This is a genomic window from Blastococcus sp. SYSU DS0552 (genome assembly GCF_054050815.1).
In genome coordinates, this window is record NZ_JBJHAB010000004.1 from 1 (window position 1) to 56,038 (window position 56,038).

54 protein-coding genes and 4 tRNA genes (1 of these 58 cut by a window edge) are annotated in these 56,038 nt (G+C 74.5%); 38 read left to right on the forward strand and 20 right to left on the reverse strand.

All coding sequences use genetic code 11. From position 1 onward, the window contains the following. The first annotated feature begins 160 nt into the window (after positions 1-160). The 7 genes from ACI8AG_RS05030 (at position 161) to ACI8AG_RS05060 (ending at position 5,911) form a co-directional block, all read left to right on the forward strand. A complete protein-coding gene (locus ACI8AG_RS05030; protein ID WP_456596166.1) occupies positions 161-1,579 on the forward strand; it encodes an FAD-binding oxidoreductase in 1,419 nt (472 codons plus the stop codon). Continuing rightward, positions 1,576-2,928 (forward strand): FAD-dependent oxidoreductase, encoded by a 1,353-nt coding sequence (locus tag ACI8AG_RS05035; RefSeq protein WP_456590042.1) that lies wholly within the window; start codon positions 1,576-1,578, stop codon positions 2,926-2,928. Before ACI8AG_RS05030 ends, ACI8AG_RS05035 begins: the two co-directional genes overlap by 4 nt. Before the next feature lie 14 nt (positions 2,929-2,942). Beyond that, the gene (locus ACI8AG_RS05040) at positions 2,943-3,566 is read left to right on the forward strand and encodes a pentapeptide repeat-containing protein (protein WP_456596167.1); all 624 of its coding nucleotides are present in this window, start codon (positions 2,943-2,945) and stop codon (positions 3,564-3,566) included. A gap of 249 nt (positions 3,567-3,815) precedes the next feature. Next, positions 3,816-4,016: a hypothetical protein gene (locus ACI8AG_RS05045; RefSeq protein WP_456596168.1), complete on the forward strand. Its 201-nt coding sequence runs from the start codon at positions 3,816-3,818 to the stop codon at positions 4,014-4,016. 130 nt (positions 4,017-4,146) lie between these two features. Then, the gene (gene fbaA / locus ACI8AG_RS05050) at positions 4,147-5,181 is read left to right on the forward strand and encodes a class II fructose-bisphosphate aldolase (RefSeq protein ID WP_456590041.1); all 1,035 of its coding nucleotides are present in this window, start codon (positions 4,147-4,149) and stop codon (positions 5,179-5,181) included. Between the two features lie 2 nt (positions 5,182-5,183). Further along, positions 5,184-5,606 carry a DUF3151 domain-containing protein gene (locus ACI8AG_RS05055; protein WP_456596169.1) on the forward strand — a complete coding sequence of 141 codons (423 nt, stop codon included), beginning with the start codon at positions 5,184-5,186 and terminating at the stop codon, positions 5,604-5,606. A 155-nt stretch (positions 5,607-5,761) separates the two neighbouring features. Continuing rightward, positions 5,762-5,911: a GPGG-motif small membrane protein gene (locus ACI8AG_RS05060; RefSeq protein ID WP_456596170.1), complete on the forward strand. Its 150-nt coding sequence runs from the start codon at positions 5,762-5,764 to the stop codon at positions 5,909-5,911. Positions 5,912-5,951: 40 nt separating this feature from the next. On the opposite strand, the gene ACI8AG_RS05065 is transcribed toward ACI8AG_RS05060, so the two are convergent. Genes ACI8AG_RS05065 through ACI8AG_RS05075 form a run of 3 tightly spaced genes read right to left on the reverse strand, consistent with a single transcriptional unit; the run spans position 5,952 to position 8,571 of the window. Beyond that, positions 5,952-6,788 (reverse strand): ATP-binding cassette domain-containing protein, encoded by an 837-nt coding sequence (locus ACI8AG_RS05065; RefSeq protein WP_456590038.1) that lies wholly within the window; start codon positions 6,786-6,788, stop codon positions 5,952-5,954. Then, positions 6,785-7,918 (reverse strand): ABC transporter permease, encoded by a 1,134-nt coding sequence (locus tag ACI8AG_RS05070; RefSeq protein WP_456596171.1) that lies wholly within the window; start codon positions 7,916-7,918, stop codon positions 6,785-6,787. Before ACI8AG_RS05070 ends, ACI8AG_RS05065 begins: the two co-directional genes overlap by 4 nt. A gap of 38 nt (positions 7,919-7,956) precedes the next feature. Further along, complete coding sequence (locus ACI8AG_RS05075; protein ID WP_456590036.1) at positions 7,957-8,571, reverse strand: hypothetical protein; 615 nt, start codon at positions 8,569-8,571, stop codon at positions 7,957-7,959. Positions 8,572-8,683: 112 nt separating this feature from the next. On the opposite strand from ACI8AG_RS05075, the gene ACI8AG_RS05080 reads away from it, so the two are divergent. Both ACI8AG_RS05080 and rsgA read left to right on the forward strand, forming a co-directional pair. After that, positions 8,684-9,973, forward strand: coding sequence for an adenylosuccinate synthase (locus ACI8AG_RS05080; RefSeq protein WP_456590035.1), 1,290 nt, complete (start codon positions 8,684-8,686; stop codon positions 9,971-9,973). A 46-nt stretch (positions 9,974-10,019) separates the two neighbouring features. Beyond that, positions 10,020-11,069 carry a ribosome small subunit-dependent GTPase A gene (rsgA, locus tag ACI8AG_RS05085; protein WP_456596172.1) on the forward strand — a complete coding sequence of 350 codons (1,050 nt, stop codon included), beginning with the start codon at positions 10,020-10,022 and terminating at the stop codon, positions 11,067-11,069. 62 nt (positions 11,070-11,131) lie between these two features. Here rsgA and ACI8AG_RS05090 read toward each other — a convergent pair whose 3' ends face one another. After that, positions 11,132-12,157: a glycerophosphodiester phosphodiesterase family protein gene (locus ACI8AG_RS05090; protein ID WP_456590033.1), complete on the reverse strand. Its 1,026-nt coding sequence runs from the start codon at positions 12,155-12,157 to the stop codon at positions 11,132-11,134. 204 nt (positions 12,158-12,361) lie between these two features. Here ACI8AG_RS05090 and purD point away from each other — a divergent pair, with 204 nt between their 5' ends. Next, on the forward strand, positions 12,362-13,648 hold the full coding sequence (gene purD, locus ACI8AG_RS05095) for a phosphoribosylamine--glycine ligase (RefSeq protein ID WP_456596173.1): 1,287 nt from the start codon (positions 12,362-12,364) through the stop codon (positions 13,646-13,648). On the opposite strand, the gene ACI8AG_RS05100 is transcribed toward purD, so the two are convergent. Next, on the reverse strand, positions 13,645-15,093 hold the full coding sequence (locus ACI8AG_RS05100) for an AI-2E family transporter (RefSeq protein WP_456596174.1): 1,449 nt from the start codon (positions 15,091-15,093) through the stop codon (positions 13,645-13,647). The two genes, purD and ACI8AG_RS05100, sit on opposite strands and share 4 nt — an antisense overlap. A gap of 96 nt (positions 15,094-15,189) precedes the next feature. Here ACI8AG_RS05100 and purB point away from each other — a divergent pair, with 96 nt between their 5' ends. The 7 genes from purB (at position 15,190) to ACI8AG_RS05135 (ending at position 22,162) form a co-directional block, all read left to right on the forward strand. Next, positions 15,190-16,497: an adenylosuccinate lyase gene (gene purB, locus ACI8AG_RS05105; protein WP_456590030.1), complete on the forward strand. Its 1,308-nt coding sequence runs from the start codon at positions 15,190-15,192 to the stop codon at positions 16,495-16,497. After that, complete coding sequence (locus tag ACI8AG_RS05110) at positions 16,494-17,357, forward strand: phosphoribosylaminoimidazolesuccinocarboxamide synthase (protein WP_456596175.1); 864 nt, start codon at positions 16,494-16,496, stop codon at positions 17,355-17,357. The genes purB and ACI8AG_RS05110 overlap by 4 nt, the downstream gene beginning before the upstream one ends. 125 nt (positions 17,358-17,482) lie before the next feature. Further along, positions 17,483-18,355 carry an endonuclease domain-containing protein gene (locus tag ACI8AG_RS05115; protein ID WP_456596176.1) on the forward strand — a complete coding sequence of 291 codons (873 nt, stop codon included), beginning with the start codon at positions 17,483-17,485 and terminating at the stop codon, positions 18,353-18,355. A gap of 142 nt (positions 18,356-18,497) precedes the next feature. Beyond that, positions 18,498-18,737: a phosphoribosylformylglycinamidine synthase subunit PurS gene (gene purS, locus ACI8AG_RS05120; protein WP_456590027.1), complete on the forward strand. Its 240-nt coding sequence runs from the start codon at positions 18,498-18,500 to the stop codon at positions 18,735-18,737. Between the two features lie 10 nt (positions 18,738-18,747). Next, positions 18,748-19,419 carry a phosphoribosylformylglycinamidine synthase subunit PurQ gene (gene purQ / locus ACI8AG_RS05125; RefSeq protein ID WP_456590026.1) on the forward strand — a complete coding sequence of 224 codons (672 nt, stop codon included), beginning with the start codon at positions 18,748-18,750 and terminating at the stop codon, positions 19,417-19,419. Continuing rightward, the gene (gene purL / locus ACI8AG_RS05130; RefSeq protein WP_456596177.1) at positions 19,416-21,785 is read left to right on the forward strand and encodes a phosphoribosylformylglycinamidine synthase subunit PurL; all 2,370 of its coding nucleotides are present in this window, start codon (positions 19,416-19,418) and stop codon (positions 21,783-21,785) included. The genes purQ and purL overlap by 4 nt, the downstream gene beginning before the upstream one ends. Then, complete coding sequence (locus ACI8AG_RS05135) at positions 21,785-22,162, forward strand: sterol carrier family protein (protein WP_456590024.1); 378 nt, start codon at positions 21,785-21,787, stop codon at positions 22,160-22,162. Before purL ends, ACI8AG_RS05135 begins: the two co-directional genes overlap by 1 nt. 67 nt (positions 22,163-22,229) lie before the next feature. Here ACI8AG_RS05135 and ACI8AG_RS05140 read toward each other — a convergent pair whose 3' ends face one another. Both ACI8AG_RS05140 and ACI8AG_RS05145 read right to left on the reverse strand, forming a co-directional pair. Continuing rightward, a complete protein-coding gene (locus ACI8AG_RS05140) occupies positions 22,230-22,379 on the reverse strand; it encodes an MFS transporter small subunit (RefSeq protein WP_456590023.1) in 150 nt (49 codons plus the stop codon). Beyond that, positions 22,376-23,791: an OFA family MFS transporter gene (locus tag ACI8AG_RS05145; protein ID WP_456590022.1), complete on the reverse strand. Its 1,416-nt coding sequence runs from the start codon at positions 23,789-23,791 to the stop codon at positions 22,376-22,378. The genes ACI8AG_RS05140 and ACI8AG_RS05145 overlap by 4 nt, the downstream gene beginning before the upstream one ends. A 209-nt stretch (positions 23,792-24,000) precedes the next feature. Between ACI8AG_RS05145 and ACI8AG_RS05150 the strand changes: the two genes are divergently transcribed. Then, positions 24,001-25,092: an S-(hydroxymethyl)mycothiol dehydrogenase gene (locus ACI8AG_RS05150; protein ID WP_456590021.1), complete on the forward strand. Its 1,092-nt coding sequence runs from the start codon at positions 24,001-24,003 to the stop codon at positions 25,090-25,092. Next, positions 25,089-25,700: an MBL fold metallo-hydrolase gene (locus ACI8AG_RS05155; RefSeq protein WP_456596178.1), complete on the forward strand. Its 612-nt coding sequence runs from the start codon at positions 25,089-25,091 to the stop codon at positions 25,698-25,700. Before ACI8AG_RS05150 ends, ACI8AG_RS05155 begins: the two co-directional genes overlap by 4 nt. Positions 25,701-25,736: 36 nt before the next feature. Here the strand turns inward: ACI8AG_RS05155 and ACI8AG_RS05160 are convergent, their stop codons facing one another. Both ACI8AG_RS05160 and ACI8AG_RS05165 read right to left on the reverse strand, forming a co-directional pair. Next, positions 25,737-26,258: a hypothetical protein gene (locus ACI8AG_RS05160; RefSeq protein WP_456596179.1), complete on the reverse strand. Its 522-nt coding sequence runs from the start codon at positions 26,256-26,258 to the stop codon at positions 25,737-25,739. 69 nt (positions 26,259-26,327) lie between these two features. Beyond that, a complete protein-coding gene (locus ACI8AG_RS05165) occupies positions 26,328-26,966 on the reverse strand; it encodes a DUF5701 family protein (protein WP_456596180.1) in 639 nt (212 codons plus the stop codon). 161 nt (positions 26,967-27,127) lie between these two features. Here ACI8AG_RS05165 and purF point away from each other — a divergent pair, with 161 nt between their 5' ends. Then, positions 27,128-28,666, forward strand: a complete 1,539-nt coding sequence (gene purF, locus ACI8AG_RS05170) for an amidophosphoribosyltransferase (RefSeq protein WP_456590017.1) — start codon at positions 27,128-27,130, stop codon at positions 28,664-28,666. Next, entirely contained in the window at positions 28,663-29,736 is a 1,074-nt protein-coding gene (gene purM / locus ACI8AG_RS05175) for a phosphoribosylformylglycinamidine cyclo-ligase (protein WP_456596181.1), read from the forward strand. The genes purF and purM overlap by 4 nt, the downstream gene beginning before the upstream one ends. 228 nt (positions 29,737-29,964) lie before the next feature. Here purM and ACI8AG_RS05180 read toward each other — a convergent pair whose 3' ends face one another. Beyond that, positions 29,965-30,186 carry a DUF3073 domain-containing protein gene (locus ACI8AG_RS05180; protein ID WP_456590015.1) on the reverse strand — a complete coding sequence of 74 codons (222 nt, stop codon included), beginning with the start codon at positions 30,184-30,186 and terminating at the stop codon, positions 29,965-29,967. 135 nt (positions 30,187-30,321) lie between these two features. Further along, positions 30,322-31,413 (reverse strand): Glu/Leu/Phe/Val family dehydrogenase, encoded by a 1,092-nt coding sequence (locus ACI8AG_RS05185; protein ID WP_456596182.1) that lies wholly within the window; start codon positions 31,411-31,413, stop codon positions 30,322-30,324. Between the two features lie 149 nt (positions 31,414-31,562). On the opposite strand from ACI8AG_RS05185, the gene ACI8AG_RS05190 reads away from it, so the two are divergent. The 4 genes from ACI8AG_RS05190 (at position 31,563) to ACI8AG_RS05205 (ending at position 36,021) form a co-directional block, all read left to right on the forward strand. After that, on the forward strand, positions 31,563-32,555 hold the full coding sequence (locus ACI8AG_RS05190; protein WP_456596183.1) for a sugar ABC transporter substrate-binding protein: 993 nt from the start codon (positions 31,563-31,565) through the stop codon (positions 32,553-32,555). Between the two features lie 104 nt (positions 32,556-32,659). Beyond that, positions 32,660-33,610, forward strand: a complete 951-nt coding sequence (locus ACI8AG_RS05195; protein WP_456596184.1) for an ABC transporter permease — start codon at positions 32,660-32,662, stop codon at positions 33,608-33,610. Further along, entirely contained in the window at positions 33,607-34,416 is an 810-nt protein-coding gene (locus tag ACI8AG_RS05200; RefSeq protein ID WP_456596185.1) for an ATP-binding cassette domain-containing protein, read from the forward strand. The genes ACI8AG_RS05195 and ACI8AG_RS05200 overlap by 4 nt, the downstream gene beginning before the upstream one ends. A 288-nt stretch (positions 34,417-34,704) precedes the next feature. Further along, positions 34,705-36,021 (forward strand): M23 family metallopeptidase, encoded by a 1,317-nt coding sequence (locus ACI8AG_RS05205; protein ID WP_456596186.1) that lies wholly within the window; start codon positions 34,705-34,707, stop codon positions 36,019-36,021. A 26-nt stretch (positions 36,022-36,047) separates the two neighbouring features. On the opposite strand, the gene ACI8AG_RS05210 is transcribed toward ACI8AG_RS05205, so the two are convergent. Then, on the reverse strand, positions 36,048-36,548 hold the full coding sequence (locus ACI8AG_RS05210; protein WP_456596187.1) for a hypothetical protein: 501 nt from the start codon (positions 36,546-36,548) through the stop codon (positions 36,048-36,050). Positions 36,549-36,605: 57 nt separating this feature from the next. Here ACI8AG_RS05210 and ACI8AG_RS05215 point away from each other — a divergent pair, with 57 nt between their 5' ends. The 3 genes from ACI8AG_RS05215 to mftG are packed head-to-tail and all read left to right on the forward strand — an operon-like array spanning position 36,606 to position 40,313. Further along, a complete protein-coding gene (locus ACI8AG_RS05215) occupies positions 36,606-37,475 on the forward strand; it encodes an MBL fold metallo-hydrolase (protein ID WP_456596188.1) in 870 nt (289 codons plus the stop codon). After that, positions 37,472-38,791: a class I adenylate-forming enzyme family protein gene (locus ACI8AG_RS05220; protein WP_456596189.1), complete on the forward strand. Its 1,320-nt coding sequence runs from the start codon at positions 37,472-37,474 to the stop codon at positions 38,789-38,791. Before ACI8AG_RS05215 ends, ACI8AG_RS05220 begins: the two co-directional genes overlap by 4 nt. Continuing rightward, entirely contained in the window at positions 38,784-40,313 is a 1,530-nt protein-coding gene (mftG, locus tag ACI8AG_RS05225) for a mycofactocin dehydrogenase MftG (protein WP_456596190.1), read from the forward strand. Before ACI8AG_RS05220 ends, mftG begins: the two co-directional genes overlap by 8 nt. A gap of 67 nt (positions 40,314-40,380) precedes the next feature. Here mftG and ACI8AG_RS05230 read toward each other — a convergent pair whose 3' ends face one another. Continuing rightward, positions 40,381-40,596, reverse strand: coding sequence for a hypothetical protein (locus tag ACI8AG_RS05230; RefSeq protein WP_456590005.1), 216 nt, complete (start codon positions 40,594-40,596; stop codon positions 40,381-40,383). Between the two features lie 218 nt (positions 40,597-40,814). Between ACI8AG_RS05230 and ACI8AG_RS05235 the strand changes: the two genes are divergently transcribed. Both ACI8AG_RS05235 and ACI8AG_RS05240 read left to right on the forward strand, forming a co-directional pair. After that, a complete protein-coding gene (locus tag ACI8AG_RS05235) occupies positions 40,815-41,504 on the forward strand; it encodes a phosphodiesterase (RefSeq protein ID WP_456596191.1) in 690 nt (229 codons plus the stop codon). A gap of 169 nt (positions 41,505-41,673) precedes the next feature. Continuing rightward, a complete protein-coding gene (locus tag ACI8AG_RS05240; RefSeq protein WP_456596192.1) occupies positions 41,674-42,711 on the forward strand; it encodes a glycosyltransferase in 1,038 nt (345 codons plus the stop codon). Positions 42,712-42,759: 48 nt separating this feature from the next. Here the strand turns inward: ACI8AG_RS05240 and ACI8AG_RS05245 are convergent. From ACI8AG_RS05245 to ACI8AG_RS05270, 6 genes are all read right to left on the reverse strand, one after another. Beyond that, positions 42,760-42,833, reverse strand: a tRNA-Phe gene (locus ACI8AG_RS05245). A 23-nt stretch (positions 42,834-42,856) separates the two neighbouring features. Beyond that, positions 42,857-42,930 (reverse strand) — tRNA-Asp (locus ACI8AG_RS05250). A gap of 29 nt (positions 42,931-42,959) precedes the next feature. Continuing rightward, positions 42,960-43,032 (reverse strand) — tRNA-Glu (locus ACI8AG_RS05255). 96 nt (positions 43,033-43,128) lie between these two features. Next, entirely contained in the window at positions 43,129-43,461 is a 333-nt protein-coding gene (locus ACI8AG_RS05260; protein WP_456590002.1) for a hypothetical protein, read from the reverse strand. Between the two features lie 23 nt (positions 43,462-43,484). Continuing rightward, complete coding sequence (locus ACI8AG_RS05265) at positions 43,485-45,125, reverse strand: metallophosphoesterase family protein (protein ID WP_456596193.1); 1,641 nt, start codon at positions 45,123-45,125, stop codon at positions 43,485-43,487. A gap of 54 nt (positions 45,126-45,179) precedes the next feature. Next, on the reverse strand, positions 45,180-45,695 hold the full coding sequence (locus ACI8AG_RS05270; RefSeq protein ID WP_456596194.1) for a GtrA family protein: 516 nt from the start codon (positions 45,693-45,695) through the stop codon (positions 45,180-45,182). Between the two features lie 191 nt (positions 45,696-45,886). Between ACI8AG_RS05270 and ACI8AG_RS05275 the strand changes: the two genes are divergently transcribed. Then, positions 45,887-46,762: a Rieske 2Fe-2S domain-containing protein gene (locus tag ACI8AG_RS05275; protein WP_456596195.1), complete on the forward strand. Its 876-nt coding sequence runs from the start codon at positions 45,887-45,889 to the stop codon at positions 46,760-46,762. Positions 46,763-46,795: 33 nt separating this feature from the next. Further along, positions 46,796-47,641 carry a hypothetical protein gene (locus tag ACI8AG_RS05280; RefSeq protein ID WP_456596196.1) on the forward strand — a complete coding sequence of 282 codons (846 nt, stop codon included), beginning with the start codon at positions 46,796-46,798 and terminating at the stop codon, positions 47,639-47,641. 436 nt (positions 47,642-48,077) lie between these two features. On the opposite strand, the gene ACI8AG_RS05285 is transcribed toward ACI8AG_RS05280, so the two are convergent. Beyond that, a complete protein-coding gene (locus ACI8AG_RS05285) occupies positions 48,078-49,577 on the reverse strand; it encodes a malate:quinone oxidoreductase (RefSeq protein WP_456596197.1) in 1,500 nt (499 codons plus the stop codon). Between the two features lie 312 nt (positions 49,578-49,889). Between ACI8AG_RS05285 and ACI8AG_RS05290 the strand changes: the two genes are divergently transcribed. From ACI8AG_RS05290 to betT, 6 genes are all read left to right on the forward strand, one after another. Then, positions 49,890-49,962 (forward strand) — tRNA-Lys (locus ACI8AG_RS05290). Between the two features lie 44 nt (positions 49,963-50,006). After that, entirely contained in the window at positions 50,007-50,573 is a 567-nt protein-coding gene (locus ACI8AG_RS05295; RefSeq protein WP_456596198.1) for a dienelactone hydrolase family protein, read from the forward strand. A gap of 266 nt (positions 50,574-50,839) precedes the next feature. Continuing rightward, the gene (locus tag ACI8AG_RS05300) at positions 50,840-51,064 is read left to right on the forward strand and encodes a hypothetical protein (RefSeq protein ID WP_456589990.1); all 225 of its coding nucleotides are present in this window, start codon (positions 50,840-50,842) and stop codon (positions 51,062-51,064) included. Beyond that, the gene (locus ACI8AG_RS05305; RefSeq protein WP_456596199.1) at positions 51,054-51,935 is read left to right on the forward strand and encodes a hypothetical protein; all 882 of its coding nucleotides are present in this window, start codon (positions 51,054-51,056) and stop codon (positions 51,933-51,935) included. Before ACI8AG_RS05300 ends, ACI8AG_RS05305 begins: the two co-directional genes overlap by 11 nt. A gap of 321 nt (positions 51,936-52,256) precedes the next feature. Continuing rightward, positions 52,257-54,932, forward strand: coding sequence for a putative bifunctional diguanylate cyclase/phosphodiesterase (locus ACI8AG_RS05310; RefSeq protein WP_456596200.1), 2,676 nt, complete (start codon positions 52,257-52,259; stop codon positions 54,930-54,932). Between the two features lie 110 nt (positions 54,933-55,042). Further along, positions 55,043-56,038: the 5' portion of a choline BCCT transporter BetT gene (gene betT, locus ACI8AG_RS05315; RefSeq protein ID WP_456596201.1), read on the forward strand. 1,005 nt of this gene lie beyond the right edge of the window; the window shows 996 of its 2,001 coding nt (coding positions 1-996); the start codon lies at positions 55,043-55,045; its stop codon lies off the right edge, out of view.

Below are 56,038 nucleotides of genomic sequence, written 5' to 3' on the forward strand. Positions count from 1 at the left end.
TTATTTCATCAGGGGGGTCGGGTGCTCCCCCGGCGGGGCGGCGGGCCCCCGCCCGCGCCCCCCCCCCCCCCCCCCCCCCCCCCCCCCCCCCCCCCCCCCCCGCGCCCCCCCCCCCCCCCCCCCCCCCCCCCCGCCGGACTGGAGGCCGTACGGTGTGACGGTGACCACGACGACGGCGACGTGGCTCGCCGAGCTGACCGACGCGTTGGGCCCCGACGGCGTCCTGACCGACCCCGACGTGACGGCCGGCTACGCCCGCGACCAGGCGATGATGGCGCCCGCCGGAACCCCGGCGGCCGTGGTGTTCCCGCGCCGCACCGACGACGTCGTCGCGGTGATGCGGGTGGCCTCGCGGCACGGCCTCCCGGTGGTCCCGCGGGGCGCCGGCTCCGGGCTCGCGGGCGGCAGCAACGCCGTGGACGGCGGGATCACGCTGGTGATGACCCGCATGAACGCCGTCCTGGAGGTCTCGCCGGCCGACCGGCTGGCCGTCGTCCAGCCGGGGGTGGTGAACAAGCAGCTGCGCGACGCGGTCGCCGGCAGCGGGCTGTTCTACCCGCCGGACCCGAGCAGCTACGACTGGTGCACCATCGGCGGCAACCTCGCCACCAACTCCGGCGGTCTGTGCTGCGTCAAGTACGGCGTCACCACCGACTACGTGCTGGGCCTGGAGGTGGTGCTGGCCGACGGCCGGGTGCTCCGCACCGGGCGCCGCACCGTGAAGGGCGTGGCCGGCTACGACCTCGCCCGGCTGTTCGTGGGGTCCGAGGGCACCCTCGGCGTCATCACCGAGGCGACGCTCGCGCTGCGGCCCGCACCGAAGGCGCCGGTCACCCTCGCCGCCTCCTTCGCCACGACGGCCCAGGCGGGGCAGGTCGTCGAGCGGGTGGTCACCGCCGGGCTGGTGCCCAGCCTGCTGGAGATCATGGACAACACCTGCATCCGCACCGTCGACCAGGTGCTCAAGGCCGGCCTGGACCACGACACCCGCGCGCTGCTGGTGGCGCAGTCCGACACCGGCGGGGCGGCCGCCGCCGAGGAGATCGCGACGCTCACCGCGCTGTGCGAGGACGCCGGCGCGCAGTTCGTCCACTCCACCGAGGACCAGGCCGAGGGCGACCTGCTCCTCGCCGCCCGGCGCATGGCGCTGCCCGCCCTGCAGCAGGTGGGGGGCGCGATCCTCATCGACGACGTCGCCGTCCCCCGGTCGCGGATCGCCGGGTTCCTCGACGGCTGCGACCGCATCGCCGCGGAGCGCGCCGTCGTCGTCGGGGTGGTCGGGCACGCCGGCGACGGCAACATGCACCCGACCGTCTGCTTCGACGGCGGCGACGCCGACCAGCGGCAGCGGGCCTACGCCGCCTTCGACGACATCCTGGAGCTCGGGCTGTCGCTGGGCGGGACGATCACCGGCGAGCACGGGGTGGGTGTGCTCAAGGTCGACTGGCTGGAGCGCGAGATCGGCCCGGTGTCGCTGGACGTGCACCGCTCGATCAAGTCCGCGCTCGACCCGGCCGGGCTGCTCAACCCCGGCACGGTGTTCCGCAGCGCGCCGGCCGGTGCCACGCTGGGGCGATGAGCAGGGAGCGGTTCCTCGTCATCGGAGGCGACGCGGCCGGGATGTCCGCGGCGGCCCAGGCCCGCCGGCTGCGGAACGCCGACGACCTCGAGATCGTCGTGCTCGAGCAGGGCGACGTCGTCTCGTACTCCGCCTGCGGCATCCCCTACTGGGTGGGCGGGGAGGTCCAGGGCCGGGACGAGCTGATCGCCCGGACGCCGGCGGAGTTCGCCGCTCGGGACATCACCGTGCACACCGGCACGCGGGCGGTCGGGATCGATCCCGACGCCGGGAAGGTCGTCACCGACACCGGCGAGCGGATCGGCTACGACCGCCTCCTCGTCGCCACGGGAGGCCGCCCGACCCGCCCGCCGATCCCCGGCCTGGACGCGCCGGGCGTCTTCGGCGTGCACCGGCTCGACGACGGCGCCGCCATCCGGGCCGCGCTGGACGCCGGTCCGCGCCGCGCGCTCGTCCTGGGCGGCGGCTACATCGGGCTCGAGATGGCGGAGGCGTTGCAGCGGCGCGGGCTGGCGGTCACCGTCGTGCTCGCCGACCCGCTGCCGATGCAGCTGCTCGACGCCGACATGGCCCAGCGGGTCTGCGCGGGCATGGGGGCCATGGGCATGGAGATGCACCCCGACCAGGCGGTCCGCGAGATCCTGGTGGACGAGTCGGGCCGGGCGCGGGGGGTGCGCACCGACGCCGGCAGCTACGACGCCGACCTGGTGGTGCTGGGCCTGGGCATGGGGCCGGAGGTGGCGCTGGCCGAGCAGGCCGGCATCCGGCTCGGGACCACCGGCGCCATCGACGTCGACCGCACCCAGCGCACCCGCTCGCACCCGGAGATCTACGCCGCCGGCGACTGCTCGCAGACCTTCCACCGGGTCACCGGCGAGGTCGCCCACGTCGCCCTGGGCACCCACGCGAACAAGCAGGGCCGGGTGGCCGGCTCGGTCGTCGGCGGACGGGCAGCCCGCTTCGCCGGGGTGCTGGGGACGGCGCTGACCAAGGTGGGGGACCTGGAGATCGGCCGCACGGGGCTGTGCACCACCGAGGCCGAGCAGGCCGGGTTCGACTACCGCACCGACACCGTGGAGGCGACGACGAAGGCCGGGTACCACCCCGGCGCGGAGGAGATCGCGATCAAGCTGCTGAGCGAGGCGGGCTCGGGGCGGCTGCTCGGCGCCCAGATCGTCGGCGGCCCCGGTTCGGGCAAGCGGATCGACGTGCTGGCCGCCGCGATCTGGGCGGGGATGACCGCCGAGGACCTCGCCGGGTCCGACCTCTCCTACGCGCCGCCGTTCTCGCCGACCTACGACCCGGTGGTCGTCGCCGCCCGGGTGGTCAGCCGCATCGAGCAGGGCTGACAGTGCACCGCCGCGTGCTGCCGTCGACCGACGTCCGGGACGCGGACTGGTACGGCGAGGACCTCTCCGGCCGGGAGCACGAGGGAGTTGCCTTCAGCGGGGTGGACCTCACCGAGGCCACCGGCACCGGCGTCGCCTTCACCGACTGCACGTTCCACGACTGCCGGTTCACCCTGGTCGACCTCACCGACGCGGCCTTCGCCAACTGCACCTTCACCGGCTGCTCGTTCTTCTCCGCGACCCTGACCGGCTGCAAGCTCGTCGGCGCGGTATTCGACCGGTGTTCGTTCGACCAGCTCACCGTCAGCGGCGGTGACTGGTCCTTCGCCGTCCTGCCCGGTGCCGACCTGCGCCGCGCGACGTTCCGCGGCACCCGGCTGCGGGAGGCCGACCTCACCGGCCTGTTCGGCGCCGGGATCAGGCTGCGCGACGTCGATCTCTCCGGGGCGGAGCTGCACGAGGCCGATCTCAGCGGCGCCGACCTGCGCGGCAGCGAGCTCCCGGCGTTCGACCCGCGCGATCTCCGGCTGGCCGGGGCGCGGATCGACCTCGCGCAGGCGGTGCAGGTCGCCATCGCGCTCGGGCTCCGGGTGGGGGACGACGAGGCCGACCAGCCGGCGCGGCAGGGCCGGCCGTGAGGCGCCGGGCCGCCGCCTTCCTGATCATCGGGGCGGGGCTCGCCGGCTGCACGGCGGACGGCGACCCGCCGGTCGACTCCCCGGTCCAGGCGGCCGGCTGCGACTCCCCGGCGATCGGCGCCGGCGAGCCCGTCGTCGTCCCGGCCACCGGCGGCACCGTCACCGCACTGGGTTTCGGGATGGGCCCGCCCCGGGTCGGTGACGAGCTCAAGATCGTCTGGCGGGTCACGGGGGAGGGGGGAGTTCGAGGTGCGCCCGGTCCGCCCGGACGGCACCGACGGCGAGCTCGGCTTCGGGCCGGAGCCGCACGCGAGCAGCAACTTCTCGGCACCGGGAGAGGAGTGGGGTACGTCCGTCGTCCTCGACGCCGCCGGGTGCTGGGCGGTGCAGGTCGAGCGCGGCCAGGTCGCCGCGGAGCTGTCCCTGCACGTCCGCGACGCCGCCGGGTGACCGCCGTGTCGCCCGGTCGGGCTCCGCTGCCGCCCACGCTGTCGCAGGCAGGGGGCACAGCGCGATACTGATCACCGACGTCCGCACGTACAGCGCAGTACAGCCGTTCCCGACGGAGGAGTGCACGCCCATGCCCATCGCGACCCCCGAGGTCTACGCCGACATGATCAGCCGGGCGAAGGAGGGCGGGTTCGCCTACCCGGCGATCAACTGCACCTCCTCGGAGACGATCAACGCGGCGCTGCGCGGCTTCGCCGACGCCGGCAGCGACGGGATCATCCAGTTCTCCACCGGCGGCGCCGAGTTCGGCTCGGGCACCCGGGTCAAGGACATGGTCACCGGCGCGGTGGCGCTCGCCGAGTTCGCCCACGTCGTCGCCGAGAAATACCCGATCAACGTGGCGCTGCACACCGACCACTGCCCCAAGGACAAGCTCGACTCCTACGTCCGCCCGCTCATCGCGCTGTCGAAGGACCGGGTGGACGCCGGGCAGGAGCCGCTGTTCCAGTCGCACATGTGGGACGGCTCGGCGATCGAGCTCGGGGAGAACCTCGACATCGCCGAGGAGCTGATGGAGAAGTCCGCCGCCGCCAAGCTCGTGCTGGAGCTGGAGATCGGCATCGTCGGCGGCGAGGAGGACGGCGTCGTCGCCGAGATCAACGAGAAGCTCTACACCGCCGACGGCGACTTCCTGCGCACCGCGCAGAAGCTGGGGCTGGGGGAGCGCGGGGTCTACCTGCTCGCGGCGACCTTCGGCAACGTGCACGGCGTCTACAAGCCGGGCAACGTCAAGCTCCGCCCCGACGTGCTCCAGCGCGGGCAGGCGCTGGTCGCGAAGGAGTTCGGCCTCGGCGAGGACGCCAAGCCGTTCAACCTGGTATTCCACGGCGGCTCGGGCTCGGCGGAGTCGGAGATCCGCGAGGCGCTCTCCTACGGCGTCGTGAAGATGAACGTCGACACCGACACCCAGTACGCCTTCACCCGGCCCATCGCCGGGCACATGTTCAGCAACTACGACGGCGTGCTGAAGATCGACGGCGAGGTCGGCAACAAGAAGGTCTACGACCCGCGCAGCTACATGAAGGCCGCCGAGACGAACATGGCCGCCCGTGTCGTCGAGGCGTGCGAGCACCTGCTCTCGGCCGGCCAGTCGCAGGGGGCCTGACGATGAGCCACTCCCACGGCAACCTGCTGGGCGAGCCGCCGGCCACGCTGCTGCCGGCCACGCCGGAGGCCGACGCCGAACTCGCCGAGGGCGCCACGCTCGCGGAGGTCGCCGCGCACCACCCCACGGTGAGCGCGGTGTGGGCGGGCCTCGCCGAGGAGGCGATGAGCCGCCCCGAGCGGGCGCTCGGCGACACCATCCAGGCCTACGCCTACGCCCGCACCGGCTACCACCGCGGGCTCGACGCGCTGCGCCGCAACGGGTGGAAGGGCTACGGCCCCGTCCCGTGGTCGCACGAGCCGAACCGGGGCTTCCTGCGCTGCGTCACCGTCCTGGCACGGGCGGCCTCGGCCATCGGCGAGACGGCCGAGGCCGAGCGCTGCAGCCAGCTCCTGCGCGACTGCGATCCGACGTTGACCATCTGATTGCTCACCATCGGTAACGGGCGGTCCGCGGTCTGCGGGCCGCCCGTCCACGTCCCACCAGCGCTTTCAGGTGTCCGGGTTTGGAACATCCCCGGATCGCTCACTACTGAGCGTGCACGGCGCCGGGACCGGCGCCCGGAAGAGGAGACGTACCGATGCTGGAAACGCTGCTCTGGATCCTCGCCGTCGTCCTGGTGGTCGCCGGCGTCGTGGCGATCATCCGCAAGGAGATCGTCTGGGGGATCGTGCTCATCGTCGTGGGGCTGCTGGTCGGCCCGGGCGGGGTGAGCATCTTCACCGGCTGACCGGCCCCGGGCCCCCGCGCGGCGGGGGCCCGGGGGAGTTTCACCGCTCGCCGAGCTCCGGGTGCAGCGCGGTGAGCGCGTCGGTCAGGGTGGTCAGCTGGTCCCCGCCGGCCATCAGCGCGGTGAGCACGTCGGCGTCGACGTCGTCGCGGGTGAGGTTCCCGGCCACCTGGCCGTGGGCCAGCAGCAGGAACCGGTCACCGATGAGGTGGGCGTAGCGCGGGTTGTTGGTGACGACGACGACCGCCAGCCCCTGGGTGCGGGCCGCGAGGACGGACTGCCCGAACAGCGTCTGGCGCGCCACGGTCATGGGCGTGACGGGCTCGTCGATCACCAGCGCGCGGGCGCCGAAGTGCAGCGCACGGGCGACGGCGAGGCTCTGGCGTTCCCCGGCCCGCAGGGCGCTGGCCGGTTGGTCGGGGTCCAGCCCGGTGACGCCGACGCGGGCCATGGCGCGCACGGTGGTCTCGCGGGCTCCGTCCAGGTCGAGGCGGCGTAGCGGCCACACCCCCCGCGTGGGCTCGACGCCCAGGAAGAAGTTCCGCCACACCGACAGCAGCGGGGCGACGGCGAGGTCCTGCCACACGGTGGCGATGCCCAGGTCCCGCGCCTGCCGGGGGGACCGGAACCGGGTGGGCACGCCGTCCACCAGCAGCTCGCCCTCGTCGTGGCGGCGCAGCCCGGAGACCACCGACACGAGCGTGGACTTGCCGGAGCCGTTCTCCCCGAGGACGCAGGTGATCTGCCCGGGCAGGAGCGCCACGCTGACCCGGCTCAGCGCCGGCACGCTGCCGTGCCGCACGGTGACGCCGCGCAGCTCCACGACCGGGGTGGGGCCCGGCGCGGCGGCCTCGTCGACGGGGGCGGCGGAGCTCACGACCGTGGCCTCGCCCGGAGCCGCCGGCGCACCTCGCCGTTGGCCAGCAGCGCCACCAGCAGGAGCACCCCCAGCAGTGCCTGGAACCAGCGGGTGTCCCAGTCGGCCAGGGTGATGCCCTGCCGGGCCACCGCGTACAGCAGGGCGCCGACGGCGGCGCCGATCGTCGACCCGTATCCGCCGGTCAGCAGGCAGCCGCCGATGACCGCCACCACGATGAAGTCGATCCCGCTGAGGATGCCGACGGTCCCGCCGGCCTGGACGCTGCCCAGCCGCACCAGCGTCATGGTGCCGAGCAGCCAGCCCGCTGCCGCGGTGAGGCAGAACAGCGCCACCGTGGTCCGGCGCACCGGGACGCCGAGCTCACGCGCGGCTCGCCGGGCGCCCCCGCTGGCGAACACCGCGTTGCCGAACTTGGTCCGCCACAGCGCCCAGGTGGCCAGCGCGGTGAGGCCGAGCCACCAGAGGATGCTCACGCTGAACCGGCCGTTGCCCAGCTGCGCGGTCGCGTCGAAGACAGCCGTCGCCGACGACCAGCCAGGGGCCTGGTCCAGACCGCCGATCCGCGTGCCGCCGGCGACCTCCTGGGCCCCGGCCTGCGAGGTGCCCTGCAGGATCAGGAAGGTCGCCAGGGTCACCAGGAAGCTCGGCAGGCCGGTGTTCACGACGAGCACGCCGTTGACCACCCCCACGAGCAGCGCCGCCAGCAGCGAGACGAGCAGGGCCGGCCAGGTGCCCCACCCCGCGTGGCCGATCAGCAGCGCCGTGAGCAGTGAGCTGGCGACGGCGACCACCCCGACCGAGAGGTCGAACTGCCCCGCCACCAGCAGGAGCGCGACGGCGACGCCGCCGATGCCGAGCAGCGCCGCGGTGTCCAGGACCGTCGCCAGCCCGAAGGGGCTGACCAGGTCCGGCACGCGCACCGCGAAGAAGGCGACGACCACGAGGAGTCCGACGACGGCGGGCAGGCTCGGCCGGGTGAGCGTGCGCGCCAGGGAGCGGCGGCCGGTGGGGGCCACGGCGGCGCGGGACCCGAACGAGGTGCGCGGATCGGTGATCACCGGCACGTCGACCCAGCGGGACAGCAGGACGTCGGCAGCGGGTCCTCCTCGGGCGGTCGGGTGCCCCACCAGTGTCCACGACGGCCCCGGCCCCGCGCAGGCCGCTCCTAGGGGACCAGGCGCCACCGCACCCGGTCGTCGGCGTACCAGGTCCACCGGGGGACGGGGCGCACGTAGGGCACCCCGTCGCGCACCACCCGAGCGGGGTCGGAGGCGACCTGGAGGGCGCGCCCGCTGGTCTGCCGGGTGGGGCGCAGCGGCTGGGTCATCACCGTCACGCCGATGGTGTCGACGGCGGTCCAGTCCGGTCGGACGTCGATCCGGGTGATCTCGCCGTCGGCCACCTTGATGTCGTCGTGGTACGCCTGCAGGCCCAGCCGGCGCGACAGGGAGCGGCGGCCGTTCCCGGGGGCCTCGATCCGGCCGTGGTGCAGCAGCACACCACCGTGGTCGTCGCGGACGAGGGTGAGATCCCGGGTGGTGCCCGTGCCGAGCCCCAGCGCGCGCGCCAGGGCGGCCGAGCCCTTGTCGGCGGTCGGCTCCCAGGCCACCGGCACCTCTGCCGTGCGCCCGGCCTTCAGCAGCGCCGCCAGCACCCCCGACAGGGCCGCGACCGGGCCGCGCACCACCAGCTGCCCGGCCCCGGCGACCGGCTCCAGCTGGCTCCGCAACGGCGCCTCCCCGGGACCCAGGCGGCGGAGGTCCAACTCGACCGACGACATGCCGATACCCTGTCACCCGTCCAGCCCCACCGTCCCGGCCGACCTGCCGGCCGGATCGATCCGGGTGTCGTGCGCCGACCGTCACCCCACCGAACAGGAGACCCAGGAGCCGATGCCCGCTGTCGTGCTGATCGGTGCCCAGTGGGGCGACGAGGGCAAGGGCAAGGCCACCGACCTGCTCGGCGGCCGCGTCCCCTACGTCGTCCGTTACCAGGGTGGCAACAACGCCGGGCACACGGTGATCACGCCCGACGGTGAGAAGTACGCCCTCCACCTGATCCCGTCCGGGATCCTGACGCCGGGCTGCACGCCGGTGATCGGCAACGGTGTCGTGATCGACCCGCAGGTGCTCATCGACGAGCTGGCGGGCCTGGAGGAGCGCGGGGTCGACACCTCGCGGCTGGTGATCTCCTCGGACGCGCACCTGATCATGCCGCACCACCGGGCGCTGGACCGGGTCACCGAGCGGTTCCTGGGCAAGCGGAAGATCGGCACCACCGGCCGGGGCATCGGCCCCGCCTACGGCGACAAGGTCGCCCGCGTGGGCATCCGGGTGCAGGACCTGCTCGACCTGTCGATCCTCCGGCAGAAGCTGGAGGGGACGCTCCAGGAGAAGAACCAGGTCCTGGTCAAGGTCTACAACCGCAAGGCCATCGACGTCGACGAGGTCGTCGAGGAGTACAGCCAGTACGCCGAGGCGCTCCGGCACCGCATCGTCGACACGCGGCTGCTGCTGGGCAATGCGCTCGACGCCGGCGAGTGGGTGCTGCTCGAGGGCTCGCAGGGCACGCTGCTCGACGTCGACCACGGCACGTACCCGTTCGTCACCTCGTCCAACCCGACCGCGGGCGGGGCGGCCGTCGGCGCCGGGGTAGGCCCGACGCGGATCGAGCGCGTCGTGGGCATCCTCAAGGCGTACACCACCCGCGTCGGCTCCGGCCCGTTCCCCACGGAGCTGCACGACCAGTGGGGCGAGTACCTGCGCAAGCAGGGCGGCGAGGTCGGCGTCACCACCGGGCGCGACCGGCGCTGCGGCTGGTTCGACGCCGTCGTGGCCCGCTACGCCAGCCGCGTCAACGGGATCACCGACTACTTCCTCACCAAGCTCGACGTGCTCTCGGGGCTCGAGACCGTGCCGATCTGCGTCGCCTACGAGATCGACGGCGTCCGGCACGACGAGATGCCCATGACGCAGACCGACTTCCACCACGCGAAGCCGGTCTACGAGGAGATGCCGGGCTGGTTCGAGGACATCCGGCACTGCCGGACCTTCGACGAGCTGCCCGCGGCCGCCCAGGCCTACGTGCGGCGGCTGGAGGAGCTCTCCGGGGCCCGGATCAGCGTGATCGGCGTCGGCCCCGGCCGCGACGAGAACGTCGTGATCCACGACCTCATCGCCTGAGAAAACCCCGCGACAGCGGGGCGGACCGGGCGTCACCATCGCCGGCGTGGATCTCCTCGCGCTGGGTTGGACGGCCGACCGCGTCGCCGAGCTCCCGCCCGGCTGCGAGCCCGGGCGGGTGCTGCGGGTCGACCGCGGCCGGCTGGCCGTGCTCGCCGCGGGCGGTGAGCGACGCGTGCACCCGTCCGCCGCCGTGCACCACGAGGCCGGTCCGGCCGTGGGGGACTGGGTGGCGCTGCGCGGGGAGCTGGCGCTCGCCGTCCTCCCGCGTCGCAGCGCCTTCACCCGCACCGCCGCGGGCCGGACGTCGGCGGCGCAGGTCGTGGCGGCCAACGTCGACGTGGTCCTCGTCGTCGACGCGCTGATCGGCCAGGCGCGGGTGCGGCGCATCGAGCGCTACCTCGCGGTGGCCTGGAGCAGCGGGGCGGCTCCCGTCGTCGTCCTGACGAAGGCCGACCTGTGCGACGACGTGGCCGCCGTGGTGGGGCAGGTCGCCGAGGACGCGCTCGGCGTCCCGGTGCTGCCGGTCAGCTCGGTGACGGGGCAGGGGCTGGCCGCTGTCGGTCAGCTCGTCGGCCCCGGCCGGACGGCGGCGATGGTCGGCCCCTCCGGCGTCGGGAAGTCCAGCCTCGCCAACGCGCTGGCCGGCCGGGCGGTGGCCGGCACCCGGGACATCCGCGAGGACGGCCGCGGGCGGCACACCACGACCGCCCGGGAGCTGCACCGGCTGCCCGGTGGCGGGCTGCTGATCGACACGCCCGGGATGCGCGAACTGGGTCTGCACGACGACGCTGGGGGCGTCGACCGGGCGTTCGCCGACGTCGCGGAGCTCGCCACCGCGTGCCGGTACCGCGACTGCGCGCACCGCACCGAACCCGGGTGCGCCGTCGCCACGGCCCTCGAGGACGGCCGGCTGGACCCCGCCCGCTTCACCGCCTGGCGGAAGCTGCAGGGCGAGGCCCACCGCCAGCGGCTCCGTGTCGATGCCCGGGCCCGGGCCGAGGAACGCGCCCGGCTGCGGAGCGTGCACCGGGCGCAGCGACCTCGTCGCCCTCCGGACGACACCGCGGCCAGGCGGGGGACCGGCTCGCGCTGAGCCGGCGCGTGGGCTGTGCCGGGGCCCTCCGGGCTCCGCGCCGCACCGACGTGCGGTGGCGCTCAGACCAGCTGGGCGGCCATGGCGGTGCGGGCGCGGACGGCGTGCTCGGGGGAGTCGCTGATCAGGCCGTCGACCCCGAGGGCGAGCAGGGCCAGGGCGTCGCCGACGGCGTCCCCGAGCCCTCCGGGAGCGTCGCCGCGCCGCAGGTGGGCGGGGAGGAAGGTGTTCTCCGCCCGCAGCGTCCAGCAGAGGACCGTCAGCTCCGCGGCGTGTGCCTGGGTGACCACGTGCGGGGTGCCGGTGACCGCCTGCTGGGCACCGCTGGCCAGGATCCGGTCGCGGCTCGGGGCGATGCCCTGCGCGTAGGTGGAGATCTCCCGCAGACCGGCCGGGGTGACCATCGCATCGCCTGCCGTGTCGTCACCGACCAGCTGGACCAGCCGGGGGCCGTCCTCGCCCAGCCGGGCACGCAGGTCGCGCAGGACGGCGGGGTCGAACGCCTGCACCACCACGGTGCCCTCGGCGCTGTCGGCACCGAGCCGGCGCAGCTCCTCGGCCACCAGCTCGCCCATGTGCATGCCCAGCGCGGCCCAGTACCCGGGGTGCTTCAGCTCGGCGAGCACCCGCACCGGCCGGTCGGCGGTCGACCGGCAGCGGGCCAGCTCGACGACCTCGGCCAGCGTCAGGATGCCGTAGCGGCCGTCGTAGGCGGTGTTCAGCGGCCGCAGGGACGGCATCCGCTCGACCGCGCGGAGGGTGCGCAGCTCGGCGTGGGTGAAGTCCTCGGTGAACCAGCCGGTCCACAGCTCGCCGTCGACCAGCTTGGTGGTCCGGCGGTCGGCGAACTCCGGGTGGTCGGCGACGTCGGTGGAGACGGAGAGCTCGTTCTCGTGCCGGACGACGAGCACGCCGTCGCGGCTGAGCACGACGTCGGGCTCGATGAGGTCGGCACCCAGGTCGATGGCCAGCTCGAAGCTGGCCCGCGTGTGCTCCGGCCGGTAGGCCGGAGCGCCGCGGTGTCCGATGACGACGGGCCGGGGAAGGCGTGCCCCTGGCCGGACGGCCAGCGACTCGGTCGCGCGCATGGCACCCACCACACAGGAATCGGGTGAATCCGGGGCGAACTGGAGGGGACGGGTTGCGCACGATCGAAAGGCCAGCTCGCTGACCAGCGGACGACCACCTCTGCTGTGACAGACATCACCCGAGGTGTCTGTGGCTGGTGTGACTCGCCGCCCGGCGGCGCCGCCCGGAGCGTGGCCGGCCGGGCATCGGTAGGGTCGCGGCTCGTGCGCGTGCTGGTGATCGGCTCCGGTGCCCGGGAGCACGCCCTGTGCGTGGCTCTCCAGTCCGACCCTGCGGTTCGCGAGCTCGCCTGCGCCCCCGGCAACGCCGGGACCCGGGTGGCCGCGCCGCCGCCCCCCGGAGGGGAACAGCTCGCCGCGGCCGATCCGGTCGCGGTGGCGGCGCTGGCCCGGGACTGGGGGGCCGACCTGGTGGTGATCGGCCCCGAGGTGCCGCTGGTCGCCGGAGCGGCCGACGCCGTCCGCGAGGCCGGCATCGCCTGCTTCGGGCCCTCGGCGCAGGCCGCGCAGCTGGAGGGCAGCAAGTCCTTCGCCAAGCACGTGATGACGGCGGCCGGCGTCCCCACCGCCCGCTCGTGGCCCGTCGGTGGCCCGGCGGAGCTGGAGACGGCGCTCGACGAGGTCGCCGCGCTCACCGGCGGCGCCCCCTACGTGGTCAAGGACGACGGGCTGGCCGCCGGCAAGGGTGTGCTGGTGACCCCGGACCGCGACGCCGCCCTGGCGCACGGGCGCGGGGTGCTCGACGCCGGGGGAGCGGTGCTGGTCGAGGAGTTCCTCGACGGCCCCGAGGTGTCGCTGTTCGCCGTCACCGACGGGACGACGGTGCTGCCGCTGGTGCCCGCGCAGGACTTCAAGCGCCGGGACGACGGTGACGGCGGTCCCAACACCGGCGGCATGGGGGCCTACGCCCCGCTGCCGTGGGCACCGCCCGGGCTGGTCGACGAGGTCCTCGCCACCGTGCTGCAGCCGACCGTGGACGAGATGGCACGCCGCGGCGAGACGTTCAGCGGCCTGCTCTACGCCGGGTTGGCCCTCACCTCCCGCGGCGTGCGGGTGGTGGAGTTCAACGCCCGGTTCGGGGACCCGGAGACGCAGGTGGTGCTGCCGCTGCTGGAGACCCCGCTGGGCGGGCTGCTGCACGCCGCGGCCACCGGCACCCTCGCCGACCACCCGCCGCTGCGCTGGCGGGACGGCGCGGCGGTGACCGTCGTCGTCGCCGCACCGGGGTACCCCGAGGCGCCGCGCACCGGCGACCCGATCACCGGGGCCGAGGGCGAGGGCGTGCTGCACGCCGGCACCGCGCTCGCCGACGACGGCACGGTCCGCTCCGCCGGTGGGCGGGTCCTCGCCGTCACCGCCACCGGCTCGGACCTGGCCGCCGCCCGGCAGGCCGCCTACGAGCGGGTCGCCGGCGTCCGGCTGGCCGACGCGCACTGGCGCACCGACATCGCGCTCGCCGCCGTCGAGGGCCGCATCGACCTTCCCGGTTAGCTCGCCGCGACCACGGGCCGCGCCCGCTCCGGGCGTGGTTCGGGCGGCCGTGGCCCCTCGTGCCGGCGGCTGAGGTAGGTGCCCGCGACGTTCACGCACGCCACCGTGGGGACGGCGATCAGCGCGCCGAAGATGCCGCCGACGAGCAGGCCCGCGGCGATCGCGAGGACCACGGCCAGCGGGTGCACGCGCACCGCCCGGCCCAGCAGCAGCGGCTGGAGCACGTGGCCTTCCAGCTGCATGACGCCGATGACGATGGCGAGCGTGATCAGCGCGGTGATCGGGCCGTTGGAGACCAGGGCCACCAGGACCGCCACCGTGCCGGCCAGGAAGCCACCGATGATCGGCACGAACGCGCCGAGGAAGACCAGCGCCGCCAGCGGGATCACCAGCGGCACCCCGAGGACGGCCAGCCCGACGCCGATGCCGACGGCATCGACCAGCGCCACGACCACGGTGGCGCGGACGTAGGAGATCAGCGTGCGCCACGAACGCCGGGCGGCCTCGTCGAGGTAGGCGCGGGAGGCGGCGGGGAACAGGCCCACCAGCCACAGCCAGATCGACCGGCCGTCCTTGAGGAAGAAGAAGAGGGTGAACAGCGCCAGCACGATGCCGGTGACGACCTCGCCCACCGTCGCCGCGGTCGTCAGCGCCCCGGAGGCCAGCGTGTCCTGGTTGTCCAGGAGCACGTCCTGGGCCTGGTCGAGGAGGTCGGCGAGCTGGCCCTCGCTGATGGGGAACCGCCGGACGACGAAGGTCTGGACCTGCTCGAGGCCCTCGCTCACCTGCTCGGCCAGGTCGGCGAAGCCCGCGGTGAACCGCTCGACGACCAGCGTGATGATCCCGGCCACCACGGTGAGGCCCACCAGCAGCATCGTGAAGGCGGCCAGCGGGGGCGGCCAGCCGCGTCTGGCGAGTCCCGCGGCACCCGGTTGCAGCAGCGCCGCCAGCAGCAGCGCCACCAGCACCGGGACGACGACGACGGCGATGTAGGCGGCGGCGGAGAGCAGGACGTAGAAGCCGGCGATCACCACGATGAGCCGCCAGGACCAGGCGGCCGCCGTGCGCAGCCCGAACGGGACGTCGTCCTCCGCGTGGGCGGGCTGGACGACGGCCGGCGGCCCGGGAGGGCGCGGCCCGGACCCCTCGGGGGAGCGGGCGTCGGGCGGGCCGCCGACCCCGCCGGGACCGACCACGCCGTCCAGGTCCGGGGCGCCGGGGGTCGGGCTGCCCAGGGGCGGGCTGGTGGCGCCGGCGTCGTCCGGCCGATCGCCCGGCCCGTCGGGCACGGGATCGTGCCGGATGCCGACCGGATAGGGATCGGGTGGCCCGTGGTGGTGGTGCCAGGCGTGCGGATCGTGCTCGCGGGCGGCACGGATCCGGTCGCGGGCGCGCGCGGCGAGGTCCCCGGTGCGCACGGCGAGATCACGGGCGCGACGCCGCATCGATCACCTCCGGTAGGGGCCGTTCGTGATCACGCTAGCCCTACGGGAGACTGTCCCCGTGCTGCGACGAGCTGACCGGTGGCGGGCGGTACCCGCATGATCGAGCGCTACACCCTTCCGGACATGGGCCGGGTCTGGAGCGACGCCCACAAGTACGAGCTGTGGTGCCGCGTCGAGACGCTTGTGCTCGAGGCGCACGCCGCCGCGGGCCGCGTCCCGGCCGACGTCGTCGAGCCGGTGCGCAACGCGCCCCCGCCCACCGCCGAACGGGTCGCCGAGATCGAGGAGACGACGCAGCACGACGTCATCGCCTTCCTCACGGCCTGGGCCGACAACACCGAACCCCGCTCGGCGGCGGCGTTCGTGCACCACGGCATGACGTCGTCGGACCTGCTCGACACCGCGCTGGCCGTCCAGCTCACCGAGGCCACCGACATCCTGCTGGCCAAGGCCGACCGGCTCGTGGCGGCCCTGCGCGACCACGGGCTGGCGCACCGTTCGACGATCAAGGTCGGGCGGACGCACGGCGTGCACGCCGAGCCCGTCGTGTGGGGGCACCGGGTCGCCGACCTGGCCTTCGCCGCCGCCCGCTCGCGCGACCGGCTGCGCGCGGCGCGCGATGCCGTCGGCGTGGTGGCGATCTCCGGCGCCGTGGGCACGTACTCGCTGATCGACCCCTCGGTCGAGGTCGCCGTCGCCGAGGCGCTGGACCTCCGGCCCGCCGACGCCTCCACCCAGGTGGTGCTCCGCGACGGGATCAGCGAGTGGGTCTCGGCGCTGGCGATCATCGCCACGGTCTGCGAGGCGATCGCGCTGGAGGTCCGGCACGGTCAGCGCACCGAGGTGCGCGAGCTGTCGGAGGCGTTCGGCTCGGGCCAGAAGGGCTCGAGCGCGATGCCGCACAAGAAGAACCCGATCCGCTCCGAGCGCATCGCCGGGCTCGCACGGGTGGTCCGGGCGGCGATCGTGCCGGTCATGGAGGGCATCCCGCTCTGGCACGAGCGCGACATCTCGCACTCCTCCACCGAGCGGGTGTTCCTCCCCGACGCCGCCATCACCACCGACTACCTGCTGAACCTGACCGCGGGCCTGGTGGAGAACCTGGTGGTCGACGCCGACCGGATGCGGGCGAACCTCGAGTCCACCGGAGGGCTCATCTACACCTCGTCGGTGCTGCTCGAGCTGGTGGAGAGCGGGCAGTCCCGCGAGGACGCCTACGCGCTGGTCCAGTCGGCGGCCATGGAGACGTGGAACTCGGGCACTCCCTTCCGGGAGACGCTGCGGACGCGCGCTGCTGCCTCGGGCGTGACGCTGGACGAGGCGCGGCTGGACGAGATCTGCCGGCCGGAGGAGTACGTCGCCAACCTGGGGCCGTTGTTCGACCGGCTGGCCGCGCTGTCGTGAGCGTGGATCTCCCGCTGGTCGCCCGCGGCAAGGTGCGGGAGATCTACGACGCCGGCGACGACCAGCTGCTGCTCGTGGCCTCGGACCGCATCTCGGCCTACGACTGGGTGCTGCCCACGCCGATCCCGGACAAGGGGCGGGTGCTCACCCAGCTGTCGGTGTGGTGGTTCGACCAGCTGACCCCGGTGCTGGACTCGTTCGGGGCCTCGCACCACCTGGTGTCGGCGGTGGACGTGCCCGCATCGGTGACCGGTCGCGCGATGCTGGTGCGGCGGCTGGAGATGCTCCCGGTGGAGTGCGTGGCCCGCGGCTACCTGTCCGGTTCGGGGACGAAGGAGTACGAGCGGACCGGCTCGATCCGCGACGTCCCCCTGCCCGCCGGGCTGGTGGAGGGCTCGAAGCTCCCCGCGCCGGTGTTCACGCCGTCCACCAAGGCCGAGGTGGGTGAGCACGACGAGGCGATCGACTTCGCCGCCGTCGTCTCCGCGGTGGGTGCCGAACGGGCCGAGGAGCTGCGCGAGCTGACGCTGGCGCTCTACCGGCGGGGTGCGGAGATCGCGGCCGAGGCGGGCATCGTGCTGGCCGACACCAAGTTCGAGTTCGGGGTCGCGCCCGACGGCGGACTCGTGCTCGGCGACGAGGTGCTCACCCCCGACTCCTCGCGGTTCTGGCCGGCCGGCACCTGGTCGCCGGGCGCGGTGCAGCCCTCCTACGACAAGCAGTTCGTGCGCGACTGGCTGACGTCGTCCGGCTGGGACCGCGTCTCCGAGCCGCCCGAGCTGCCCGCCGACGTCGTCGCCGCCACCCGCGAGCGCTACGTGACCGCCTACGAGCAGCTCACCGGCCGCCGCTTCGCCTGACCCCGACGCGCGAGATCTGCACACTCGCCCCCATCAGGGCCGGCACAGGGGCCAGATCGCATATCTCGAAAAGCGTCTGTGGACAGCCGCCGCGCCATGCGGCTGGCAGCGGCCACCATCCCCCGGTGCCCGCGCGTCCCGCCCGCTCCCGACTCACCGCACCGGCGACGCGTGCGATGGCGGCGGCGGCCGGGATCAGCGGCAAGCAGCTCCGGCACCGCGACGTCGTCCGGCTGTCGAGGGACACCTACGTGCCCCGCGCTTTGGTGGACGACGTCACGGTCCGGATCGAGGCGGTGCTGCTGACCGCGCCGCCCGGTGCTGTCGTCAGCCACCGGACCGCGGCGGCGATCTGGGGCGTGGACATCCCCCTGCAGCGGGACGACGGCCGGGTCCACCTGACCGTGGCCACGGGCTCGGCCGTGCGCGCCCGCGCCGACCGCTGCATCCACCGCTCCCCCCTGGGCCCCGGCGAGGTCGACCAGCGCCTCGGCTTCCCCCTGACCACCCCGCGGCGGACCTGGCGCGATCTCGCGGCGACGCTGCCGCCGGCTGCTCTCCTCGCGGTGACCGACCAGCTGCTCGGGTCGTGGTGCACGCCCGCCGACCTGGAGGAGCAGTTGGCGCTGCGACCGGCAGGGAGGGGGTCCGCGCGGGCGCGGTCGGTGCTCCCCGTCGCCGATCCGCGGGCGGAGTCGCCCATGGAGTCGGTGCTCCGCTGGCTCATCCACGCCGCCGGGTTGCCGGCTCCGGTGCTGCAGCACCCCGTCCGGACGCCGGGCGGGGAGTTCCGCGCCGACCTGGCCTGGCCGGAGCGCCGGGTCCTCGTCGAGTTCGACGGCGATCTGCACCGCGACCGCGCGGTCTTCGTCCGGGACCTCCGGCGCCAGAACGCGCTGGTCGCCGCGGGGTGGACGGTCCTCCGCTTCAGCTCGGCGGACGTCCTCGGGCGTCCGGACCAGGTGGTTACCGAGACCGCCCGGGCGCTCGCCCGGTGAGATCTGCGATGTGGCCCCGTCCAACGGGCTGATGAGGGCCGCTGTGCAGATCTCGCCGGGGCACGGGAGCACTCGGCGGGGTCCGGCCGGGGAGAGCAGGGTCACGCGGGGGTCGGGGGGAAGCCCCGGTACCCTCGGCGGCATGTCCCGCGTGGTCGTCGACGTCGTCCTGAAGCCGGAGATCTCCGACCCTCAGGGGCAGGCCGTCCTCGGTGCCCTCGGCCGGCTCGGCCACGACTCCGTCCGGAGCGTCCGCCAGGGCAAGCACTTCGTGCTCGAGGTCGACGGGACCCCCGACGAGGCCGAGCTGAAGCAGATCGCCGAGACGCTGCTGGCCAACCCGGTCATCGAGGACGTCGAGCTGCACCTCCCCAACGACTGAGAGAACCGCTGTGCGCATCGGTGTCATCACCTTCCCGGGCTCCCTGGACGACGTCGACGCCGCGCGCGCGGTGCGGCTCGCCGGGGGTGAGCCCGTCGCCCTCTGGCACGCCGACCACGACCTGCAGGACGTCGACGCCGTCGTCCTCCCCGGTGGCTTCTCCTACGGCGACTACCTCCGCGCCGGTGCCATCGCCGCCCGCTCCCCGCTGATGCAGGACGTCGTGGCCGCGGCGAACCGCGGCCTCCCGGTGCTCGGCATCTGCAACGGCTTCCAGGTGCTCTGCGAGGCCGGGCTCCTGCCGGGCGCGCTGACCCGCAACAGCCACCTGCACTTCCGCAACCGCGACCAGGTGCTGGTGGTCGAGCGCGCCGACACGGCCTGGACGCAGGACTACGCGACCGGCCAGCGCATCGTCATCCCCGTGAAGAACGGTGAGGGCCGCTACGTCGCCGCCGACGCCGAGCTGGACCGGCTGGAGGGCGAGGGCCGGGTCGTGTTCCGCTACGTCGACGGGAACCCGAACGGGTCCAGCCGCGACATCGCCGGCGTCACCAGCGAGAACGGCCGGGTCGTCGGCCTCATGCCGCACCCCGAGCACGCGATCGAGGACCTCACCGGGCCGTCGACCGACGGCCTGGGCTTCTTCACCAGCGTCCTGAAGGCGGTCGTGAACGCGTGAGCGACGACGTGACGGCGGGTCGGGCCAGCGCGACCGCGGGGCTCTCCGACCTCGACACCGGACCCGGCCGGCTCGCCAACCGGCTCGACACCGTCGAGCTGGCGGCGAGCACCCCCGACGACGAGCAGCCCTACGCCGAGCTGGGCCTCAAGGCCGACGAGTACGACCGCATCAAGAGCATCCTCGGCCGCCGCCCGACCACGGCGGAGCTCGCGATGTACAGCGTCATGTGGAGCGAGCACTGCTCCTACAAGAGCTCCAAGGTCCACCTCCGGCAGTTCGGTGACCTGCCGCCCAGCGACGCACTGCTGGTCGGCATCGGCGAGAACGCCGGTGTGGTCGACGTCGGCGACGGCTACGCGGTGACCTTCAAGGTCGAGAGCCACAACCATCCGAGCTACGTCGAGCCCTACCAGGGCGCGGCCACCGGCGTCGGCGGCATCGTGCGCGACATCCTGACCATGGGCGCCCGCCCGATCGCGGTCATGGACTCGCTCCGGTTCGGCCGCGCCGACGCCCCCGACACCGCCCGCGTGCTGCCCGGCGTCGTCGCCGGGGTAGGGGGCTACGGCAACTGCCTGGGCCTGCCCAACATCGGCGGCGAGGTCCTCTTCGACGACTGCTACGCCGGCAACCCGCTGGTCAACGCGCTGTGCGTCGGGGTCATGAAGCACGAGGACGTGCGGCTGGCCAAGGCCGAGGGAGTCGGGAACAAGGTCATCCTGTTCGGCGCCCGCACCGGCGGCGACGGCATCGGCGGGGTCAGCGTGCTGGCCAGCGAGACCTTCGACGCCGAGGGCCCGGCGAAGCGCCCGAGCGTGCAGGTGGGCGACCCGTTCACCGAGAAGCTGCTCATCGAGGCGTGCCTGGAGATCTTCCAGCAGGACCTCGTCACCGGCATCCAGGACCTCGGCGGCGCCGGCCTCTCCTGCGCCACCAGCGAGCTGGCCAGCGCCGGCACCGGCGGCATGCACGTCGACCTCGACACCGTCCCGCTGCGCGACAGCACCCTCACGCCGGCCGAGATCCTGATGAGCGAGTCGCAGGAGCGGATGTGCGCGATCGTGGAGCCGGACAAGGTCGACGCCTTCCTGGCCGTCTGCCGGAAGTGGGACGTGCTGGCCACCGTCATCGGTGAGGTCACCGACGGCGACCGGCTCACCGTCGACTGGCACGGCGAGCGGATCGTCGACGTCCCGCCGCGGACCGTGGCCCACGAGGGCCCGGTGTACGAGCGGCCGATGGCCCGGCCGCGCGACCTCGACGCCCTGCAGGCCGATGACGCCGGGAACCTGCCCCGGCCGCAGACCGGCGCCGAGCTGCAGGCCCACTGGCTGGCCGTCGTCAGCAGCCCGGACGGCGCGGACAAGACGTGGGTCACCGAGCAGTACGACCGCTACGTCCGCGGCAACACGGTGCTCGCCCAGCCCGACGACGCCGGGGTGGTGCGCATCGACGAGCAGAGCCACCGCGGCATCGCGCTCTCGCTCGACGGCAACGGCCGGTACGCCCGCCTGGACCCCTACACCGGCGCGCAGCTCAACCTCGCCGAGGCTTACCGCAACGTGGCCGTCTCCGGCGCGAAGCCTCTCGCCGTCACCAACTGCCTCAACTTCGGCTCCCCGGAGAACCCCGAGGTGATGTGGCAGTTCGCCGAGGCCGTGCGCGGCCTGGCCGACGGCTGCCGCGAGCTCGGCCTGCCGGTCACCGGTGGCAACGTCAGCCTCTACAACCAGACCGGGGACGTGGCGATCAACCCGACCCCGGTCATCGGTGTGCTCGGTGTGCACCAGGACGTCCGCACCCGGGTCTCCTCCGGCTGGCGGGCGGCCGGGGAGACGGTGCTCCTGCTGGGCACCACCCACCCGGAGTTCGGCGGCTCCGCGTGGGCGAGCGTCGTGCACGACCACCTCGGGGGGCGGCCGCCGGCGGTCGACCTGGCCGCGGAGCGGACGCTGGGCGACCTGCTGGGCGCCCTCGGCCGCGAAGGCGTGATCAGCTCCGCGCACGACCTGGCCGACGGCGGGCTGGCCCAGGCGCTCACCGAGTCGGCGCTGCGGTACGGCGTCGGCGCCGCCCTGGACCTCGGTGCGGACCCGTTCACCGCGCTGTTCAGCGAGTCCGCCGCCCGGGCGGTCGTCACCACGTCCGACCCGGGCGGGGTGAAGACCACCGCCGAGTGGGCGGGCGTGCCGGTCACCGAGCTCGGGACGACGGGGGGCGACTCGGTCGCCGTGGCCGGCCTGCTCGAGCTGCCGCTGGCCGAGCTGCGCGCCGCGTGGACCGCGACGCTGCCGGCTCTCTTCGGCGGTCCGGAGCACAGCACCCCGCTCACCGTCCCGGCGGGCACCGTCCCCACGTCCTGATGCCGGCGCCCATCCCGGCCGAGGAGCTGCGGGCGGTGGTCGACCCGGTGCGGGCCTGGCTGGCGGGGGAGGCGGAGCAGCCGCCCCGGGCGGTGCTGGGTGCCGCCGTGAAGACGACGGCGCGCTGGCTGGCCCAGCAGGTGCCGGGCCGCTCGGTGGAGCTGCGGGTGCCGCCGCACGTCGCCGTCCAGTGCGTCGAGGGGCCCCGGCACACCCGCGGCACGCCGCCGAACGTCGTCGAGACCGACGCGGCGACCTGGCTCCGGCTGGCCACCGGGCAGCTCACCTGGGACGAGGCCGTCGCCGGGGGGACGCTCACCGCGAGCGGCAACCGCGCCGACCTCTCCGCTCTGCTCCCGCTTCGTCCGCTCCGCTGAGGCCCCGGGAACACGACAGCGGCGGGGATCCCGGGAGGGATCCCCGCCGCTGCGGGTGGTGCGAGGGTCAGCCGCCGAAGAGCGCGCTGGCCGCCTTCACCGTGTTGTACAGGCCGTAGGCCAGCGGGACGCCGACCAGGGTCCACGCGAAGGCGATCAGGGCCACCGGCGTGTGCGTGGTCGGCTGCTCGCCGGTCCGGGACGCGGGAGTGCTCATCGGATGCTCCGTTCGGGCTCGGCGGCCGTGGTGGGGATGTCGGTCTGCTTGGGCTCGAAGTACTTCTCCGACACCGGCTTGATCAGCAGGTTCGCGACGAAGCCGACGGCCAGCAGGCCGACCATGATGAACAGCGCGGGCCGGTAGTCACCGGCGACGAGCTGACCCGGCGTCCCGCGGGCGTCGAGGACGCCGTTGATGATCAGCGGGCCGACGACGCCGGCGGCCGCCCAGGCGGTCAGCAGCCGGCCGTGGATGGCGCCCACCTGGTAGGTGCCGAAGAGATCGCGCAGGTAGGCCGGGACCGTCGCGAAGCCACCACCGTAGAAGCTGATGATGATCGCGGCGGTGACCACGAAGATCCAGGTCGCGGTGCTGCCGAGGGTCGCCAGGATGACGTACAGCACGATGCCGACGCCGAGGTAGACCATGTAGATCGGCTTGCGCCCGATGTAGTCCGACGTCGAGGACCACACGAAGCGGCCCGCCATGTTGAACAGCGACAGCAGGCCGACGAAGCCCGCAGCCGTGGCGGCGAGGACGGTGGAGGTCTCCCCGGTGCGGAAGAAGTCCTGGATCATCGGCGCGGCCTGCTCGAGGATGCCGATGCCCGCGGTCACGTTGCAGAACAGCACCGTCCAGAGCAGCCAGAACTGCGGCGTCTTGATCGCGTTGTTGGCCGAGACGTTCTCCGTGGTGACCAGCGACTTCTGCTTGACGGCCGACGGGTCGAAGCCGTCGGGCCGCCAGTTGGCCGCCGGGACGCGGATGATGAACGCGCCGAACATCATGAAGACCAGGTAGATCAGGCCCAGGGTCAGGAACAGGCCCGCGACGGCGTTACCGCTGGGCACCGTGCCGGCGATGGCCGGGTCGTAGTTCGGGTCGTACCAGTTCATGAGCTGGCGGGACAGCGGCGAGGCGATGAGCGCGCCACCACCGAAACCCATGATCGCCATGCCGGTGGCCAGGCCCGGGCGGTCGGGAAACCACTTGATGAGCGTGGAGACCGGCGAGATGTAGCCGATGCCCAGGCCGATGCCGCCGAGGAAGCCGTAGCCGAGGTAGAGCAGCCAGAGCTGCTCGGTGTAGATGCCGAGCGAGCCGACGAGGAAGCCCGACACCCAGAAGACGGCCGAGGTGAACATGGCGGCGCGGGGGCCGTTCTTGTCCACCCAGGTGCCGAAGACGGCGGCCGAGAGGCCGAGCATCACGATGGCGATCGAGAAGATGATCCCGATCTGGGTGAGGCCCGTGTCGAAGTGCTCGACGAGCGCGACCTTGTAGACACTGGTCGCGTACGCCTGACCGATGCACAGATGGACGGCGAGAGCCGCCGGCGGGATCAGCCAGCGGTTGAATCCTGGCCGGGCGACAATGCGCTCGCGTGCCAGGAAACTGGGTACTGCCACGGGGTGTACCTCCGGGGACGGGAACCGGTGCGTCCGGATGGACACCACCGGGACGCGCCCTGTGATATGGGTCGCTATCGGGTCGCACCGTACGTGGCCGTCCGTGCTATTGCGCGGTCAACATGCAACTCGTGATCCTCGCGTGACCACCCGACCGCAGGGCGGAAGGGGATTCAGCCGCCCGCTGTGCCTCCGCCTAGGGTGCAGGCATGGCGTACGAGGTGCGGGGCGTGGTCGCCCGCGGCAAGGGACAGCCCGTCACGGTGGAAACCATCGTCGTTCCCGATCCGGGCCCCGGTGAGGCGGTCGTGGACGTGCAGGCCTGCGGGGTCTGCCACACCGACCTGCACTACCGCGAGGGCGGCATCAACGACGACTTCCCGTTCCTGCTCGGCCACGAGGCGGCCGGCGTGGTGGCGGCGGTCGGCGAGGGCGTCACCAACGTGGCCGTCGGCGACTACGTCGTCCTGAACTGGCGCGCGGTGTGCGGCGAGTGCCGCGCGTGCCGCAAGGGCGCGCTGCAGTACTGCTTCAACACCCACAACGCCGCGCAGAAGATGACGCTGGCCGACGGCACGGAGCTCTCCCCGGCCCTGGGCATCGGCGCCTTCGCCGAGAAGACGCTCGTCCACTCCGGGCAGTGCACGAAGGTCGATCCGGCTGCGCCCCCGACGGCCGCCGGGCTGCTCGGCTGCGGGGTGATGGCCGGCGTCGGCGCGGCGATCAACACCGGTGGCGTGCAGCGTGGCGAGACGGTCGCCGTCTTCGGCTGCGGCGGCGTCGGCGACGCCGCGATCGCCGGCGCGAAGCTCGCCGGCGCGACGACGATCATCGCCGTCGACATCGACGACCGGAAGCTGGAGTGGGCCCGGAAGTTCGGCGCCACCCACACCGTGAACTCGAAGGAGACCGACGCCGTCGAGGCGATCAAGGCCGCCACCGGTGGCTTCGGCGTCGACGTCGCCATCGACGCCGTGGGCCACCCGAAGGTGTTCGAGCAGGCCTTCTACGCCCGCGACCTCGCCGGCCGCGTGGTCATGGTCGGCGTCCCCACGCCGGGCATGGAGATCACCCTGCCGGCGATCGAGGTCTTCGGCCGGGGTGGGGCGGTGAAGAGCTCCTGGTACGGCGACTGCCTGCCCAGCCGCGACTTCCCGATGCTGGTCGACCTCTACCTGCAGGGCCGGTTCCCGCTCGACGACTTCGTCACCGAGACCATCGGCGTGGACGACGTCGAGGAGGCATTCCACAAGATGCACGCCGGTGACGTGCTGCGCTCGGTCGTGGTGTTCGACAAGTGAGCACCGCGCGCATCGAGAAGGTCGTGATCCCCGGCGTCTTCTCCCTGGACGGCCAGGACTTCGACGTCGAGAACAACGTGTGGCTCGTCGGCGACGACGACGAGGTGCTGGTGATCGACGCCCCGCACGACGCGGCCCCCATCGTGGCGGCCGTCGGCGGCCGGAACGTCACCGCGATCGTGCTCACGCACGGGCACAACGACCACATCACCGCCGCGCCGGCGCTCCGCGAGGCGACCGGCGCCCCGATCTGGTTCCACCCGATGGACCGGATGCTGTGGGACGTCGTGCACCCGGACGCCGCACCCGACCGGGACCTCCTGGCCGGCACGCGGTTCACGGTGGCCGGTGCGACGCTCACCGCGCTGCACACCCCGGGTCACTCGCCGGGGAGCACCTGCCTGCACGCGCCGGACCTGAGCACGGTCTTCACCGGTGACACGCTGTTCTGCGGCGGTCCGGGAGCCACCGGGCGCTCGTTCAGCGACCGCCCGACGATCGAGCACTCGATCCGCTCGGAGCTGTTCACCCTCCACGGCGACACGGTGGTGCGGACCGGACACGGCCACGACACCACGATCGCCGCGGAGCTCCGCACCCTCGGCTGACCCCCGCCCCTGGTTCCGGGGGACGACGCCGCCCGCTCACCCGCCGGCGGTGTCGTCCTCCGCCGGACGCCGGCGCTTGCTGCCGGACCGGCTCTTGGGCTCGGAGGAACTCTTGGGCTGGGACCGGCTCTTGGGCTCGGACCGGCTCTTGGGCTCGGAGGAACTCTTGGGCTGGGACCGGCCCTTCGCCTCGGACCCGCTCGTGGGCTCGGACCCGGCCTCGGGCTCGGACCCGCTCGTGGCATCGGACGGGCTCGTGCGGGGCTGGGGGCTCGTCCGCTCGAGGTTCTGGCGGATCGCCGCCACGTCGAGTGCGAGGTCCTCGAGGGCCTCCACCGCGCGCGTGGCGAGGGCGAACGTCAGGTTCTCGCGCTGCTCCCTGGGGCTGGGCTCGCGATGCCGCTGTGCGCTCCCGGGATCGCGGGTGGAGGACTCGCGCATCCGGCGCGTCGCCTCCGACCACGGATCGTCGGTGCCCCGCGCATCGCCGAGGAGATCGCGCAGCATCCGCTGCGCCATCGCCAGGAAGTCGCCCGGGTCGGGTCGGTCGTTCGCCATCGTCTGCCTCCTCCGGCGGTGAGGACGCGGCCGGTGGGGAAACGTGCGCGACCCCCGCCGGGGTTCCCGTCAGGCGGCGACGCGCCGCTGCGCGGAGGCGAAGCCGAGCCAGGTGTGCCGGTTGCCGGCCCAGCACCAGCCGACCTTGGGTGCTCCCCGCCGGTCGCGGCCGTCGCGCCCGGTGCCGTTGCTGATCCACAGCGCCGGGGTCCGGGCGTCCAGGCGTCCGTCGGGCCTGCGCAGCCGCGAGCCGATCGTCATGAAGCAGGCGTTCCGGGCCAGGACCTCCGGGCACTGGAGCAGCCAGTGGATGCCCTCGCCGAGCGTGAGCGGCGTCCGGCCGGCACCCAGGATGGCGGGCAGTGCCTCGTCCGGGCTCCGGTTCCGCCACTGGTCGCCGCGCTCGAGTCCGCTCACGGCGTAGACCGGGGTGGCGGGCAGCTCGACCGACTCGACGGGTGCGAAGGCGTCGAGGTCGGTCATGTCCGCGACGACGAAACCGGGCTTGCCGGCCAGCGTCACGAGCGGGGCGAGCCCCGACACGGGTGCCCGGTCGGGGTGCACCACCAGCAGGGCGCCGGGGGGGAGTCCGTCGGCCGCGGCGCGCAGGTCGGCCGCCGTCACGTCGGCGATCCCGGGTAGGCCGAGGGCGATCAACCGCTCGGCCTGGGCCGCAGCCGGGGGGAGAGGGGCGAGCTGCGTGGGCACAGGCGGACCTCCGGGGCCGGTGGGAACTGGCCGACAACGCGCTGCCCGGACACCTGGTTCCCGCCCGCCGGCCCCGGGACCAGCGGCGACGACCCACCGGGGTGACGCGGCCCACCCGCTCGGCTCTCGGTTCGGTGGCGCGCGCCGGTACGCTCGACCCCGTGCCTCGCGGTGATGGACGGCTGACGCACGACCTCGATCCCCAGTTCCCCGGACCTCAGGACGCCTGCGGCGTCTTCGGTGTGTGGGCGCCGGGGGAGGAGGTCGCGAAGCTGACCTATTTCGGTCTGTACGCGCTCCAGCACCGCGGTCAGGAGGCGGCGGGGATCGCGGTGTCCGACGGCGCCTCGGTCGTCGTCTACAAGGACCTCGGGCTGGTCAGCCAGGTCTTCGACGAGCCGACCCTCGGCAGCCTCCGCGGCCACCTGGCCGTCGGTCACACCCGGTACTCGACGACCGGGGCCTCCACGTGGGAGAACGCGCAGCCGACGTTCCGCACCACCGAGGCCGGCACCGGCCTGGCGCTCTGCCACAACGGGAACCTGGTCAACACTGCCGAGCTCGCCAGCAAGGCCGCCGACGCCGGTGTCCCGGGGGCCTTCGTGGCGACCAACGACTCGGACCTGGTCACCGCGCTCATCGCCTCCTACCAGGACGTCTCGGTCGAGGCGGCGGCGATGGAGGTGCTGCCGCAGCTGCGGGGCGCCTTCTCCATCACCTTCATGGACGAGGACACGCTCTACGCCGCGCGTGACCCGCAGGGCGTGCGCCCGCTGGTGCTCGGCCGGCTCGAGCGCGGCTGGGTCGTGGCCAGCGAAACCGCCGCGCTGGACATCGTCGGCGCCTCCGTGGTGCGCGAGGTCGAGCCCGGCGAGCTGATCGCCATCGACGAGAACGGCCTGCGCAGCCAGCACTTCGCCCCGGCGGAGCCCAAGGGCTGCGTCTTCGAGTACGTCTACCTGGCGCGGCCCGACACCACGATCTCCGGGCGCAGCGTGCACGCGGCGCGCGTGGAGATCGGCCGCCGGCTGGCGAAGGAGCACCCCGCCGACGCCGACCTCGTGATCCCGGTGCCCGAGTCGGGCACCCCGGCGGCGGTCGGCTACGCCGAGGCCTCGGGCATCCCGTACGGGCTGGGCCTGGTCAAGAACTCCTACGTGGGCCGTACGTTCATCCAGCCCAGCCAGACCATCCGGCAGCTGGGCATCCGGCTCAAGCTGAACCCGCTGCGCGACGTCATCCGCGGCAAGCGGCTCGTGGTCGTCGACGACTCGATCGTGCGCGGCAACACGCAGCGCGCGCTGGTCCGGATGCTGCGCGAGGCCGGTGCGGTCGAGGTGCACGTCCGCATCGCGTCGCCGCCGGTCAAGTGGCCGTGCTTCTACGGCATCGACTTCGCCAGCCGGGCCGAGCTGATCGCCAACGGCCTGGACATCGACGGGGTGCGGGCGTCGGTCAACGCCGACTCCCTCGGGTACGTCTCCGAGCAGGGGCTGATCGCGGCCACCGAGCAGCCGGTCAACCGGCTGTGCACCGCCTGCTTCACCGGCGAGTACCCGATCCCGCTGGGTGCCCCCGAGGTGCTGGGCAAGCACGTGCTCGAGGGCATCGGCCAGCGCGCGGTGAGCGGCTGGACCGGTCAGCAGGCCGGAAGCGCCGCGGTCCCCGGTGGCGCCGAGGACGCGCTGAGGCGGCCGTGAGCCGCGGGAGCGACGCCGGGCAGTTCACCTACGCCGCCTCCGGCGTCGACATCGACGCCGGCGAGCGCGCCGTCACCCTCATGAAGGCCGCTGTCGAGCGGACCAACCGGCCCGAGGTGGTCGGCGGGCTCGGCGGCTTCGCCGGCCTGTTCGCCCTCGACGTGCAGAAGTACCGCAGGCCCCTGCTGGCGTCCTCGACCGACGGCGTCGGGACGAAGATCGCCCTGGCCCGGCAGCTGGACCGGCACGACACGGTGGGCATCGACCTGGTGGCGATGGTCGTCGACGACCTGGTCGCCTGCGGCGCCGAGCCGCTGTTCCTGCAGGACTACGTGGCCTGCGGGAAGGTCGTGCCGGAGCGGATCGCCGCGATCGTCACCGGCATCGCGGCAGGGTGCACCCAGGCCGGCGCCGCGCTGGTCGGCGGCGAGACCGCCGAGCACGGCGACCTCATGGGCGCCGATGACTACGACCTGGCCGCCACCGCCGTCGGGGTCGTGGAGGCCGACGCCGTCCTCGGTCCGGAGCGGGTGCGCAGCGGCGACGCGGTCGTCGCGATGGCGTCGTCCGGCTTCCACTCCAACGGCTATTCGCTGGTGCGGCGCGTGGTCTCGGCGGCGGGGCTCGACCTGGCCGCCACCCCTGCGGGCCTCGACCGGCCGCTGGGCGACGAGCTGCTCGAGCCCACCCGCATCTACGCCCGCGACTGCCTGGCGCTGGTCGAGGAGCTCGGCGTGGAGGCGGTGCACGCCTTCGCGCACATCACCGGCGGCGGGCTGGCCGGCAACACCGCGCGCGTGGTCCCCGACGGGCTGCAGGCGGTCCTGGACCGCGGCACCTGGACGCTCCCGGCCGCGGTGCGGCTCATGGAGGAGCACGGGGTGCCGCGGGCGGAGTCCGAGCGCGCCTTCAACTGCGGCGTCGGCATGGTCGCCGCCGTCGCGCCGGAGCAGGCGGACGCCACGGTCGCGCTGCTCACCGCCCGGGGCGTTCCGGCGTGGGTCGCCGGAACCGTGCGCGAGCCAGCGGGGCAGGCGCCGGCGGCGGAGCTCGTCGGCACCTACCGCTGAGCCGACCAGAGCGACACCCGCCGCTACGACACCGCTGCGACGTCACCCCAGCCCTGCGCTCGTCCTCCGAGGGCCACAGCCCTGGGATGACGACCACCGCCCTGGGGTGGTGAGCCCGGTGGCCGGTGAGCTCGCCGCCGAGCCGGCGCGGACCCGACACCACGACACCGCTGCCCCGAGGGGGCGGCGGTGTCGTGGTGTCGACGGATCAGGTGCCCGGACCGCCGGTCAGCGGCTGGCCGCCCAGTCGTCGTCCGAGTCGTCGTCCGCCCAGCGGTCGGCGTACTCGTCGTCCTCGTCGTCGTCGTCCTTCGCCGCGCTGGGCGCGGTGTAGGTCGACGACGAACCGGCCAGCTCGCGCTGCAGCGCGGTGAGGTCGGTGTTGGGTGAGCTGTACTTGAGCTCACGGGCCACGCGTGTCTGCTTGGCCTTCGCTCGGCCGCGCCCCATCGGCTCGACCCCCTCATTACGGAGTGCGGAGGCCCAGCCAAGCGGCTGATGCGGCCCGCATGGCGACCCCGACTGAGTGACTATGTCTCGGACAACATTACGACACGGATCGGCGACGGGCACACGCCCTCCCCCTCAGGAGGTGTGCGCGCCCTCCACCGGTCGGCGCGGGAGCCGGATCGTGGCCAGCCGGCCGACCGAGCGCATCCGCTCCTCGGCGAGCCGGTCGGCGGCGGCTGCGGGGGAGATGCCCTCGGCGTCGGCGAGCGCGAACACCCGCAGCGCGACGTCGAAGATCCCCGAGGCCTTGGCCCGGGCGCGGTCGAACGAGAAGCCGTGCCGCTCGTCCTCCACCTGGATCACCCCGCCGGCGTTGACCAGGAAGTCGGGCGCGTAGAGGACGCCGCGTGCGCGGAGCCGGTCGGCCGCCCCGGGGCTGCCCAGCTGGTTGTTCGCCCCGCCGCACACGATCCGGCCCGGCAGCGCCTCCACCGTCTCGTCGTCCAGGGCCCCGCCGAGCGCGCAGGGCGCGTAGACGTCGTGCGGCGTGCGCACGAGGGCGGCGGTGTCGGCGACGGCGCGCACCTGCGGGTGCCTGGCCCGCACCCGCTCGACGGCGCCTGGGTCCACGTCGGTGACCACGACGTCGGCGCCGTCCTGCACGAGGTGGTCGACCAGCCAGGACCCGACCTTGCCGACGCCGGCGACGGCCACGGTCCGCCCGCCCAGCGCGGGGGTGCCCCAGCAGTGCTGGGCGGCGGCCCGCATGCCCTGGAAGACGCCGTAGGCGGTGAGCACGGAGGAGTCGCCGCACCCGCCGTAGGCCTCCGAGCGGCCGTGCGCGTACCGGGTCTCGCGTGCCACGACGTCCAGGTCGGCGTTGTACGTGCCGACGTCGCAGGCGGTGAGGTAGCGCCCGCCCAGGGACTCCACGAACCGGCCGTAGGCCCGCAGCAGCGCCTCGCTCTTGTCGGTGCGCGGATCGCCGATGATCACGGCCTTGCCGCCGCCGAGGTCCAGGCCGGCCAGGCTGTTCTTGTACGACATGGCGGCCGACAGCCGCAGCACGTCGGCCACCGCCGCGTCCTCGCTGGCGTAGGGGTAGAAGCGGGTGCCCCCCAGCGCCGGCCCGAGGGTCGTGGAGTGGATCGCGATGATCGCGCGCAGCCCCGAACCGGGATCGCTGCAGAAGACGACCTGCTCATGACCGGATGCCAGCACGTCCACGACGCCGAGCCTAGGCCGACCGGGCGTCGCCCGGTCGGTGGAAGTGGCCTGCCGGTGCCTCCGGCGGCACCGACGGCAGGTGGGCGGGGCATGATCCTTGGCGGACATGACGCGCGGGCCCGCACCCCGCGAGCACAGGAGGATTCCCGATGGCCGCACCGAAGCGACTGCTGGCACTCGCCGTGGCTGCACCCCTGCTCCTCTCCGCGTGCACCACCGAGGGCGGCGGGGGCGGGGAGAGCGCCGCGGGTGGTGCGGACGGCGGGGACCTCACCTTCTCGGTCGTCACGCACGGCTCGGCCGGTGACGCCTTCTGGGACGTCGTGCAGAACGGCGCCGCGGCGGCCGGGGAGGACCTCGGCATCGACGTCGACTACCAGAGCGACGGCGACCCGCAGCGCCAGGCGCAGCTGATCGACGCCGCGGTGAACCAGGACGTGGACGGGATCGTCGTCTCGCTGGCGAACCCGGACGCCCTGCGGGACTCGGTCGAGGCGGCGGTGGACGCCGGGATCCCCGTCGTCACCATCAACTCCGGCGGCGACCGGTCGGCCGAGTTCGGCGCCATCGGCCACGTCGGCCAGGACGAGGTGGTCGCGGGCCAGGGGGCGGGCCGGCGACTGGCCGAGGAAGGCGCCACGAGCGTGCTCTGCGTCATCCACGAGGCCGGCAACATCGGGCTGGACCAGCGCTGCTCGGGCGCCTCCCAGGGTTTCGCGGACGCCGGCTCGGCACCCGGGGACTTCACCGTCGTGCAGGTGGACATCAACGACCTCACCGGCGCCCAGTCGACGATCGCCTCCCAGCTGCAGGCCGACCCGGGGATCGACGCGGTCCTCACGTTGAACTCCGCGCTCGCCCCCGTCGCCGTGGAGGCCGCCGGGGACGCCGGCTCGGAGGCGCTGGTGGCCACGTTCGACCTCAACGAGGACGTCATCAGCGGCATCCAGGACGGCGACATCGCCTTCGCCGTCGACCAGCAGCAGTACGAGCAGGGCTACCTGCCGATCGCGATGCTCAAGCTGTACGCGGAGAACCTGAACACCGTCGGCGGCGGGCAGGCCGTGCTCACCGGCCCCGGCTTCGTGGACGCCGACAACGTCGACGAGATCGCCGACCTGGCTTCGGAGGGCACCCGCTGAGCACCCGGGAGGCCTCCGCTCCGGCCGAGGAGCGGGCTGACGAGCGGCTGGCCGCACCGGGGCCGCTCCGCCGGCTGCTGGCCAAGCCGGAGCTGGGCGCGCTGGTGGGCGCGGTCGCCGTGTTCACCTTCTTCGCGGTCCAGTCCGAGGTGTTCCGGTCGCCCCGCGGCATCGCCAACTGGCTCGACCCGGCGTCGACGCTGGGGATCATGGCGGTCGCGGTCGCGCTGCTCATGATCGGCGGGCACTTCGACCTCTCCGCCGGGGTGATGACGGGGACGACGGCGCTGACCGTGGGGATCGTGGCCACGGAGCTCGGCCAGAACATCTGGGTGGCCATCGGCGTGGCGCTCGTGCTGGCGCTGGCGATCGGCTTCTTCAACGGCTGGCTGGTCACCCGCACCGGGCTGCCGAGCTTCATCATCACGCTCGGCACCTTCCTGATGCTCCAGGGGCTCAACCTGGGGCTGACGAAGTTGTTCACCAGCACGGTGACCGTCGGCGGCATCGACGACGCACCCGGTTACGCCGCCGCCGAGTGGGTCTTCGCCTCGCGCGTCCAGGTCCTGGGCGCCGATGTGCGGGTGGCGGTGTTCTGGTGGCTGCTGTTCACCGCGCTGGCGACGTGGGTGCTGCTGCGCACGCGCTTCGGCAACTGGGTCTTCGCCACCGGCGGCGACGACGTGGCCGCCCGCAACGTCGGCGTGCCCGCCCGCCGCACCACGATCACCCTGTTCATGACGACGGCGGCCGCGGCGTGGTTCGTCGGCACCACCCTGGCGGTGCGGCTGACCTCGGTGCAGGCCAACACCGGCATCGGCCAGGAGCTGATCTACATCGTGGCGGCGGTGATCGGCGGGTGCCTGCTCACCGGCGGCTTCGGCTCGGCCGTCGGCGCCGCCCTCGGGGCGCTGATCTTCGGCATGACCCTGCTGGGGATCCCCTACCTGCGCTGGGACGCCGACTGGTTCTACTTCTTCCTGGGGGCGATGCTGCTGCTCGCGGTCCTCGCCAACCGGCTGGTGCGGCGCTACGCCGAGGCGGCCCGGCGATGAGCACGGCACCGACGACCTCGCCGACGACCCCGCCGTTGCTCGAGCTGCGTGACGTGGGGAAGGACTACGGCTCGGTCATCGCGCTCGACGGGATCAGCGCGACCGTGCGAGCCGGGGAGGTCACCTGCGTCCTGGGGGACAACGGCGCCGGGAAGTCGACGCTGATCAAGGTCCTGTCGGGCGTGCACGGTGCCGACCGCGGCGCGGTCCTGCTCGACGGGCGACCCGTCGCCTTCGGCTCGCCCCGCGAGGCGCTGGACGCCGGCATCGCGACCGTCTACCAGGACCTGGCGATGATCCCGCTGATGTCGATCTGGCGGAACTTCTTCCTCGGTGCCGAGCCCACCCGTGGGTGGGGGCCGTTCCGTCGTTTCGACGTCGCGCGCGCCAAGGAGACGACCCGCCGGGAGCTGGCGGCGATGGGGATCGACATCCGCGATCCCGACCAGCCGGTGGGCACTCTCTCCGGTGGGGAGCGCCAGTCGGTGGCCATCGCGCGGGCCGTGCACTTCGGTGCGCGGGTGCTGATCCTCGACGAGCCGACCTCGGCGCTGGGGGTCAAGCAGGCGGGGGTCGTGCTGCGCTACGTGGCGCAGGCGCGGGACCGCGGGGTCGGCGTCGTGCTGATCACGCACAACCCGCACCACGCCCACCCGGTGGGTGACCGGTTCCTGGTGCTCAACCGGGGGCGCAGCATGGGGGAGTTCGCGAAGGCGGAGATCAGCCGCGAGGAGCTGACCCGGCTGATGGCCGGCGGGGCGGAGCTGGAGGCGCTGTCCCACGAGCTGGAGCGCCCATCCGGCTGAGCCCGGCCGCGGGGCGGGGACGGACGCCGTCGGCCATGTCGACATACCGATCGCGACGATGCGGTCACCGAGCGTTCTTGTTGCGGCGCGGCGAGAGTTCCGCGTGTTGCCTTTGTGACTACCGGTGACAGTGCGACTGTTCGCGGGCCACACCGCCCACCCTCTTCCCCAGGGAGCGAGCACATGTCCCAGCGCCGTCCGACCGGACCGGCGACTCCACGGGCCGGCAGCCGCCGGCCCGTTGCGGGCCGCTCTCCCCGCCCGTTCCGCACCGCCCTGATCGGGGCGGTGGCCGGCGCGACGCTCGTGCTCACCGGCACGCCCGCCGTCGCGGTGCCTCCGCCGCCGCCCAACCCGACCGACGGCGAGCTCGGTGCGGCCCGGAGCGAGCAGGACGCGGCCGCCGCGGAGGTGGGCCGCATCCGGGCCCTCGTCGCCACCGCCGAGGCCGAGCTGGAGCGCGTCGGTGTCCTGGCCGAGGCCGCCGGGACCGCTTACGAGGCGGCCGTCGAGGAGCTGCAGCTCGCCCAGGAGGCCGCCGAGCGGGCCGCTGCCGAGCTCCGGGCCGCCGACGAGGCCGTCGCCGCGGCGGGGCTGCGGATCGCGGCGTTCTCCCGCGACAGCTACATGAACGGTGGGAGCCTCACCAGCTCCGCCGCGCTCCTGGACTCCGAGGGGCCGGGCGAGCTCATCCAGCGCGCAGCGATGCTCGACTACGTCGCGGCCAACCAGCTCGACGTCCTGGCCGAGTTCGAGGTGGCTCGTGTGCGGCAGGCGAACGCCCACTCGACCGCCCGGGCCACGCGCGACGAGCGCGCTGCCGCGGAGGACACCGCCGAGGCCGCCAAGGCGGCGGCCGACGCGCAGCTCGCCACCCAGCAGGCGGCCTACGCGGGGATCGAGGCGCAGAAGGCGGAGTACGACCAGCAGTTGAAGGCCGCCCAGATCCGCCTCCTCGAGCTGCAGGGCGCGCGCAACGCCCACGACCAGTGGGTGGCTCAGAAGGCGGCCGAGGAGGCCGCCGCCCGCGAGGCGGCCGAGCGCGCCGCCCGCGAGGCCGAGCGTGCCGCCCGCGAGGCCGAGGCGGAGGCAGCCCGCAACCGTGCCAACGCCGGTGGCGGCGGCAGCGCGGGCGGCGGTAGCACTGGCGGCGGTGGCGGCGGTGGCGGCGGTGGCGGCGGCACGGTCAGCGGGTCCGGCTACGTCAAGCCCACCTCGGGGCGGGTGTCCAGCTGCTACGGCTGGCGCTGGGGGGCCCTGCACGGCGGTGTGGACATCGCCGCCCCGATCGGGACCCCGGTGTACGCGGTGACCAGCGGCGTCGTCCGGCGGGCCGGCACGGCGACCGGCTTCGGGTACGCGGTCTACATCGAGGGCGACGACGGCGCGGTCACCGTGTACGGGCACGTGAACCGGTACTTCGTCTCCGCCGGCGAGCGGGTGTCGGCCGGCGAGCGGATCGCCGAGGTCGGCAACCGTGGGCAGTCCACCGGGCCGCACCTGCACTTCGAGGTCCACCCCAGCGGCCGGATGTACGGCGGCCACGTGGACCCGGTGCCGTGGCTCAACGCCCGGGGCGTCTACCTCGGTGGCTGCGGCGGCTGACCACGGCCCGGTCGGGCCGGGAACGGTCAGCTGGTGGGGGCGCTCTCCTCGGTGGGCAGGCCCAGCCCGCACTCCTCGGCGAGGTAGGCCTGCACGTTGGTCGAGGCCGTGTCCAGCTCCTGCTCCAGCGGAGCCAGCTCCTGCTCGAGGGTGGCCAGCGCCTCCGGGTCGCTGAGGTCGACGCCCTGGAGGGTGGCCGCGAGCTGCTCGGCGTCGTCGGCCAGCGCGCTCCAGTCCGGGGCGATCTCGTCCGGCGCGTCGATCGCGCGCATCTCCCGCGCCGCCGCGCGGAGGATCTCCGGCAGGTCACCGGGGTCGCCGGCGGCGGTCGCGCTGCCGGTGAGCCGCTCCTGGATGCTGACGGCCTCCGCGCAGAAACCACCGTCGGTGGCCTCGGGAGCTCCGGTCGCGGTGGTGTCCCCGGCTGCGGTGCTCCCCCCGTCGTCGTCGGAGCTCCCGCAACCGGTGAGCAGGGCCAGGGCGGTCACGGCCGGGAGCACCCCGGCGCGGAGGAGGGGGCGACGCATGGGCGGAGGGTAGCCGCCGGGTGCGCGCCCCGGCGGCGGCGCACTAGCGTGCCGGGGGTGGCCCTCCCGACCGACCCCCGCACCTCGTGGGGGCTTCCCGCACCCGGCGCACTGCCGCGCACCGCCGAGCTGGAGCCGCTGGTCACCAGGGTGCTGGCGCCCAACCCCTCGCCGATGACCCTCGACGGCACGAACACCTACGTGGTGGGGACCCCGGGCAGCGGCCAGGCGGTGCTGGTCGACCCGGGTCCGGACGACGCCGCGCACCTGGCCGCCGTCGAGGCCGCGCTCGCCGCACGGCAGGCGCGCTGCGTCGCCGTCCTGGTCACCCACCACCACGGGGACCACGCCGAGGCGGCGCTGCCGTGGGGGGCCCGTCTCGGCGCCCCCGTCGCGGCGGCGTCGGGGGACGTCGCGGGTCCCGCCGGACGGGTGCTCGAACCGGGGGAACGGCTGTCCCTGGCCGGGACGGTGATCGACGTCGTCGGCACGCCCGGCCACACCGCCGACCACCTGGCGTTCCGCCTGGAGTCCGGGGCGGTCCTGGTGGGCGACCACGTCCTGGGGCGGGGCACCTCGGTCGTCACCCACCCCGAGGGCGACGTGGTGGCGTACCTGGAGTCGTTGCGGCGGGTGCACGACCTGGGGCCCAGCGCCCTCTACTGCGGCCACGGCCCGGAGCTGACCACCGATCCCGGTGCGGTCCTCGAGTACTACCTGGCGCACCGGGCGCACCGCGAGCAGCAACTGCTCGACGCGCTGGCCGGTGGCGCCCGCAGCGTCGACGAGCTCCTGGCGGCGGTCTACGCCGACGTGCCCCGCGAGGTGTGGCCGGCCGCGGCGCAGTCGACCCGGGCCACCCTGGCCAAGCTCGCCGCCGACGGCCGGGTCGAGCTCGTCGGCGGGGACGGGGTGCGGCCGGCATGACCGGGGCGGGGGTCGCCGTGGTCACCGCCGGCGCCGGCGAGCGCGACCAGCGGCGCGCCGCAGCCGGGCTCGCTGCCGCCGGGGTGCGGGAGGGCGACCGCGTGCTCGTGTCGGCGGCCGCCTCGCCGGCGCTGCTCGCCGTCGTCCTCGGCGCGCTGCGCACCGGCGTCGTCCCCGTGGTGCTCGACCCGGCGCTGCCGACCGAGGAGCGCGCGGCGCTGGCCGCCGACGCCGACCCCGCGCTGGACGCCGGGACCGACCCGGCGCGTCTGCTCGGCGACGCGGAGACCGCACTGGCCCCGGTGCCCCTGGCGCGGCCCATGCACTACACCTCCGGCACCACCGGCCGGCGCAAGGGCGTGTGGTCCGGCGTCCTGGGCGCCGACGACGCCCGCGCCCTGGCCGGGGAGGAGATCGAGCTGTGGGGCTTCGGGCCGGGGGACCGGCACGTCGTCCTCTCGCCGCTGCACCACAGCGCGCCGCTGCGGTTCGCCGTCCACACGCTGCTGGCCGGCGGTGAGGTGCTGCTGCCCGGCCCCTTCGACGCCGCCCGCGCCGCCCGGGTGATCTCCACCCACCGGCCGACGACGGCGTTCTGCGTCCCCACCCACCTGCAGCGGCTGCTCGCCCGGGACGACGTCGACTGGTCCTCGTTCCGCCGGCTGGTGCACGCCGGCGCGCCGTGCCCCGAGCCGCTCAAGCGCGCCGTCCTCGCGGCGCTGCCGGAGGGCAGCGTGTGGGAGTTCTACGGGTCCACCGAGGCGCAGTTCACCGTCTGCTCGCCCGAGGACTGGCTCGCCCACCCCGGCAGCGTGGGGCGGGCCCGCCCGGGGCGGCGGCTGGAGACCGACGAGCGCGGCCAGCTCTGGTGCGCGGTGCCCCGCTGGGCCCGTTTCGAGTACTGGCGGGCGCCCGAGAAGACGGCCGCGGCGTGGCGGGGGGAGCGGGTCACCGTCGGCGACCTCGGCCGGGTCGACGACGACGGCACCGTCTGGCTGGACGGCCGGCGGGAGGACCTGGTCATCTCCGGTGGGGTGAACGTCTACCCCGCGGAGGTGGAGGCGGTCCTCGACGCCCATCCCGGTGTCGTGGAGAGCGCGGTGTTCGGCATCCCCGACCCCGAGTGGGGGCAGCGGGTGGTGGCCGCCTACGTCGGCGACGCGGACGCCGGCGCGCTGGCCGCCTGGGCCCGGGAGCGGCTGGCGCCGGCCAAGCGCCCCAAGTCGCTGCACGCGCTGGCCGACCTGCCCCGCACCTCGACCGGCAAGGTGCGCCGGCTGGACCTGCCGGGGGTGCTCGGCCTGGCCGGTGGCTGAGCACTGGGACGTCGTCGTCGTCGGCGCGGGCACGGCCGGGTGCCCGCTGGCCGCCCGGCTGGCCGACGCCGGCCGGCGGGTGCTGCTGCTCGAGGCGGGGGCGCACCACCCCGACCCCGCGCGCGTCCCGCCCGAGCTCCGCGACGCCGGCACCCTGCGCGCCGCGGTGAGCGGGCACCCGGCGAACTGGGACCTGCCCGGGCTGCTGCCCGGGGGGCGGGCCGTGCGGGTGCCCCGCGGCCGGGTGTCCGGCGGCTCCAGCGCGGTGAACGCCGGCTACTTCGTGCGCCCCACGCCCGCGGACGCCGCCGGCTGGGCCGCGGCGGGGAACGACCTGTGGTCGTGGGACCGGCTGCTGCCCGCGCTGGTGCGGCTGGAGAGCGACCGCGACTTCGGCGACCGCCCCGGCCACGGGGCCGACGGGCCGGTGCCGGTGACGCGCCCGCGGAGCGCCCCGCCCCTCGCCGAGGCGTTCGCCGCCGCGGCCGAGGAGCTGGGGGTCCCGGCCGAGCCGGACAAGAACGCCGGTGGCGTGCCCGGCTACGGCCCGTTGCCGCGCAACGTCGTCGACGGCGTCCGGATCAGCACCGCGGCGGCCTACCTGGCCCCGCGCCGCGGGCACCCCGGCCTCACCGTGCGCGGCGGCGTCCAGGTGCTGCGGGTGCTGGTCGAGCACGGTCACGCGGTGGGCGTGCGCACGACCGGCGGCGAGGTGCGCGCCGAGGAGGTGGTGCTGGCCGCGGGGGCGGTGGGCTCGGCGCACCTGCTGCTGCTCTCGGGGATCGGTCCCCCGTCGGTGCTGCGGGCCGCCGGGATCGAGCTGCTGGTCGACGCCCCGGGGGTGGGGCAGCAGTGCTCGGACCACCCGCTGGTCTACCTGCCCTTCCGTCCCGTGCCGGGCACCACGGCGCCGCCCGGCCGGTCCCCGCTGCACGGCATCCTGCACGGGACCTCGCCCGGCGCCGAGGTGGCGGGCGACCTGGAGCTGCTGCCCTGGCTGGCCCCGTTCGCGCAGGTGATGACGGGCCACGCCGCACCCGAGGGCGAGGTGGTCGAGCTCGGGGTGGGGCTCCAGCGGACGGTCGGCCGCGGGCGGCTGGTCCTCGACCCGCGGGACCCGGCCGCCCTCCCGGTCGTGGAGTACGGGCACCTGGCGCAGGAGCCGGACCGCCGCCGGATGCGGGACGGGGTGCGGATGGCGGCGGAGCTGCTGCGGACCTGCGCGCTGGCCGCGGTGGGTGTGCCGACCGACGAGCCGACCGGCGCGGTGCTGGCCGACGACGTCGCGCTGGACGCCTGGATCCGTGCCCGCCTGACCACCGCCGTCCACCTGTCCGGGACCGCGCGCATGGGGCCGGAGAGCGATCCGGGAGCCGTGGTCGACCAGCGGCTGCGGGTCCGCGGGGTCGAGGGGCTCCGGGTGGCCGACACGTCGGTGCTGCCGCAGGTGCCCAGCCGCGGACCGGCTGCCACCGCCGTGCTGGTCGGGGAACGCGCCGCAGAGCTGATGGCCGGGAGCTGAGCCACGCGGCCGTCGGCGCGGGTCCCGGCGGCGCGAGAGGCGCGGCCGCCGGGACCCGGGCTCCGGGTCAGCGGATGGCGGACATCTCGCTGGTGGTGGTGGTCGGGGCCGACCAGGCGTCGGGGTGCGGCCGTCCGACGTCGGACGTCCAGGCCGGGGTGCGGGGTCCGCTCTGCGGCCCGCGGCTGGTGGTGGCCGGACGGGCGCTCAGGCTCACGATCGCGGCCAGGAGCACGAGCAGGCCGACCAGTACACCGCCGAGGGTCAGGAGCGTGGAGAGCATGTACACAACGTAGGCGGTTGGTGCTGTGCTGTCACCGGGCAGAACTTCCCGAAGATCGGCTGCGACGTGCGCAGAGTTCACCCGCGTTCTCCCGTCACGCCCCAGCTGCCCCAGCGCCCTTCGCCGAGGGGTGCCGCCGCATTGGTCGCTCTGCCGTGGCCGGTTGCCCGACGGTCGACGGCGGGTAGGGCAGGCGCCGTCGGTCGAACGGAGGACGTGTGCCTGATCTGGTGGCAGCTGCGGGGCAGGTGGTGGCGGTGCCGCTCGGCGCGGTGGCGCGCTGGCGGCGTGGCCGCCCCATGCACCCGCGCGGGGCGGTGCTGGCCGGTGTGCTGGACCGGCAGGGCGCGCGACCGCCGTTCGGGGTCCCGTGGCTCGACGGCGCCGGTACCGACGACGTCGTCGTCCGGATGTCGCGCGGCGCCGGGCTCCCGGCCCCGCTGCCCGACGTCCTGGGGCTGACGATCCGGTTGACCGGCGCGGATGGCTCCCCGGTCGACCTGCTGCTCTCGACCATCGGGCGCGGCCGCCTGACGCGGCTGGTGCCGGTGCCGCGGGCGGACGCGGCGGCGACCTACGGCTCGATCATGGCCTACCGCTCGGCCGTCGGGCCGGTGCGGCTGGCCGCCCTCCCGCAGGCATCCTCCCTGCCCACCGACCCCGCGCCGCTGGCCGCGGCCGCCGTGTCGGGCGACGTCGTCTTCACCCTGGCGGCCGCCCGCGGCCTGGAGGAGTGGCGCCCCTTCGCCACGCTGCGGGCCACCGGTCGGCACGGCTCGCTGGACACCGACCTGCGCTTCGACGCGGTGCGGAACCCGCCGCCGGGGCTGGCCGCCGACGGCCCGCTCGCCCGCTTCCGCGAGCCGGCGTACGCCACGGCGCGCTGGATCGGCCGCACCGGTTCGTGACGCGCCGGACATGCCAACTCACCCGATGGAGTTGATCACCGATTGCCCGGGGGCCGCGTGGGGTATGCAGAACCGGACCGGGCGCATGGACGTCGCCGGGCGCTGAGGACGTCGAGCGGCACCGTCGTGCTGTCGTGAGGCTCGACCGCACGAGGAGATGCACCCGCGCGTGACGCACGCAGAACCCCCGCTCCCGGGGCTGCCCCCGACGCCGGGGGCAGGCATCCGGGTGGTGTCCATCCCGCACACCGACCCCTACGTGGACGCCGTGCTCCCCGACGGGTCGATCCGGGTCGGCGACCACGTCGTCCCCAGCCCGTGGCTGGACCTCGCCCACCTGGCGGTCCACGCGGACGAGGTCGACGTCGTCCACCTGCACGCCGTCCACGGGTACCTGGGCGCGACCGAGCTGGAGGCGTGGGCCGAGGAGCTGCAGCGGCTCGGTATCCCGCTCGTCGTCACGGTCCACCAGCTGCGCGACCCGCAGCGCCCCGCGCCCGCGGAGACCGACGACCACCTCGCAGCAGTGCTCGCGACGGCGGAGGTCGTGCTCACCCTCACCCCCGGGGCGGCCGACGAGATCGCCGAGCGGTACGGGCGCACGGCGATCGTCGTGGCCCACCCGTCCATCGCCGTCCCCGACCCCGAGCTGGGCGCCGAGCGGGGGCTGGTCGGCGTGCGGGTGGGGCCGGCGTCCAGCACGATCCCCGACCCCGTGGGGATCGTCCGCGCGGCTCTCTCGGGCGCGCTGTCGGGCGGTGGCCGGCTGCGGGTCCTCGTCGACGAGGCGGAGGCGCCGGCCCTGGATCCCGAGATCGTCGCCCTCGCCGACGAGGGAGAGGTGGAGCTCGTCCTGGTCGGCGACGGTGGATGGACCGCCCAGCTGCAGCAGCTGCACGCCGCGGTGCTGCCCGAGCGGTGCGGCACGCACTCGGCCGACGTCGAGATCTGCCGGGACGTCGGCACCCGGGTGGTGGCGCCGAGCTGCGGGTGGTTCGCCGACCAGTGGTCGGACGTCGTGCCCTACACCAACGACGAGCGCACGGGCCTGGACCCGGTGTCGCTGACCGCCGCGATCGGCGCGGCGCTCACCCGGCCCATGCCGCGGCCCGCCGACCGGAGCTGGCGGGAGGACCAGCGCGCCGCCGTGCGCGAGGTGCACGGGGAGGTCTACGCCCAGGTGGTGGCCGACCGCAGCTGGGCGTGAGACGACGACGGGCCCGGCGACTGCCGGGCCCGTGCGATGAGGAGAGTGTGGGCAGGGGCGGGGTCGAACCGCCGACCTCTCGCTTTTCAGGCGAGCGCTCGTACCGACTGAGCTACCTGCCCCTTCCGGTGACCTCACCGGAGAGCGACCCTGACGGGACTCGAACCCGCGACCTCCGCCGTGACAGGGCGGCGCGCTAACCAACTGCGCTACAGGGCCTTGCTGGTGGTGCTGGTGCTGGTGCTGCGTGCCCCCAACGGGGTTCGAACCCGTGCTACCGCCTTGAAAGGGCGGCGTCCTGGACCGCTAGACGATGGGGGCTCGTGTTCGCCGGGGGCAGCGAGAACAATACATGGCTCCCGGGGCGCGCCCGAGGCGGGGTCCCCCCAGAGGTGGCGGCGCGCCGGACGCCCCGTCTCAGCCGAGGGTGGCCCGCAGCTCCACCGAGTCGTCGGTGACGCTGGAGCAGGCGAGCTCCAGAGGGCCGGCGGAGACGCTCTCGCCCTCGGCGCAGGACACGGTGGTCCCGCCGACGGTCAGCGTGGCGCGACCGTCCTGCACGCTGTCGAACGCCAGCGTGGTGCCGAGGATCTCGGCTTCCGCGCCGTCGCCGGAGAGGGTCACCGTGCAGGTTCCCCCGGAGCACGAGACGTTCTGGGACGAGAGGGTGCAGCCGCTGAGCGCCGCGAGGGAGAGGCCGCCGGCCAGCACCCCAGCGGCCAACCGGGTGATGCGGGTCGTCGACGTCATGCCGCGAGCGTAGGACCCGGCGGTCATCCCGGCGGGGAGGTCGGCGCGAGCGGGGCGCCGCCCGGCCCGGGGGGCACGACCACGCCGCCGCCGCCCGGCCCCGGCTCCACGCCCGCGTCGGGGGGTTCCACCTCGCCGACCACCGGGGGCTCCACCCCGCCGACGGCAGGGGGCTCCACCCCGCCAACGGCAGGGGGCGCCACCCCGCCGGCGGGCAGCTGGGCCTCGTCGGCCGGCGGGCTCTCCGCGACGATGGTGCGCTCCACCGTCACCTCCGTGGAGCCCAGCCCACCGAGGGTGATGTCGTCGTAGGCCTGCAGCGCGCCGGTGGCCGGGTCGAGGTAGAGCACGGTGCAGGTGAGCGGTTCCGGGTACTCGCCCTCGAGCGCTCGCAGGCCGGCGCCGCCGGTCGAGCCCTGCACCATCAGCAGGGTTCCGTCGGAGAGCTCCTCGACCACCCGGTTGTGCGTGTGCCCGGCCAGCACCAGCGGCACGAGGCCGTCCAGCGGCGGCGCCTGCTTCGGGTCGTGCACCATCGCGATGGCCGGGTCCTCGGCCAGCGTCCGGGTGTAGTCCGCCAGCTCCTCGCCGGACCGCTCGAGGACGTCGGCGCCCGCGTCGTCGTCGCCGGTGCTCTTGTCCGGGGTGAACCGGGGATCGGGGGCGCCGACGATCCGGATGCCGGCGACGCTCACGTCCGAGTCGTCCAGGACGGTGACGTTGGGCTGGGCGGCGAGGATGCTCGCCGTGGTGGCCGAGTCGTGGTTGCCGCGGATGTAGACGTAGGGCACGCCGAGGTCGCCCACCGCGGTGATCAGCCGGTTCTCGGGCTCGCTGCCCCAGTCGGTGATGTCGCCGGTGTCGAGGATGCCGTCGATCTCGAAGCGCTGCGCCACCTGCCGCACCAGGTCGAAGCCGGCCGGGTTGAGGTGGATGTCGGACACGTGCAGGAGGGCCACGGAGTCGCCGGTGCCGCTCGGCGAGGGCAGCGCGGACAACGTCGCGTAGAGCGTGCCCACGTTGGCCACCAGGTCCTCGAGGGACGCCCGGTAGGCATCGAATCGGGCGACGATGTCCTGGGCGTTGCCGATCAGGCTGTTGGCGTTCACCAGCAGTCCCGTGTACGTCGGCTGCGACAGCGCCTCGGGGCGCCACGTCGCGGCGCCCAGCGCGCCCGTGCCGGCCAGCAGCGCCGCGGTGATACCGACGGCGATGAGCGGCTCGCGGCGGCGGCGCAGCACGACCCAGGAGGTGAGCGCGGCTCCGGCGAGCGCCACCAGCACGGTCACCCAGACCAGCCGGACGACGGCGGACTGCAGGTCCTCGGTCACCCGGTCGACGACGCCGGCCAGCCGCACCGGGTCGGTCGCCAGCGCCTCCGCGCGAGCCTGGTCGACCCGTTGCAGCGAGATGTCCAGCCGGAGCGGCCCGTCGTAGGCGTCGACCGCCAGGGAGCCCAGCGGCGGGACGGCGACCTCCGCACCGCCGGAGGCGGGGCGGAAGGCGAGCGTGGCGTCGAACGGCCCGATGGGCGCGGAGACCCGCGCGAACAGCAGGACCGCGATGACGGCACCGACGAGCGCGATGGCCACGCGGCCGGCCCATCGGCCGGCCACCCGGGCCCGGCCGGGCCAGGGGGACGTCGACGCGGTGGGCTCGCTCACGTGGACCACGCTAGCGACGTCCGGGTCGTCGTTCCGATCGGCGCGGCGAGGCGCTCAGATCCGGGTGGGTGCGGGGCGGAAGATCCAGCGCAGCGCGAGGAACCGCATGAGGCCGATGAAGGCCGTCACGCCGGCGACCGTGGCGATCTGCAGCAGGGGGTGGGTGCCGTCGGTGAGGGCGTCCAGCAGCCCCAGGGCGGTGCTGGTCGCGAGCAGGCCCAGGACGGTGACGCCGCCGGCCTCCCACTGGGCGGTGAACCAGTGCACCCGCTGGTCGGCGTGGAACGTGCGCCGGCGGTGCAGTTCGTTGGCCAGCACCGTGGAGACCGCCGTCGCCACGAGGTGGGCCGGCAGGTAGCCCCAGCCGTGCCCCGCCACGAACAGCGCCGCGTAGACGACGGTGGTGACCGCGCCGACCAGCACGAAGCGCAGGAACTGCGCCGAGGTGGCGTCCCCGCGCAGGAACTGCGCGGAGGTGGCGTCCCCGGGCGGGCCCTGCACCGTCGCGTGCGGCAGGTCGCCGACGGCGTCGGCGGCGTGGCCGCGGCGGAGCAGGGACGGGCAGGTCACGGGGGAGGGCCTCCGGTCGGTCGCAGGTGAACAGGTCAAGGATTCTCTTCGGCAGAACCCCTGTCACCTCTGAACATGCCTGGCGTCACTGGCACTCACCCGTGTCTTTGCTCACGGTCACCTGTGAGCACCTCGGTGCAGTCGTCGGGGCGCCGTGCGTCGGGCCGGGTCCGCGCGGGTAGGGGGCGGCCATGAGTCTCATGGGCTTCCTGGACCGCATCGCGGACGTGTCGGCGTTCGACAAGGCCATCGAGCCCGCACGGCGCGCCGTCCTCGGCATGCCGAGCGCGGTCAAGGACGTCCTGCACGGGACCTGGCTGGGGCATCCGCTGCACCCGGTGCTGGTGCAGGTGCCAGTGGGCAGCTGGGTGTCGGCCGGACTGCTGGACGCCGTGCCCCCGCTGCGGCCGGCCGCCACCGTGCTGATCGGCACCGGGGTGGCCGCGGCGGTGCCGGCGGCCCTGTCGGGAGCGGCGGACTGGTCGGAGCAGGGCGCCGGCGTCCGTCGGCTCGGCGCCCTGCACGCGCTGATGAACACCGCCGCGCTGGGCCTCTACGCCGGCTCGCTGGTGGCCCGGTCCCAGGGCAGGGGCGCACTGGGCCGGGCGCTGGCGTACGCGGGCCTGGGCCTCGCGGGGAGCTCGGCGGCGATCGGCGGGCACATGTCCTACGCGCAGTCCTCGGGCGCCTCGCACGCGGCCACCGCCGTCCGGGCACTGACCACCGACTGGGTCGACCTCGGACCGCTCGACGACCTGCCCGAGGGGCGGCCAACGCTGCGCACCGGGAAGGGCGGCAGCATGTCGGTGCCGCTGGCCGTCGTCCGCCGCGGCGCGCGGGTCGACGTCTTCGTCGGGGCCTGCTCCCACCTGTCCGGCCCGCTGGACGAGGGCGCGGTGGAGAGGGTGCGCGGCAGCGAGTGCCTGGTGTGCCCGTGGCACGGCTCCGCGTTCGACCTCGACAGCGGGGAGCCGCGCCGCGGGCCGGCGGCCAACCCGCAGGAGAAGCTCGAGGTGCGCATGGACGCCGGCCGGGTCATGGCCCGGGTGCCGAGCCGGCACCGCTGACGCGGGGGTGGCGCCGCTCTACGCTGCGGCGCCATGAGGCGCACGGCCGTGGGTCTGGCGGTGCTGATGGCCGCGGCCTGCGGCACGCAACCGGCCGGAGGGCAGGCGGATCCCCCGCCGTCGACCGTCGCGGCTCCGCTGGTGCCGGCGGTGCCCGGCGTCGCCGCCGAGGCGGTCCGCCTGCGCACCGACGAGGCCGTCGGCGGGCGGATCCAGGTGCGGATCACCCACACGGGCGGCGCGCCGTACACGGTGACCGCGGTGGCGCTGGACGCGCCCGGCTTCGCGCCGCTGCCGCCGACCGAGGTGGCCACCGAGTTCGTGCCCGGGCGCGTCGTCGACCTGCCGACGCCCTACGGCGAGGCGGTGTGCCCGGCCGGTGACGGGCCCGCGACCGCCCGGCTGACGCTGCTGCGGCCCGACGGCACGGTGGAACACGTGCGGGTGGCGCTGGAGGGGGAGGCGCTCGACCGCGTCCACGGCGAGGAGTGCGGGGCCCGTGCGGTGGCCGACGCGGTGGAGCTCGGGGTGAGCGGGCCGCGGGCCGGGCCGGACCGGCTCACCGCCCGGCTGACGCTGGCCCGGCGGGGGCCCGACGCGCGGATCCTCGTGGAGCGCGTGGGCGGCAACGTCCAGTTCGACGTCGCGGCGGAGGTGCCGCTGGAGCTGCCCGCGGGGACCGGCGCTGCGGAAGGGTCGCTCACCTTCACCGTGGCCACGTGCGACGCGCACGTGCTGGCCGAGGCCAAGCAGCCGTACCTCTTCCCCGTCGGGGTGCGGATCGGCGGACGACCGGAGCTGGTGGTCGACCTCCCCGTCGACGAGGAGCTGCGTGCCGCCCTGGTCGAGCTGGTCCGGCAGGTGTGCCGGCGCGGCTGAGGCGGTGGGGGAAGAAGCCGGCCCGGCTGCCCCGGGGGGAACGGGTCAGCCGGGCCGGGGTCGTGCCCGCCCGGCGCCGGAGCGCGGGGCGGAGGATGCGGCGGACAGGGGCGCGGAGTCGCGTTCCCCGACCGGAACGATGATGACGGTACGTAACCGCCGGGGTCGACCGCGATCCCCTGAACGGGTGGACCGTACCGAATCACGGTGACCCACTGCACAGGAGGTGTGGTTCGTCGGCGCGCGGGCAACTCCCGAGGATGTTCTTCCTGTTCTCCAGCCGTCTCGGCTGCCTCGGCTCGCTGCTGATCTCGGCGCTGCTGACGCTCCTGCTGCTCCTGGTGCTGGGCGTGCTGTGACGACGACGCCCGGGGAACCCGTCCTGCGCGGACCGGTCACCCGGGCGTTGCCGTGGTGTCGAGCGGGCTACCGCTGATCAGCCGTTGAGCTCCAGCGTCTGCATGGTCTCCGCGCGTACCTGGGCCAGCAGCGCCGGCTCGTCGTTCAGCGAGTGGCCGTAGGACGGGATCGCCGTCTGCAGCAGGGGGCGCCAGGCGTCGATGCGCTGGGGGAAGCACCGCTCCAGGAGGGTCAGCATCGCCGAGACGGCGGTCGAGGCGCCGGGCGAGGCGCCGAGCAGGCCGGCGATGCTGCCGTCCCCGCCGACGATGAGCTCGGTGCCGAACTGGAGCACGCCCTTGCCCGACTTCGGGTCCTGCTTGATGACCTGCACCCGCTGGCCGGCGGTGACCATGTCCCAGTCGCCCTGCTCGGCGGTGGGCACGAACTCCTGCAGGGTGCGGTGGCGGGCCGACCGGGTCTGCATCAGCTCGCCGATCAGGTACTTGGTCAGCGCCATCTCGGTGCGGGCCACGCCGAGCATGGAGCCGAGGTTGTTCGGCTTGACGCTCTTCGGCAGGTCGAACATCGAGCCGGCCTTGAGGAACTTGGGGGAGAAGCCGGCGTAGGGTCCGAACAGCAGCGAGTACTCGCCGTCGATCAGCCGCAGGTCCAGGTGCGGCACGGACATCGGCGGGGCGCCGACGGCCGCCTGGCCGTAGACCTTCGCCTGGTGGCGGCCGACCAGCTCGGGGGACCGGGAGCGCAGGAACATGCCGCTGACCGGGAAGCCGCCGAAGCCGCGGATCTCGGGGATACCGGCCTTCTGCAGCAGGGGCAGGGCACCGCCGCCGGCGCCGACGAAGACGAAGCCGGCGCGCATCGTCACGCGGTCGCCGGTCTGGGTGTCGCGGACGGTCACCTTCCAGCGGCCGTCGTTCTCCTTCCCGAGCGCGTCCACCCGCTGGTTGACGTGGACGTTCACCCCGCGGGTGGCGGCGTCGTCGAGCATCAGGCGGGTGAGGGCGCCGAAGTTGACGTCGGTGCCGGCGACCGAGCGGGTGGCCGCGACGATCTGCTCCGGGTCGCGCCCCTCCATCATCAGCGGCAGCCAGTCGGCCATCTCCGCCGGGCTCTCGGTGTACTCCATCCCCGCGAACAGCGGCTGGGCGCTCAGCGCGGCGTACCGGTTGCGCATGTAGGTGCGGCCCTGCTCGCCGGTGACGAAGCTCAGGTGCGGAACGGGCGAGATGAACTCCTTGGGGGAGCCCGTCATGCCGGCGCGGACCAGGTGCGACCAGAACTGGCGCGACACCTGGAACTGCTCGTTGATCGTGATCGCCTTGCTCGGGTCGACCCGGCCGTCGGGGCCCGCAGGCGTGTAGTTCAGCTCGCAGAGGGCGGCGTGCCCGGTGCCGGCGTTGTTCCAGGGCCCCGAGCTCTCGGCGGCGACGGCGCTGCCCGACTCGAAGACCGCGACGCTCCACTCGGGGGCGACGACCTGCAGCAGCTGCGCCAGGGTCGCGCTCATGATGCCGCCGCCGACGAGTACGACGTCGGGGTTCGCGCTGTCGGGAACGCTGCGCTCGGAAGTCACGTCTGCCTCTCTGGCTGTGTGCTCGGCCCGGCGCCGCAGCGCCTCCTCAACGATCGTCGGCCGGATTCGGTCGCTACATGCGATCGCGGGCGTATGAGGTATGTCACCGCGCCTCGTGGGTGCGGCTCCTCAAGGTTATGACCGGGTGCGCCGGGGTCGATGCGTGGGCCGACCCGGCAGTTCCCGATCGAACCTCGCCGGCGCTGCTCCGCGGCTGCTCGGCCGGCCGCCACGGTGCCGGCGCCGGGGCCGGGTGCGCCACCGGCGGTAGCCTTCCGCCGGGTGCCGCCGGCCCATCGGTCGCGCGTTCCCGGGCCTCTAGCTCAACTGGCAGAGCAGCGGACTTTTAATCCGCGGGTTGTGGGTTCGATCCCCACGGGGCCCACCGTCGGGCGTCCATCCGTCAGCCCCGGCGATTAGCGTGCCGCCATGGCCGAGCTGGTGCTGTTCCACCACGCGCAGGGGCTGACGCCCGGGGTCGTCGCGTTCGCCGATGAGCTGCGCGCGGACGGGCACGTCGTCCACACGCCCGACCTGTACGAGGGGCGCACGTTCGACACCCTCCAGAACGGCGTCGCGCACGCTCAGGAGATCGGCTTCGGCACGGTGCTGGAGCGCGGCCGCGCAGCCGTCGCGGAGCTGCCCGAGCGGCTGGTCTACGCCGGCTTCTCCCTCGGGGTCATGCCGGCGCAGCTCTTGGCGCAGACCCGTCCGGGGGCCGCCGGCGCGGTCCTGATGCACGCCGCCGTCCCACTCGGCGAGTTCGCCGACGACTGGCCCGCGGGCGTGCCGGTGCAGTTCCACGTCATGGACGCCGATGAGTGGGGGGACGTCGACGCCGCGCGCGATCTCGCCGAGGCGATCGACGGCGCGCAGCTGTTCCTCTACCCGGGCGACCGGCACCTGTTCAGCGACCGCAGCCTGCCCGACCACGCCCCGGGTGCGGCCGCCCTGCTGGTGCAGCGCGTGCGGGCGTTCCTCGCCGGCCTGCAGTAGAGCGCGACACGCCGGCGCGCCGGGTCCGCGGCGGGATGACCGACCCGGCCATCGGCTCCCGCCACGCTCGCGAACGGGTGGTTTGTCGACAGGTCGGCGTCCCGGGGAAGGGGTCACCGCGCGCCCGGGCACCGCTCCGCAACGAAACGGACACGGGTCAGGCCCGGAACCGGTCCGAGCGGCCTTCGCGGGGGCCCGGCGTCCCTAGCCTTCGGGTCATCCGCGGTGCTTCCCAGCCGCGGAGCACCACCTGCGAGGAGCCCCCAGTGCACGCCACCGCATCACCTGTCCGCACGCCGTCCCTCCCCCTGCGCGAGGTCTTCGACGACCCGGGTCTGGACCTGCTCAGGGAGCTGATGGTGGAGGAGCCGGTCCCCGCGCCACCGGTGGTGCGCCCACCGCACCCCGGGTGGGCGGCCCGGGTGCAGGAGTGGACGAACCGCGCGGCGTCCTGGGGCGCGGGGCCGCAGGGGGCCTGGCGTGCCTGGTGAGCTGCTGGCCATCGCCGGGCCGCTGCTGGGGTGCTGCGGGCTGATCGCGCTCGTCGTCGTCCTGGCCGCGAGCTCCACCGCCCGGTACGAGTTCGAGCGCAACGCGGTGCGGGCGCACCGCGCCACCGTCCACGCGCCGCAGCCCGCCGGCCAGGGCGCGGCCGCCCGCGCGGCCGCCGACGCCGCAGGCGTCGAGTCCTCCGGCGATGCGGCCGGGCAGCCCGGGGCGGAGCGGGCGGCTGTCGGCCTGGCCACCCACCCGGCCGGCCGGAGCCTCCCCGACACCACGGGGGCGACCGGCTGGTGGCTGGTCGACGAGCACGACGGTGCGGCGGTGGCCGGTCCGTTCGCGGACTCGCTCGACGCCGAGTGGGCGCGCCTGGCCGAGGACCTGACCGACCGCACGCGGGTCGTCCACGGCGGTCGGCGGGCGGACGGCGGCGTGGTCCGGCGGCAGTCGGCGGAGGAGCGCGACTGGCTGGCCGACCTGGGGGACCAGCTCGACCTGCTCCCGGAGGACTGGGACCCGTTCATGATCGACGACGACGACGTGCTGACCACTCTGGCCGTCGACGTCACGGCCGCGCTGCTCGAGGCCGGGCTGCCCCTGCACGACTGCGACGGCCGGGAAGGCGTGGGGCACGCCGTGGGCGGGGTCTGCCTGACCCCGCACCCGGACTCGGCCGGGGTCCTCGTGACCTGGCGTCAGCACGACCGGATGAGCGTCCACCAGGCCCGTGGCGGTGCCATGGAGGCCGCCGTGCAGCGGTCGATGACCGCGGCCGTCGTCACCGTGCTGCGGCTGATGGGCTTCGAGGTGGAGGAGTTCGGCTCCCCCGGGTGCCACCTGGTGACGGCACCAGCCCGCTGACCCGGGGGCGCGGACCGGTGTCACTCCCGGCGGTCGGCCCCCGGAACGGGTGGCACCACGAGCACGGCACGCTGGCGCAAGCGGGCCGGTAGGCGGGCGCCGGCCGACGGCAGGCGCGCGGACTGCGGGCGGGTGGGACGGGGGGCCAGGTCGATCACGGATCTCCTCGGGGCTGGGGCGTGCCGTGAGCATCCCCGGCAGGTCTGACGGTTTCCCTCGGCAGCGCCTGCGAACTGCCTGTGCCCCCCTGCCCGTGTCACCTCACCTGGACGGGTGGGGACCGACCTCAAGTGCCGTGGATCACGGCCCGATAGGAGCAGCGTGCGCACACACCAGGACGTGGATCGCGGGCGACGGCGCGGGTTCCCGCTGCGGCGGTACCTGATCGCGCTGGTGCTCCTGCCCATGGTCGGCGTCGGTGTTCTCACCGTCGCGGCGGCCCAGGCGCGCGCGGCCGAGGTCGCCGGCGCGGAGCGTGCCGAGGTCGCCGTGCGCGCGCTGGCCCTGCTCGATGCCGCGCGCAGCGGTGTGGAGCAGGAGATGATCCCGGTCCTGTCGCTGTCGGTCATCGGCGATCCGGCGGCCGCGGCGGCCCTCGGGCTGCCCGAGTTCTTCCTGCGCACCCAGCGGCAGACCGCGATCGACGAGGCGGCTCGTGCGCGAGCAGTCACCGACCAGGCCCTGGCCCGGGTCTCGGCGGGCTCCGTCGGGGCGGCGGCCGCGGCGCGTGCCGCCGATGACCTGGCGGAGTTGCGCCAGGCCGACCAGGCGGGCCGGCTGGACATCGAGGCGCTGCACCTCCGGTTCCTGCGCGTCTCCAACGACCTCATGAACGCGCAGGCGGCGGCCGCCGCGGCAGCGACCTCCGAGGGCGTGCCCGGGAACACGCTGCGGGCCATCCGTGACGTCCAGACCGTGGCCCAGCTGGCGCAGGCCGCCGGCCGGCAGATGCCCCTCTTCATCGGCTCCCTGCTGGCCGAGGGCGGCGACGAGCTGATCGGCTCCCGCACCGCCTGGGAGACCCAGTGGCTGGACTACCTGGACGCCCAGCGCCGGATGGACACTGTCTCGGGGCAGGGCCTGCGGGATGCCTGGGAGGAGGTCCGCACCTCCGACGTCGTCACCCAGCTGGACGGCCTGCTCGCGCAGGGACTCACCGACGACGGCGGCGCCGCCATGCCGCTCAGCGACCTGGTCACCGTGCTGTTCCAGAGCCAGGACCGCAGCACGATGCTGGCCGAGCTGGTCGGGACGGCGGTCGACGAGGCCCGGCAGCTCGTGGCCGCCGACCTCGAGCGCGCCGGCGACCGGCTCCAGTTCGTCCTGCTGATGGGAGCCGGCCTGCTCGTCGCCTCGCTGCTCGGCGCCTTCGTCCTCGGCCGCAGCGTCACCGGGGCGCTCCGCCTGCTCGCCGCCCAGGCGACCGAGATCAGCGAGGGATCGCTGGTGGCGGTCGAGGTCGCCGGGCCGCGGGAGGTCCGGACGGTCTCGGCCGCGCTCGGGTCGGCCGTCGCCGGGCTGCGCCGGATCCAGGACCAGGCGCAGGCCGTGGCCCGCGGCGACCTCGACGACGCGCTCCTCGACGAGCCCCTGCCCGGCCCGCTCGGCGAGGTCGTGCACGCCTCGGTCAAGGCGATCGTCACCTCGGTGCGCCAGCGCGAGGAGCTGCAGTTCGCTCTCGCGCACCAGGCCACGCACGACCCGCTGACCGAGCTGCCCAACCGCGCGCAGGCCCTCACCCTCGTGACCTCGGCCCTGCACCGCGGCCGGCGGTCCGGGGAGATGACCGGTCTCCTCTTCATCGACCTGGACGGCTTCAAGGCCGTCAACGACGGCCACGGCCACGCGGCCGGCGACGAGGTGCTGCGCGCGGTGGCGGGCCGGCTCCGGGCGGCCGTGCGCCCGGGTGACGTCGTCTGCCGCCTCGGCGGCGACGAGTTCGTCGTCCTGGTCGAGCCGGTGCACGCCGAGCACGACCTGATCGACCTCGCCGAGCGGCTCATCGCCTCGGTCAGCGAGCCGATCCCGGTGGGGGCGCTGACGGTCGGCGTCGGCGCCAGCGTCGGCGTGGCGATCAGCCGCGACGGCGGCACCGACGCCGACGTGCTCTTCGCCGAGGCCGACACCGCCGCGTACCGGGCCAAGGCGCACGGCCGGGGCCGGGCGGAGATCTTCGACGAGACGCTCCGGCTGCAGCTGACCGAGCAGGCCGAGCTCGAGGCGGCCATCAGCCACGGCCTGGCCAGCGGCGAGATGCACCTGGTCTACCAGCCGGTCATGGACCTGGCGTCCGACCGGCTGACCGGGTACGAGGCACTGGTCCGCTGGGACCGGCCGGGCGTCGGCCCGGTCCCGCCGGACCAGTTCATCCCGGTCGCCGAGCGGTCCCGCCTCGTCGGGGACATCGACCGCTTCGTGCTGCAGGAGGCGACCCGTCAGCTGGCGCAGTGGCGGAAGGAGTTCCCGGTGGCCCCGGGCCGGCCCGAGCCGACGATCGCGGTGAACATCTCCGGCCGGCACCTCGCCGACCGGCGGGTGGTCACCGACGTCGCGGACGCGCTCGCCACCTTCGGGCTGCCGGCGCGGCTGCTGGTCCTCGAGGTCACCGAGACGGTGCTGGTGGACGACCCGGCCGCGTACGACCACCTGACCGAGCTGCGGGACATGGGCGTCGGCATCGCCATCGACGACTTCGGCACCGGGTACACCTCGATCGGGCAGCTGCGGAACATGCCCGTGGACACGCTGAAGATCGACCGCAGCTTCGTGGCGTCGGGGGAGCCCGCCCACCTCGAACTGGTCGCCCTGATGATCCGCGCGGCGCACACGTTCGGTCTCACCGTGGTCGCCGAGGGGGTCGAGGAGGACGCGCAGATGGCGCGGCTCCGGGCACAGGCGTGCGACCGGGCGCAGGGCTACCTGCTGTCCCGGCCGCTGCCCGCGGCCGAGGCCGGAGCGCTGCTGCGCCGGGAGGAGACGGCCGCCCCCACCACCTGAGCCCGTCGGCCCGGGCTGCCGCACGCCGCCGGGTGTGCCACCATCCGGCCGGTGAGCGGCACATCGAAGACGTCGGCAGCGCACCTCGCGACAGGGTGGGGGAAGCGGGCATGAGCGAGCCCGGCACCCGGTCCTCCGACGCGGGCTCCGGGATCAAACGGCGCGTCTTCTACGGCTCGGTCGCCGGCGTCCTCGCGATCGCGCTCTGGGCGACGGCGACCCCGACGTCGGCCGCGGAGACGATCGGCTCCCTGGTCGGCTGGACGTCGGAGTGGTTCGGCTGGTTCTACATCGCCTTCGCCACCGCCGTGCTCGTCTTCGTCCTGGCCATCGCCTTCTCGCGGTACGGGAAGGTCAAGCTCGGCCCCGAGCACTCCACCCCGCAGTTCAGCACCTTCGCCTGGGCGTCGATGCTCTTCGCCGCCGGCATCGGCACCGACCTGATGTTCTTCGCCGTCGCCGAGCCGGTCACGCAGTACCTGGCCCCGCCGGTGGTTGAGGGCGAGACGGTGGAGGCCGCCCGCGAGGCGACCGTGTGGACGCTGTTCCACTACGGCATCAACGGCTGGGGCATGTACGCGCTGATGGGGATGGCGCTGGCCTACTTCGCCTACCGCATGAACATGCCGCTGGCCATCCGCTCGGTGCTGTACCCGATCTTCGGCCGGCGCGTGCACGGCTCGCTGGGCGACGCCGTGGACGTCGCGGCGGTCCTCGGCACGATCTTCGGCGTCGCCACGTCGCTGGGCATCGGTGTGGTGCAGCTGAACTACGGGTTGTCGGTGCTGTTCGGCATCCCCGAGGGCCGGGCCGCGCAGCTGGGGTTGATCGCCCTGGCCGTGGGCGTGGCGACGGTGTCCGCGGTGAGCGGTGTCGACCGGGGCATCAAGCGGCTCTCCCAGCTCAACGTCGTCCTCGCCCTGGGGCTGGCCGGCTTCGTGCTGGTGACCGGCAACACCGCGTTCCTGCTCAACGGGCTGGTCCAGAACGTCGGGGACTTCGTGAGCAGCTTCCCCGGCCTCACCATGGAGACCTTCGCCTACGACCGGCCGGACGAGTGGCTGAACGGCTGGACGCTGTTCTTCTGGGCGTGGTGGATCGCCTGG

What these genes read in the sequence shown, in the direction of transcription:
- ACI8AG_RS05035 (WP_456590042.1), top strand. Translation starts at nt 1,576, where the DNA reads ATGAGCAGGGAGCGGTTCCTCGTCATCGGAGGCGACGCGGCCGGGATG.
- fbaA (WP_456590041.1), top strand. Translation starts at nt 4,147, where the DNA reads ATGCCCATCGCGACCCCCGAGGTCTACGCCGACATGATCAGCCGGGCG.
- ACI8AG_RS05055 (WP_456596169.1), top strand. Translation starts at nt 5,184, where the DNA reads ATGAGCCACTCCCACGGCAACCTGCTGGGCGAGCCGCCGGCCACGCTG.
- ACI8AG_RS05060 (WP_456596170.1), top strand. Translation starts at nt 5,762, where the DNA reads ATGCTGGAAACGCTGCTCTGGATCCTCGCCGTCGTCCTGGTGGTCGCC.
- ACI8AG_RS05075 (WP_456590036.1), bottom strand. Translation starts at nt 8,571, where the DNA reads ATGTCGTCGGTCGAGTTGGACCTCCGCCGCCTGGGTCCCGGGGAGGCG.
- ACI8AG_RS05080 (WP_456590035.1), top strand. Translation starts at nt 8,684, where the DNA reads ATGCCCGCTGTCGTGCTGATCGGTGCCCAGTGGGGCGACGAGGGCAAG.
- ACI8AG_RS05090 (WP_456590033.1), bottom strand. Translation starts at nt 12,157, where the DNA reads ATGCGCGCGACCGAGTCGCTGGCCGTCCGGCCAGGGGCACGCCTTCCC.
- ACI8AG_RS05100 (WP_456596174.1), bottom strand. Translation starts at nt 15,093, where the DNA reads ATGCGGCGTCGCGCCCGTGATCTCGCCGTGCGCACCGGGGACCTCGCC.
- purB (WP_456590030.1), top strand. Translation starts at nt 15,190, where the DNA reads ATGATCGAGCGCTACACCCTTCCGGACATGGGCCGGGTCTGGAGCGAC.
- purS (WP_456590027.1), top strand. Translation starts at nt 18,498, where the DNA reads ATGTCCCGCGTGGTCGTCGACGTCGTCCTGAAGCCGGAGATCTCCGAC.
- ACI8AG_RS05135 (WP_456590024.1), top strand. Translation starts at nt 21,785, where the DNA reads ATGCCGGCGCCCATCCCGGCCGAGGAGCTGCGGGCGGTGGTCGACCCG.
- ACI8AG_RS05140 (WP_456590023.1), bottom strand. Translation starts at nt 22,379, where the DNA reads ATGAGCACTCCCGCGTCCCGGACCGGCGAGCAGCCGACCACGCACACG.
- ACI8AG_RS05150 (WP_456590021.1), top strand. Translation starts at nt 24,001, where the DNA reads ATGGCGTACGAGGTGCGGGGCGTGGTCGCCCGCGGCAAGGGACAGCCC.
- ACI8AG_RS05160 (WP_456596179.1), bottom strand. Translation starts at nt 26,258, where the DNA reads ATGGCGAACGACCGACCCGACCCGGGCGACTTCCTGGCGATGGCGCAG.
- ACI8AG_RS05180 (WP_456590015.1), bottom strand. Translation starts at nt 30,186, where the DNA reads ATGGGGCGCGGCCGAGCGAAGGCCAAGCAGACACGCGTGGCCCGTGAG.
- ACI8AG_RS05190 (WP_456596183.1), top strand. Translation starts at nt 31,563, where the DNA reads ATGGCCGCACCGAAGCGACTGCTGGCACTCGCCGTGGCTGCACCCCTG.
- ACI8AG_RS05200 (WP_456596185.1), top strand. Translation starts at nt 33,607, where the DNA reads ATGAGCACGGCACCGACGACCTCGCCGACGACCCCGCCGTTGCTCGAG.
- ACI8AG_RS05210 (WP_456596187.1), bottom strand. Translation starts at nt 36,548, where the DNA reads ATGCGTCGCCCCCTCCTCCGCGCCGGGGTGCTCCCGGCCGTGACCGCC.
- ACI8AG_RS05220 (WP_456596189.1), top strand. Translation starts at nt 37,472, where the DNA reads ATGACCGGGGCGGGGGTCGCCGTGGTCACCGCCGGCGCCGGCGAGCGC.
- ACI8AG_RS05230 (WP_456590005.1), bottom strand. Translation starts at nt 40,596, where the DNA reads ATGCTCTCCACGCTCCTGACCCTCGGCGGTGTACTGGTCGGCCTGCTC.
- ACI8AG_RS05260 (WP_456590002.1), bottom strand. Translation starts at nt 43,461, where the DNA reads ATGACGTCGACGACCCGCATCACCCGGTTGGCCGCTGGGGTGCTGGCC.
- ACI8AG_RS05275 (WP_456596195.1), top strand. Translation starts at nt 45,887, where the DNA reads ATGAGTCTCATGGGCTTCCTGGACCGCATCGCGGACGTGTCGGCGTTC.
- ACI8AG_RS05280 (WP_456596196.1), top strand. Translation starts at nt 46,796, where the DNA reads ATGAGGCGCACGGCCGTGGGTCTGGCGGTGCTGATGGCCGCGGCCTGC.
- ACI8AG_RS05295 (WP_456596198.1), top strand. Translation starts at nt 50,007, where the DNA reads ATGGCCGAGCTGGTGCTGTTCCACCACGCGCAGGGGCTGACGCCCGGG.